Origin of the sequence: Actinomadura sp. WMMA1423 (assembly GCF_006547145.1) — a bacterium.
GTDB lineage: Bacteria > Actinomycetota > Actinomycetes > Streptosporangiales > Streptosporangiaceae > Spirillospora.
The window spans coordinates 8,580,591-8,638,261 of record NZ_CP041244.1 but is presented as its reverse complement, the minus strand read 5'-3'; the positions used below and the strand labels follow the sequence as shown (position 1 = coordinate 8,638,261).

Genomic DNA, 57,671 nt, shown 5'->3' with positions numbered 1-57,671 from the left:
GCAGGTCGGCGTGGATGTAGTCGCAGGCGCCCTCGGGACTGCTGCTGAGCAGAGCCCGCGCGTGGGTCAGCACGAGGGGGTCGTTGTCCACGTAGACGATGCGCGCGTCCGGCGCCGCGCGCTGCGCGACCTCGTGGGTGTTGTCCATGGTCGGCAGGCCGGTGCCGATGTCGAGGAACTGGCGGACGCCGGCCTCGCCCACCAGGTGGCGGACGGACCTGCCGAGGAACGCGCGGTCGGCGAGGGCGATGTCGACGATCTGCGGGAACATGGCGCGGAACTGCTCGGCGGCCCGCTGGTCGACCTCGTAGTTGTCCTTCCCGCCGAGCAGGTAGTTCCAGACCCGCGCCGAATGCGGAACGGTCGTGTCGATCTCGGGCCCCTCGGCCACGGCGGCACCTCCAGGATCTTGGTCTCCGCCAAACCTAGCGCCGCGGCGAGCCGCCCGCCCGTCAGTGGCGCATCCCGGACGCGCGCACCGCGGCCGGGCGGTTCTTTGCTTGATCTTGTGGCTCCGGGGATGCCGGTGAGTTGCGGACGGGGCATGGATGTCTGCGACCGGTACCGGGACGGCGTGACGAGCGGGAGCGGAGCACATGCGGGTGAAGCTGGAGGCGGAGCTCGGCCGCGTCCCCATCCTCGGCGTGGAGCCGGTGGTGGGGTGCGGCCGGTGGCCGGCGAAGGCGGTGGTGGGTGAGACCGTCGAGGTGTCGGCGACGGTGTTCCGGGAGGGGCACGAGCGGCTGGGCGCGGCGGTGGTGCTGCGGACGCCGGAGGGTGAGGAGCTGGCGCCGCAGCGGATGGGCGAGGTCGGCGTAGGGCTGGACCGGTGGGCGGCGCAGGTGACGCCGACGCAGATGGGGACGTGGTCGTTCCGGGTGGAGGCCTGGGGCGATCCGATCGCGCACTGGCGGCACGACGCGGAGATCAAGGTTCCGCGGGGGCAGGACGTCGAGCTCATGCTCGCCGAGGGCGTGGCGCTGTTCACGCGGGCCGCACGCGAACTGCCGTCGAAGGACCGCCGTGTCCTGGCCCGTGTCATCCGTGGCCTGTCAGATGAGGACGCGGACACCCTGGAGCGGCTCTCCGCCACCAAGGACCCGGGCGTCCTGGAGGTCCTGGAGCGTTTTCCGTTGCGGGATCTGTTGACGGTGAGTGAGTGGTTCCCGCTGGTGGTGCACCGGCAGCGGGCCCTGTTCGGGTCCTGGTATGAGTTCTTCCCCCGCTCCGAGGGCGCCACGTTCGACCCCCTGGGACGCCGCGGGCCGATCTCGGGAACGTTCCGCACCGCGACCAAGCGGCTGCCCGCGATCGCCGACATGGGCTTCGACGTGGTCTACCTGCCGCCCATCCACCCCATCGGCACCGCGCACCGCAAAGGACCCAACAACACCCTGGACGCCGGCCCCTACGACCCCGGCTCCCCCTGGGCCATCGGCTCACCCGACGGCGGCCACGACGCCGTGCACCCCGACCTTGGCACCCTGGCCGACTTCGACGCCTTCGTCGAACACGCCGGCAACTGCGGCCTGGAAGTCGCCCTGGACCTGGCCCTGCAATGCTCCCCCGACCACCCCTGGGTCCGCGAGCACCCCCAATGGTTCACCACCCGCGCCGACGGCACCATCGCCTACGCCGAGAACCCGCCCAAGAAATACCAGGACATCTACCCCCTCAACTTCGACAACGACCCCGAAGGCCTCTACCACGCCGTCAAAGACCTCATCCACCACTGGATGAACCACGGCGTGCGGATCTTCCGCGTCGACAACCCCCACACCAAACCCGTCGCGTTCTGGGAACGGCTACTGGCCGACATCCACACCACCGACCCCGACGTGCTGTTCCTGGCCGAGGCCTTCACCCGCCCCGCCATGATGCACACCCTGGGCAAGATCGGGTTCCACCAGTCCTACACCTACTTCACCTGGCGCAACAACGCCGACGAACTCACCGAATACCTCACCGAACTCACCGGGCCCGCCGCCCACTACATGCGCCCCAACTTCTTCACCAACACCCCCGACATCCTCAACGAATACCTCCAGCACGGCGGCCGCGCCGCTTTTGAGATCCGCGCGATCCTCGCCGCGCTGCTCTCCCCCACCTGGGGCATCTACTCCGGCTACGAACTGTCCGAGAACACCCCCGTGCGCCCCGGCAGCGAGGAATACCGCGACTCCGAGAAATACCAGTACCGCCCCCGCGACTGGGAAGCCGCCGACCGCGCCGGCACCACCATCGCCCCCCTGATCACCACCCTCAACACCCTGCGCAACACCCACCCCGCCCTCCAGCAACTCCGCAACTTGCACTTCCACCACATCGACCAACCCGAACTGCTCGCCTTCTCCAAACGCCACCTCGACGACACCGTCCTCACCATCGTCAACCTCAACCCCCACCAACCCCGCGAAGCCACCGTCCACCTCGACCTCCCCGCCCTCGGCCTCCCCGACGACCCCGACCACCCCCACGCCGTCACAGACCAACTCGACGGCACCACCTACACCTGGCGGAAGTCCAACTACGTGCGGCTCGACCCGCGCACCAGGCCCGCACACGTCTTCACGTTCCAGGGGAACGGCGGACGTGTGCGGGCCGGTGGCGGGCAGGACGGCGCGGCTACGCGGACCCTGCTCCGGTGAGAAGGGTGTCCTCGATGGACCGGCAGCCGGTGAACACCGACGCGAGGCCCTCGCGGTCGATGACCTCGCGCAGCTTGGCCGGGACCGCAGGCAGCGCCAGGCAGCCGCCGTCGGCCGCGACGCGCCAGCGGATGCCGAGCAGGATCGGCAGCGGGTCGCAGCGGACGCCGAGCCGGTGGTGCATCCGCACCATCAGGTGCCGCATGTCCCCCTCGACCAGCGTGGTCAGCGTCTCCCCGAGCCGCGGGACGGTCACCTCGTCCAGCGTCCCGGACAGGTCCACGACGGTGTGGTCGCCGTCGCCGGCCTCCGAGGTGGTGATCATCAGCTCGGACGGGGCGGGCGGCGTCGGGGTGAGCCCGGCGTCCCCCGGGTGCAGTGCGCGGATCGCGTCGAGCACGTGCGTGGTGTCGACCTCCCCCGGCACCGGTTCGGGGACGGGCGCGTCCGTCGCCGACCCGACGTCGGCGAACACCGGGACGAGCCTGTCCAGCCCCGTGAGGTGCAGCGCCCGCCGGACGTGCGCGGACAGGGCGGGCACCACGGCCCGCAGCGGGCAGCCGAGCAGCTGCGCCCGGGTCTCGGCCCGCGCCAGCAGCACGAGCCCGGCCGCGTCCAGCAGGACCGCGTCACCGAAGTCGACGACGACCCCGCCGCGCCGCGTCCCGCCCGCGCAGGCGAGCGACAGCGCCCTGCTCACCTCCTCGCGGATCCCCGCGTAGTTCTGCCAGCTGATCTGCGTCGGCAGGCCGAGCACGATGAACCCCCGCCGGGTCCCGGAGCTCAGGCCGGGTACCGTCGTGTCCTTCATCGCCGGTCACATCCCGATCGGAGTTCGGGCCGCCGCGCGGGCGGGCCTCGGGGCGGCGGTGCGCCGGCCGGGCGGTCGGGACCCCTGCCGCTCGTCCGGATAGGGCGGGCGGCCGCCCCGCACGACGCCCGTGAGCCGGGACGCCGCGAGGCGCTCGATGGTCCGTTCCTCGGGCCGCAATCCCAGATGGGCGCAGCAGCACCACAGGTCGTCCACGCAGCGCCGCACGCGCTCCACCGGAATGTCGGCGAAACGGACGCGCAGCCGTGCCACGAGGTCATCCCGCGTCGGTACGACCGATGGCGACTTCTCCCAGCGCTCCACTGTCCCTCCGATCGCTTCTGGACGGAATGAATTCCGCCCGAACTGAGCAGAACCCGCCGATCTGACGGGTTCTGAGGTTGGAAATGACCTACCCGGGGGTTGCGACAGAAAAAGCCGTCAATCTAAAAACACGGGCACGACACAACCGCCGCGCGGCAAGGGTTCACGGCGCCTCGCGCCACCGGACGGGCCGCGAATCACCGTCTTTTTGCCCCGCTTTTCCGCGCGCTGCCCGGCCGCGACCGGGCGATGACCCTTCAGGCGTCCCGGCGCACGCCCCGGCGGGCCGCGAAATCGGGCGATCTCCCGCACCATGGGCGCCGCTCGCGCGGCGGAGCGGTGCCGCCGGGATCCGAAACCGGCCCGACGGTCACGGACCGTACTGAAGCTTTTACGGATGGTTGCCTGTCGCGCACACACCTGGACGTGGTGGAGGGAATTGCTGATCTAGACGTCTCCAACACACCCGGGGTGATCCATGGACGGCCAGCCGAAGAACCTCACCCGCAGCTCGCGCCAGGCCCCAGGGGGCGGCGAGGCCACCACGCCGGAGAGCGGCGCCGTCCAGAGGGAGTACCGGCCCGCGGCGGGGCCGGCCGCCGGTCCCGTCCCGGACCCCTTCGACGAGGACACCCCGCGCACGCCCGACTGGTTCAAGACGGCGGTGTTCTACGAGGTGTCGGTCCGGGGGTTCGCCGACTCGAACGACGACGGGTACGGGGATCTGCGCGGGCTGATCTCCAAGCTGGACCATCTGCAGTGGCTGGGCATCGACTGCCTGTGGCTGCTGCCCATCTACCAGTCACCGCTCAAAGACGGCGGCTACGACATCGCCGAGTACACGAAGATCCTGCCCGACTTCGGGGAGCTGGGCGATTTCGTGGAACTCATCGAACAAGCCCATGCGCGCGGCATCCGGGTGATCGCGGATCTGGTGATGAACCACACCTCCGACCAGCACCCCTGGTTCCAGGCGTCGCGGACCGACCCCCAAGGGCCGTTCGGGGACTTCTACATGTGGGCCGACGACGACACCGGCTACCCCGACGCCCGGATCATCTTCGTCGACACCGAGTCCTCCAACTGGACCTACGACCCCGTCCGCGGCCAGTACTACTGGCACCGCTTCTTCTCCCACCAGCCCGACCTCAACTACGACAACCCCGACGTCCAGGACGCCATGCTGGAGAACCTGCGGTTCTGGCTCGACCTGGGCATCGACGGATTCCGCCTGGACGCCGTCCCCTACCTGTACGCCCGCGAAGGCACCAACTGCGAGAACCTCCCCGAAACCCACGCCTACCTCAAACGGGTCCGCGCCGAGGTCGACCGCCTCTACCCCGACCGCGTCCTGCTCGCCGAGGCCAACCAATGGCCCGCCGACGTCGTGGAGTACTTCGGCGACCCCGCCGCCGGCGGCGACGAATGCCACATGGCCTTCCACTTCCCCGTCATGCCCCGCATCTTCATGGCCGTGCGCCGCGAGCAGCGCTACCCCATCTCCGAGATCATGGCCCAGACCCCCAAGATCCCCGACAACTGCCAATGGGGCATCTTCCTGCGCAACCACGACGAACTCACCCTGGAGATGGTCACCGACGAAGAACGCGACTACATGTACACCGAATACGCCAAAGACCCCCGCATGAAAGCCAACATCGGCATCCGCCGACGCCTGGCCCCCCTGCTCGACAACGACCGCAACCAACTCGAACTGTTCACCGCACTCCTGCTGTCCCTGCCAGGCTCCCCCGTCCTGTACTACGGCGACGAGATCGGCATGGGCGACAACATCTGGCTCGGCGACCGCGACGCCGTCCGCACCCCCATGCAATGGACCCCCGACCGCAACGCCGGCTTCTCCACCTGCGACCCCGCACGCCTGTACCTGCCGGTCATCATGGACCCCATCTACGGCTACCAGGCCGTCAACGTCGAAGCCCAGACCAACAACCCCGGATCCCTGCTCCACTGGACCCGCAAAATGATCGAGATCCGCCAGCGCCACCCCGTCTTCGGCGTCGGCTCCTACGTCGAACTGTCCGCCTCCAACCCCTCCGTCCTGGCCTTCACCCGCGAGATCACCGAGGAGGAGAGCCCGTGGGGGCAGATGGACACCGTCCTGTGCGTCGCCAACCTGTCCAGGTTCCCTCAGCCGGTCGAACTGGACCTGCGGCGCTTCGAGGGCTACTCCCCCGTCGAGTGCATGGGCGGCGTCCAGTTCCCCGCCATCGGCGAGCTCCCGTACCTGCTGACCCTGCCCGGCCACGGCTTCTACTGGTTCCAGCTGACACCCCCGGACGACGGCGATCCCGGGGCGGGTGCGGCGGCCGGGCCGGGCACGCGCGCGGGAAGGACCGTCTGACCGTGCTGCCTCCAGAACCCGTGCTGCCTCCAGAGCCCGACCTCGTCCGGGACCTCGCCGAGTGGCTGCCCAGGCAGCGCTGGTTCGGCGGCAAGGACGGCCCCATCCACGACCTCGCCATCGGCACCGCCACCGAACTCCACCCCGGCGACCCCGCCCTGCACCACCTCATCCTCGACGTCCACCGCGACGGCGCCACCGACCACTACCAGCTCCTCCTCGGCGCCCGCCGGGATCTGCCCGACCGGCTCCGGCACGTCGAGATCGGCGGGCGCTGCGGCGACCGGCCGGCGAGACCGCGCCTGTACGACGCCGCGCACGACCCGGACCTGACCCGCGTGCTGCTGGACGCCATGGAGCGCGGGGCGTCCGTCGGCCCGCTGCGCTTCCACCGCGCCGGAGGCGCCCGCATCCGCACGGACCTGGCGAGCCTGCCGATGACCGCCGAGCAGAGCAACACCTCGCTGCTGTTCGGGGACGAGTACATCTGCAAGCTGTTCCGCCGCCTGTCCCCCGGCGTCAACCTCGACCTGGAGGTCAACCTCGCGCTGACCCGCGGCGGCTGCGCGCGCGTCCCGGCCGTCCTCGGCTGGATCGAGCTGGACCGGGGGCCCGGCGGGGACGGGGAGCCGGTCACGCTCGCCCTCCTGTCGGACTACCTGCACACGGGCGTGGAGGGGTGGAGCCTCGCGATCGCCAGCGTGCGGGACTGGTTCGCGTACACGCCGCCGCCCGGCGGCGACGAGTGGGCGGAACTGGACGCGAGCGCCGCCGGCGGCGACTTCGCCGCCGAGGCCGAGCGGCTCGGCGCGGCCACCGCCGAGGTGCACCGGGCGCTCGCCGACGCGTTCGGCGTGACGGTCGTCCCGCCGGCGGATGTCCGCGCGATGGCCGCGCGGATGAACGCGGAGCTGACCGGCACCTGCCGCGCGGTGCCCGGCCTCGCGCCGCACGCCAAGGCGCTCACGGAGGCGTACCTCGACCTGGCCGCGCGCGCCGAGCCGCTGACCGTCCAGCGCGTGCACGGCGACTACCACCTCGGGCAGGTCCTGCGCACCGAGTCCGGGTGGACGGTCCTGGACTTCGAGGGCGAGCCGGCGCGGACGCAGAGCGAGCGCCGGGCCCTCGCGCACCCGCTGCGCGACGTCGCCGGGATGCTCCGCTCGTTCGAGTACGCCGCGCGGTTCCTCATCACGAGGCCCGGCACGGTGCCGAGCGAGTCGGGGCCGCGACCGGAGACCCGGGCGCACGCCTGGGCGGCGCGCAACCGCGCCGCGTTCTGCCGCGGCTACGCGGCCGGCGGTGGACCGGACCCGGCCGCCCACGCGGTGCTCATCCGCGCCTTCGAATTCGAGAAGGCCGTCTACGAGGTGCGCTACGAGGCGCGGAACAGGCCGGCCTGGCTCGCCGTCCCGCTGAAATCCCTGGCCCATCTGACCGCTTGATCAAAGACACCGAACCCCGCATCCAATTCCCCGCCATGATCATGCAAAATCGGCGGGGCCCGCACAATTCCGTGCCGATCAACGGGTACCCGATCCTTCGGCGGGATGATGATCTCCTGCCGGAAACCCGATTGGAAACGGAGAGCGGAACAATGTCCATCGCACGCAACTCGCACGAGGCCGAATGCGGAAGCGAATCGCTTGCGGGCCCTACGGGCCGCGACCGGGCGGCCGACCGAAAACGGAGAACGCTCCGGGCGGCCGTCACGACGACGGTGACGGGGCTCGCGCTGACGGTCCCGCTGGGCTCCACGGCCTTCGCCGCGCTCAATCCCACGGCGTTGAAGAGCCTGCACCTGGACACGGCCATGCTGGAGAAGGTCCAGGCGTACGACAAGTACCGGACGCGGGAGGCTTCCCAGCGCAAGCGTGCGAGGAAGGCGTTGCGGTTCGCCCGCCAGCAGATCGGCAAGCCGTACCGGTGGGGCGCGGCGGGGCCGTCCGGCTACGACTGCTCCGGCCTCATGATGGCCGCGTGGCGCAGGGCGGGCGTCAAGATCCCCCGCGTCACCTACGCCCAGTACCGCCAGGTCGACCGGAAGGTGGGGGTGGGGAGCCTCAAGCCCGGTGACCTCATCTTCTTCCACGGCCGCAGCCACGTCGGCATGTACGTCGGGCACGGCCGGTTCCTGCACGCGCCCAATTCCGGGAGCAGGGTCCGCATCGACAAGTTCGGCGCGGCGCGCAAGAAACAGTTCGCGGGCGCGGTACGGCCCGGCGCGCCTGCCTTCCGGGAGTGGTCGCCGTCCGTGCGGGAGCTCGTCGAGAAGATCGACCGGATGAGCGCGCAGAAGCGGGCCGACCAGCCCCCAGATAGCGAGCGGACCCCCCAGACTCCGCCACAACAGACACAATCCAAGAAAACCGACAATCCCCCAACAAAAACCCCCGGACACATCCCGGCGGGAAAGGCCGCGCCACCCGGCGGCCACTCCGTGAGACCGGACGATTCCGCGGCAAAGGCACCGCGAAGCGACGGAACACCGTCGGACCACTCAAAGCCTGAGCCCCGGCCGAGAGCCGCGGCGCACCCGAGAACCTTCTGGGACGACCCGGCCTTGCGGCCGTGGGCCGAGTACGTCCGTCCATAGCCCCTTCCGCCCGCCCCGGCGCCGTGCGCGGCGTGCGGCGCCGGGGGGCGCGTCGCACTTGACCTGGAGCGCGCTCCAGGTGTTCGACTGGACCGCCATGGAGTACACCCGACTCGGCCGCACCGGCCTGAAAGTCAGCCGCCTGGTGCTCGGCACGATGAACTTCGGCCCGTTCACCGAGGAGCCCGACGCCCACGCGATCATGGACGCGGCACTCGACGCGGGGATCAACTTCTTCGACACCGCGAACGTCTACGGGTGGGGCGCGGACAAGGGCCGCACCGAGGAGATCATCGGAGCCTGGTTCGCCAAGGGCGGCGGGCGCCGGGACAGGACCGTCCTCGCGACGAAGGTCTACGCCGACATGGCGCCGCCGGACTCGTCCTGGCCGAACCAGGGCGGCCTGTCGGCGCTGCACATCCGCCAGGCCGCCGAGGCGTCGCTGAGGCGCCTCGGCACCGACCGCATCGACCTGTACCAGTTCCACCACATCGACCGGTCGACGCCGTGGGAGGAGATCTGGCAGGCGATCGACGTCCTCGTCCAGCAGGGCAAGGTGCTCTACGCCGGATCGTCGAACTTCCCCGGCTGGGGCATCGCGCGGGCCAACGAGGCCGCCGCCCGCCGCGGCTCCCTCGGCCTGGTCAGCGAGCAGTGCCTGTACAACCTGGGCGAGCGGCGCGCCGAGATGGAGATCCTTCCGGCCGCGCAGGCCTACGGGCTCGGCGTGATCCCCTGGTCGCCGCTGTGGGGCGGGGTGCTGGGCGGCGCCCTGCGCAACGAGCGCGACGGGAGCGGCAACCGGTCCCGGTCGGGCCGCGCCGCGGAGATGCTGGCCGACCCGGCGGAGCGGGCGCGCCTCCAGGCCTACGAGGACCTGTGCGACGAGCACGGTCTCCAGCCGGGCGACGTCGCCCTCGCCTGGCTCCTCACCCGGCCCGGGGTGACCGGCCCGATCGTCGGGCCGCGCGTCCGCGAGCAGCTCGACTCCGCCCTCCGCGCCGCCGAGGTGGACCTGTCCGAGGAGTTCCTCACCGCCCTGGACGAGATCTTCCCCGGGCCGGGCCCGGCCCCCGAGGCGTTCGCCTGGTAGACCCCCGTGCGAAGGCCGCCGTCCCGGGACCCGGGCGGCGGCCTTCTTCGTGCGCGGGGCATTGCCGAAGCGGCAACGGGACGGGATCAAGGCGGCCGGGTCGTGCTAGGTTGCCACTGAAAATCGTTTTCATTTTCAGGAGTTGCCGTGATGCCTGTTCAGCGTGCCCGCGCCCTCGGGGCGGGCGCCGCCCTCACCCTCTCGGCGCTCGGGGCCGCCGCCTGCGGGACGTCCTCCGGCGCCGGGGCCGCGGAGCCGGTCCCGGTCGTCGCCTCGACGAACGTGTACGGGGACATCGCGCGGCGGATCGGCGGTGACCGGGTGAAGGTGACCTCGCTCATCAGCGATCCCGCGCAGGATCCGCACTCCTTCGAGGCGGGTGCGCGGACCAGGCTCGCGCTGTCCAGGGCCGGTGTGGTCATCGAGAACGGCGGCGGCTACGACGGCTTCATGGACACGCTGCTGAAGGGCTCCGGTTCCAAGGCCAGGGTGCTCAACGCCGTCCAGATCTCGGGGAGGACCGCCCCGGCGGGCGGGGAGCTGAACGAGCACGTCTGGTACGACCTCCCCACCGTCGCGCTGCTGGCCGACCGGATCTCGGCCGCGCTCGCCGCGGCCGACCCCGAGGACGCGCGGACGTTCTCCTCGAACGCCGCCTCCTTCAAGGCGAGGCTGAAGGCACTGGAGGAGAGGGTGGCGGCGGTCAGGGCCGCGCACGCGGGAGACGGCGTGGCGGTCACCGAGCCCGTCCCGGGCCACCTGCTGGAGGCGGCCGGGCTGGTCGACCGGACGCCGGAGGAGTTCGCCGAGGCGATCGAGGAGGGGGACGACGTCCCACCGCGGGCGCTGCGCGACACGCTGGCGCTGCTCACCGAGCGGAAGGTTCGGGCGCTCGTCGTGAACGTGCAGACGAGCGGCCCGCAGACCGACAAGGTCCGCGAGGCGGCGGACGAGGCGGGCGTCCCGGTGGTGCCGGTCACCGAGACCCTCCCGCCCGGCCTGGACTACACCGCCTGGATGGACGGCACCATCGCCGCGCTCCAGAAGGCGCTGTCGTGATCGCCCTGCGCGGCGCGGCCCTGTCCTACGGCGGGCGGACCCTGTGGCGCGGTTTGGACCTCGACGTGCGACCCGGCGAGTTCCTCGCCGTCGTCGGCCCCAACGGGTCGGGGAAGACGAGCCTGCTCAGGGTGCTGCTCGGGCTCCAGCGGCTGTCGTCGGGAACGGTCGCGGTGGACGGGCGCCGCCCCCGGCGGGGCAGCGGCGTCGTCGGCTACGTCCCGCAGCACCGGACCGTCCCCCCGCACACCCCGCTGCGCGCCCGCGACCTCGTGCGGCTCGGGATCGACGGCCACCGCTGGGGTCCCTGGCGCCCGCGCCGGGACGCGCGCCGCGCAGTCGACGCCGCCCTCGCCGACGTGGGCGCCGCAGCGTTCGCCGACGTCCCGCTCGGGCTCCTGTCGGGCGGCGAGCTGCAGCGCGTGCGCGTCGCGCAGGCTCTGGCCGCCGGCCCGCGCGTCCTGCTGTGCGACGAGCCGCTGGCCTCGCTGGACGCCGAGCACCAGCGCGTCGTAGCGGGGCTGGTGGACCGGAGCCGCCGCGACCACGGCACCGCCGTCGTGTTCGTCACGCACGAGATCGACCCGATCCTCCCCTTCGCCGACCGGATCCTGGACCTGAGCGCCGACCACGGTGCGCGGACGTCCCACCTGGGGACGGCATGAGTTGGCAGGAGGCGTGGCACGAGATCTTCAACTTCCAGGACTACGGGGCGCTGCTCGGGCTGGTGCGCAACTCGCTGGTCGCGGGGGCCGTGCTCGGGCTGGTCGGCGGGCTCGCCGGGACGTTCGTCGTCATGCGCGACCTCGCGTTCGCCGTGCACGGCATCAGCGAGCTGTCGTTCGCCGGTGCCGCGGCCGCCCTGCTGGCCGGGGCGAGCGTGGCGGGCGGTTCGATCGCGGGGGCGCTGGCGGCCGCCGCGCTGATCGGGGTGCTGGGCGCGAAGGCGCGCGACCGCGGGTCGGCCATCGGCGTGCTGATGCCGTTCGGGCTCGGGCTCGGCGTCCTGTTCCTCTCGCTCTACCAGGGGCGGTCGGCCAACAGGTTCGGGATCCTGACCGGCCAGATCGTCGCGATCGACACGCCGCGGCTTTCGTGGCTGCTCGCGACGTCGGCGGTCGTGCTGGCGTGCCTCGCGATCATGTGGCGGCCGCTGGCGTTCGCGAGCCTGGACCCGGACGTGGCGGCGGCGCGGGGCGTGCCGGTGCGGGCCCTGTCACCGGCCTTCCTGCTGGTGCTCGGCCTGGCGGTGGCCGTGTCCGTGCAGGTCGTGGGTGCGCTGCTGGTGCTCGCGCTGCTCTGCACGCCGGCCGCGGCGGCCGTCCGGGTCACCGCGTCGCCGGTACTGGCGCCCGTGCTGAGCTCGGTGCTCGCGACGGTGTCGGTGGTGGGCGGGATCCTGCTGTCGATCGGGTCCAGCGTCCCGATCAGCCCGTACGTCACCACGGTCTCGTTCCTGCTGTACGGGGCGTGCCGCGCGGTGGGCGCCGTCCGGACCCGGCGAGGGTGGACGGCCCCGCGCGGCACCGTCCCTACATGATCTTTTGGCGGTCGGCCGGGATTGGGCGCCGGGCGGGCGGCGCGAGCGGCCCCGCCTTCCGGACATTCCGGATCTCGGCACGCCAGGTCGTTGCCATTCGCTTACCCGGCCGTGGGCATCGCCGCAGGTAGCACGGGAATCATCTGGACTCTTGCGACGAACAGGGCGATTGGGAGGGACGCGATGTGGGACTTCGCGGGCCGGGACACCGCTATCGACCTGGGGAGCGCGACCGTGCGGATGCATGTGAAGGGCCGCGGCGTCGTCTGCCGCGAACCCTCGGTGCTCGCGCGCTCCCGGGACACGGGCCGCATCCTCGCCCTCGGCGCCCCCGCGCGGGAGATGGCCGGGCGCAACCCGGACGTCACGCTCGTCCGGCCCATCCGCGAAGGCGCGCCGACCGAGACCGACGAGGCCGAGTACCTGATGCGGCACCTGGTGCGCCGCCACCACAGGCGCCACTACACCGCGCGCCCGCGCCTGGTCGTCACCGTTCCCAGCGGGCTGACGTCCGTCCACTACCGGGCACTGCAGTTCTCCGCCTACCAGGCGGGCGCGCGGCGCCTCACGCTCGTGCCGACGCCGATCGCCGCCGCCATCGGGATGGGCATGACCTCCTCCGTCCGGCCCGACATCACGGTGATCGCCGACATCGGCGCCGACGTCACCGACATCGGCGTCATCGCGTTCGGCGGCATGGTCACCTCGCACAGCGCCCATGTCGGCGGCTCGGCGCTCGACCGCGCCATCGCCGCGCTCGTCCGGCGGGAGCACGGCATCGCGGTGTCGCTGTCGGCGGCGGAGGCGGCCAAGCTGGAGGTCGGCGCGGTGCCGCCGCTCGGCCGCCGCCCGGTGCGCCAGACCGTCGTCCACGGCCGCGACATCGCGACGGGGATGCCGCGCGGCGTCGTCCTCACCACCGCGGACGTCGCCCGCGCGATCTCCGGCCCGGTGGCGCGGATCGTGGACGCGATCGGGGCCGGGCTCGCCGGCTGCTCGCCCGAGATCTCCGGCGCCCTGCTCGGCGTCGGCATCACGCTCACCGGCGGCTGCGCCCGGCTGCCCGGCCTGGAGCGGCTCATCCAGGACCGGACGGGCCTGGCCGCGCGGGTCGGCGACGAAACCGGCGACGCGGCCGTGCTCGGCGCCGGAGAGGTGCTGCGCTCCGCCGGGACGCGCGAGCCGTCCGCCCGCGCCGCCTCGCCGCGCGCGCACCTGATGACGACCGTGGCGGACTACTGACCGGAGGCGCCCGCCCGGCGCCGGTTACACTCCCGGTGCCATGAGCGACGCACCCGACCGCGAGGGACCGGGAAGCCCGCGGCTGGAGGAGGTCTCCGAGGGGATCTTCGCCTACCTCCAGCCCGACGGCACCTGGTGGATCAACAACACCGGCTTCCTCGTGGGCGCGCGGGGGGTGACGAGCGTCGACTCCTGCTCGACCGAGCGCCGCACCCGCGCGTACCTGGAGTCGATCCGGTCGGTCACGGACCGCCCCGTCCGGACGCTGGTCAACACCCACCACCACGGCGACCACACCTTCGGCAACTACCTGTTCTCCGGCGCCACCGTCGTCGGCCACGAGAGGACGCGGGAGGACGCGCTCGCCTGGGGCGAGCCGTTCGACGAGCCGTTCTGGACGAAGGTCGACTGGGGCGGCGTCGAGATCGAGCCTCCGTTCCTCACCTACACCGACGCCGTGACGCTGTGGGTGGACGACCTGCGCTGCGAGGTCCGGCACGTCGGCACGCCCGCGCACACCACCAACGACTCGATCGTGTGGCTCCCCGATCGGCGGGTGCTGTTCTGCGGCGACCTGCTGTTCAACGGCGGCACCCCGTTCCTGATGCAGGGCTCGGTCGCGGGCGCGATCAGGGTCCTGGAGGAGGTCGTCGCGCCGCTCGGAGCGGAGACGATCGTCCCCGGGCACGGGCCCGTCGGGGGCCCCGAGCTCATCTCCCGAGGGCTCGGCTACGCGCGGTTCGTCCAGGCGACGGCCGCCGAGGCCAAGCCGGCCGGGCTGTCGCCGCTGGAGGCCGCCCGCGAGGCCGATCTCGGCCCGTACGCGGAGCTGACCGACCCTGAGCGCCTCGTCGGCAACCTGCACCGCGCCTACGCCGAGCTGGACGGGCACGCGCCGGGAGCGCCGATCGATCTGGTCGCCGCCCTGAACGACATGATCGCCTTCAACGGGGGCCGCCCGCTCACCTGCCGCGCGTAGCGCGTCAGCGCAGTTCGGCCGCGGTGACCAGGCGGATGTGGGCGGTGGCCCAGGCGCGGGCCATGCGGCGCGGGTCGTCGGCCGCGAGCGCGGCGGTGAGGTCGGTGAGGGCCCGCGCGGACGTGACGAGGCCGGCGCGCGCCAGCGTCCCGCCCGCGCGGGCGAGGCGATCCCGCACCCCCGGCGGCAGGCGCAGCAGGCCGCGGTGGGCCGCCTCGGCGCAGGCCGCGAGCGCCTCGTCCAGGGCCGCCGCCAGCGGGTCCGGCGCGGCCGCGGGCGGTGCGCCGAGGGCGGCGGTGCCCTCGCCGGGGGCCAGGTCGGGGACGACGGTGCCGCGGGCGGTCATGACGGCGAAGGGGTCGATGACGAGGCCCCCGCGGTCCCGCCGGACGGCGCCCGACACGAACCGGGGCTCCGCCTCGAGCGCCTCGGCGAGGGCGTCCAGCGCGGCGGGGCGGTGCGGGCTGTAGTCGGCGGAGACGACGGCCGTGGTCCCCGCGGCGTCGGCGACCACGGCCTCCAGCCGCTGCGCGCCCGGGTGGTAGCCGATGTCGCGGACCTCGGCGATCTCGACGGCGCGGACCAGCTCGGCCTCCACCCGGGGCCGCACGAGGCGGGGCGGCAGCGCCTCCAGCTCCCGTACGGCGGCGGCCAGGTCGCGGACGCGCAGCCGGGCGGGCAGGCTCTCCCAGGTGTCGCCCAGCGGCGTGACGGTCGTCTTCGCGATCCGCCCGGCGGCGACCCGCACGACGCGCCCGGCGCTGCGCGAGGCGCTCTCGGACACCACGTTCGCGGCGGCGAGGGACCGCAGCGGGGAGCCGAGGACGCGGCGCCCGGCGAGGTCGGCGCCGGTGAGGCGGCCGCCGTCCGGGACGTCCCAGCGCCGCTTCAGCACGAGGACGATCCCGGTGCCGGTGTGGGCGAGGTAGACGTCGGCGGTGCGGGTCCCGGGCGTGCCCCCGACGCGGCAGCCGAGGGCGGCGAGGCGGACGCGGCGCAGCGGCGTGTCCGCGGCCTCCTCCGTCCCCAGCACCTGGGAGCGGCTCCCGTGGGCGGCCGCGCGGTGCCGGGCGTGGATCTCGGCGAGCAGCTCCGCGACGCGCGCCGGGTCGTGGTCGGCGCGGCGGTCGTGGTGCGCGGACAGCTGCCCGGCCAGGTCGCCGAGCGCGGCGGCGGGCCAGTGCAGGCCGGCCGCCGCGAGGTCGCCCGCGGTGCGCTCGAGCGCCGTGGCGAGGACGGGCCCGGTGTGCGCGGCGCCGTCCAGCAGGACCTGGTCGGCGAGGTCGAGCGCGGCGTCGAGGCCGTCACCGCCGGTCCCGCCCGCCCCGGCCGGGCCGCCGACGTCGACCCGGACCTCCTCGCCGGTCAGGCCGCGCTCGTCGGCGGCGCGGAACGCCCAGACGGCGAGCACGGTGACCTCGCCGCGCACCGCCGCCGCGGCGTCGGTGTGGATGTAGCCGAGCTCGCCGGGCACCAGGAAGCGGACCGTGCAGGTCGGCAGCTCGACCTGCGCCACCGGGTCCTGCGCGGTGGGGCGGCGGATCTTCGCCGAGTAGCCCGCGCGCAGGACGCGGCGCGCGGCGGTGAGGGCGCGGCGGCCTAGGACGCCGGCGAGCGCGTCGTCGTCGAAGGCGCCGGGCGACCAGTCGGGCGACGGCTCCGGGGCCGCCGGGGCGTCCGGCTCCGCCGCGCCGCGCTGGTAGGCGAGGACGAGGCAGATCCGGTGCCGGCACGTCCCGGTCGCCGCGCAGGAGCAGTGCGCGGCCTCCAGCCCGGCCCCGGCGGGCAGCGACGCCGTGGTCCCGTCAGGGAAGGCGCCCTCGATGCCGCCGTCCGGGGAGACGGTGATCTCAGGGCCGTTGCCGGCGTCCAGGTCCTTGGCGGCGCGCTTGACCAGGCCGCGGTTGGCGAGGGCGGCGAGCGCGTCCGGGGTCAGCGCGAGCAGGTCGGCCCGGGTCACCGGCCGATCCTCTCCGCGACGAACTCGGCGAGCTGCCCCGGCGTCATCGCGCCGACGTGGGCGCCCTCGTCCGCGAGGCGCTGCGCCATCCCCCGGTCGTAGGAGGGGTTGGCGTCCTCGTCGAGCGCCGCCAGCCCGAGCACCTGCGTGCCCTCCTGGACGAGCCGCCGCACCTCCCGGACGAGCCGGTACGCGTCCCCGCCCTCGAAGAAGTCGGTGATGACCGCGACGATCGCGCGGCGCGGGTTCTCCACGAGCCCGGCCCCGTAGGCCACGGCCCGCGCGATGTCGGTCCCGCCGCCGAGCTGCACCTTCATCAGCAGCTCGGCGGGGTCGGTCACGTCGGAGGTCAGGTCGACGACGGAGGAGTCGAACGCGACGAGGTGCGTCTTCAGGCCGGGCAGCCCCCACAGGCACGCGGCGGTGACGGCGGCGTGCACGACGGAGCCGAGCATGGAGCCGGACTGGTCGACCAGCAGGATCATCTGCCACTGCTCGACGTGCCGCCGGGTCCGGGACACGAACCTCGGGTTCTCGATGTAGAGGCGGCGCTCGTCCGGCCGGTAGTGGGCGAGGTTGGCGCGGACGGTGCCGTGGAAGTCGAAGTTTCGGGAGTTCTTGACGCGGCTCGGCCGCCGCGTGCGGGTGCCGTGGAACGCCTGCCTGACCTCGGTGGCGAGCCGCTCCATCAGCTGCCGGACGACGGCCTCCACGATCCTGCGCGCGAGCGCGAGGACCTCGGGGTTCATCAGGTGCTTGGTCCGCAGGACGGCGCGCAGCAGCGACTCGTCCGGCTCGATGCGCTCCAGGACGGCCGGGTCGGTGACGATGTCGTGGATCTCGTACCGCTCCACGGCGTCGCGTTCGAGCCGCTCGATCGTCTCCTTGGGGAAGAGCCGGTGCACGGCGTCGAGCCAGTCGACGGTGGTGAGGGTGGACGGCCCCTGGCCGCCGGTGCGGTCGCCGGACCGGTCGGGCTCGCCGTCGCCTCCGCCCCCGCCGCCGCGCCGCACCCCGCGCCGGCCGAGGTCGGGGTCGCGCCCGTACAGCCAGTCGAGCGCCGCGTCCCGTTCGGCGGCCTCGCCGCCGAGGGCGCCCGTGCACTGCTCGGCGGGCGAGCCGAGGACGAGCCGCCAGCGTTCCAGGTCGGGCGGTATCACGACGCCCCCTCCTCTGCGGTGGATCCGGCGGCCAGGAGGCCCGCGGCCGCGAGGGCGCGGTCCACGCGGGCGTCCAGCGCGATCGCCTCGGCGGTGACCAGCGGCGGGGCGGGCGAGCGGAGCAGCGAGCGGGCGGATCCGCGCAGGCCCCGGCGGTCCAGCAGCCCCTGGGCGATGGCCTCGCGCTCGCGGGGCGGGAAGAACTCGAACGCCTGCCGCAGCGCGGGCAGCGCGACGAGGAAGCCGTCCTCGTCCAGCCCGCCGACCAGCTCGTCCAGGACGCCGAGGACGGCGCCGCCGGGGTCGAGCACCTCCTGCCTGGCCAGCGCGAACAGCCCCGCGAGCCAGTCGCCGAACGTCTCCGGTGCGGCCGCGCCGCGCACGGCCCTGGCCGGGTCCCCGGTGTCGCCGAGGGCGCGGGCGAGCCCGAACGCGGCGCCGCGCAGGTCGGGCGGGGCGCCGGGTTCGGCGGCGACGCGGCGGGCGACGCCGAGGGCCGCGTCCCGGTCCAGGCGCAGCGCGCCGGAGGCGTGCAGCAGCGCGTCGCGGGTCGCGGCGATCGCGCGGAGGCGGCGCAGGTCGGCGGGCGCGGGGCCGCCGCGGACGCCCTCGGCCAGCCACAGGATCCGTTCGGCGCACTCCTCGATGACCGCGCCGAACAGCGGGCTCCCGGCCGTGCCGAGGACGCGGTCGTGCCGCCACAGACCGAGGACCGATTCGAGCGCGGCGCCGAGCGCGGCGAGGTCGGAGGCGCCGGCGACGCCCGCGGCGATCGACTCGGCGATCCGGCCGGACTGGTCCGCGCAGCCGCACAGCGCCGCGTCGAACAGCACGGCGGCGAGCTCCTCCATGTCGGCGCCCGCGCCGGCGGTCCGCTCGTCCAGGGCGGCCGCGGCCGCGTCGGCCAGGGTCGGCCCGTAGGCGCCCGCCTCGATGAGCGCGGCGTGCCTGCGCCCGTCGCGGTCGGAGGCGTCCAGGACCCAGCGCTCCTCCAGCACCGGGTCGGCGCCCGTCACGGGACCGGACTCGCGGTCGGCGAGGGGGACGCGCAGGACGCGCAGGCGGTGCAGCGCCCGGCTGCGCTCCAGCCCGCGCGGGGTCGTCAGCTTCAGCACCACCGGGCCGGAGCGGTCGAGGCCGAGCCGAGCCAGCTCGGCCGCCGCCTGGCCGACGAGCGGCGGGGCCGGAGTGCCGGCGTGCAGCCGCCCGGTCCGGTCACCGCTCAGCGCGGCGACCATCTCGGCGACGGCCGGATGCGCCCCGGGCGCGAGCATGCCGCGCGAGGTCCACGGGAGCCGCTGGTCGAGGTCGTCCTTCACCAGCGCGGACACCAGGCCGTCCAGCAGGTCGGTGCGGGCGGGCGCGGGGTGGCCGCGCAGCCGGGTGAGGCCGGTCGTGAGGGTCCGGGCGGCGATCAGGTCGGCGGTCGAGACGACCTGGCCGCGGCCGCGCAGCCGGGCCGTGACCGTCTCGACGAGCGCCTCGGCGGCCGCGTCGGGGCCGTCCTCCCAGAGCCGCTGGTAGTACTCCGGCGACGGCATCCCCGACTGGTAGCCGGTGAACGCGTCGAGCCGCCGGAACGAGTACGGCACGAGGAAGCTGCCGCCGGTGGCGCCCTCGGGCGGCTCGGGCACCTCGGGCCATCCGGTGCCGCCGGACGCGGCGAGGGCTTCGAGTGCGGGCTTGTGGAAGCCGCCGGTCACCACCACCACGGGGCGGTCTCCGGCGTCGGCCTCGGCGGCCCGCACCCACTCCGCCATGTAGGCCTCGCGGGCGGTGTCGTCCTCCCCCGCCTCCGCCTCGCCCCGCAGGAGACCGAAGTACGCGTCGAGACGTTCCGCCGCGCCCTCGGCGTCGATCTCGAACAGGTGGTCCCAGAGGATGTCGGTGTTGTCGACGGCGAACTCCCGGCACAGCCGCTCGGTGACCTCGGCGTAGCGGAGCTCGGCGTCGGCGTAGCGGTTGCTGCGCCCGGCGAACGCCGGGTGCCACGCGGGCAGGTCGATGAACCGCAGCTCGGCCCCGGCGGCCCGGCCCTCGTTCAGCGCGACCCATTCCGGGGAGTAGGCGCAGAACGGCGACCAGGACGCGTGCACCCGCGCGGCGTCGCGGTAGTAGCTGAACACCGCGACGGGCGGCTCGTGGCCGAGGAGCAGCTCGCCGATCCGCCCGCCGAAGTCGGCGGGCCCCTCCACCAGCACGTACGCGGGCCGCAGCCGCCGGATCGTCTCGCGGACGAGCCGCGCGCAGGCGGGGCTGTGGTGCCGGACGCCGACGAACGTGACGGCCATCAGCCGGGCAGCAGCTTCCGGGCTGCGTGCAGCGCGCTCCACTGCTCCCCGTCGCGGCGGGGCGCCTGCTGCTCCAGGTAGCGGCGCAGCCGGGCCAGGTCCTCGGGGCTGTCCTTGGCGGCGGTGCCCGCGAGGCACTCGACGATGTCGGCGGCGCCGCCCGCCTCCCCACGCAGGAACCAGCCGCGCACCCCGACCTGGTGGGCGACCGACACCGCCTCGGCGGTGCTCATCACCGCCGACAGCCGGTCCATCGCCCGGCCCTCCGCGGTGGTGGCGTTCCGCAGCTCCCGGAACACGGTGACGAGCACCTCCAGGACGTCGCGGCGCGGCGCGACCTCGACGCCGCTGTGCTCCAGCAGGCGCCGCGCCTCCTGCTCGACCAGGTCCAGCTCGGTCGCGAAGTCGGCGATCGGGAACACGGTCTCGAAGTTGAACCGCCGCTTGAGCGCGGCGCTCATCTCGTTGACGCCGCGGTCGCGGGTGTTGGCGGTCGCGATGATGTTGAACCCGTCGCGCGCGAACACCATCGCGTCCGCGCTCTGCCCCCCGTGCGAGGGCGCCGTCCCGTTCCCCCCGGCGGCCGCTCGGGACAGCTCGGGGATCGCGAGGACGCGGTCCGACAGCGGCGAGAGCAGGGAGTCCTGCACCTCCAGCGGGCAGCGGGTGATCTCCTCGAACCGGACGACCTTGCCCTCGGCCATCCCGGTGAGCAGCGGCGCGGGCACGAGCGAGCGCGTGGAGGGACCCTCCGAGACCAGCAGCGCGTAGTTCCACGAGTACTTGATCTGGTCCTCGGTGGTGGCCGCGCCGCCCTGGATCGTCAGCGTGGAGGTGCCGCTGACCGCCGCCGCGATCAGCTCCGACAGCAGCGACTTCGCCGTGCCCGGCTCACCGACGAGCATCAGCCCCCGGCTGGTCGCCAGCGTCACCAGAGCCCGGTCGATGAGGGCGGTGTCGCCGACGAACTTGCGGCGGACGCCGAGCGCGTCGTCACCGACGATGAACCGCTGCGCGGCGGTCAGGCTCAGCGCCCAGCCGGGCGGCTTCGGGCCGGTGTCGTTCTCGCGGAGCCTCTCCAGCTCGCCGGCGAACCGGATCTCGGCCGGGGGCCGCTGGTACTCCGCCGAGCCCACGTCCTCGGACCCCTCCGAGGGATGATCTTCCATGCCCCCAACGCTAGGGGACCACTCAGACAATCTCCCCAGAGGTCCCGTCTTTCCAACCGGCTCAGGGAGTGCACCTCCGAAACCGGCCCCCAGACGGTCACGGCGTCCGGCTGACGGCACGCCCCGTGCCCGCAGCGCCTGTCAGAGCGCATCGACGGTGATCCGGAAGGCGGACCCTTGGTGACACCGTCGTCCATGCCGACGCAAACCAAGCGCAACCCGCCGTACACCGGCCGACGCCCCTGCTCCCACTGTCTCGATGAGCACCCCGGCGAGGACGAGACCGTGGGCACCCGCCTCGGCGTTGCGTGGGACCGGCGCGGGGTTGCTCGGTCGGTCAGAGGAGGGCGCCGCCGGAGACCTCGACGCGCTGGGCGGTCATCCAGCGCAGGCCCTCGGATGCCAGCGTGGCGAGGGCGTCACCGATCTCCTCGGGCTCGCCGACGCGGCCGAGCGCGGTCTGCCCGGCGAGGCCCTGGCGCATCTCGGCGTCATCCCGCATGGCACCGCCGTTGAAGTCAGTGGCGGTCGGCCCCGGGGCGATGGAGTTGACCCGGATGCCGCGGGGGCCGAGTTCTGCGGCCAGAGTGCGGCTCAGGGCCTCGACGGCGGCCTTCGAGGCGGAGTAGACCGAGGTCGCGGGACTGGTGTGGCGAGTCAACGACGACGAGACGTTGATGACGCGGGCCCCCGGCGCCAGCAGCGGCACAAGCGACTGGATGAGGAAGAACGTGCCCCGCACGTTCGTGCCGAACACCGTGTCGAAGTCGTCGGCCGTGACGGCTTCCAGCGGGCCAAAGACACCCACTCCCGCGTTGTTGACCAGGATATCGAGACGCGAACCCCCCCAACGCCCAAGCAGGCCGCTCAGTTCGGAAGTGAAGGCTCCGAAGGAGGAGACGTCACTGATGTCGAGACGCACGACGGCGGCAGTCCCCCCCGCAGCCCGCACCTGCTGCGCCGTCTCCTCGGCCCCGGCCGCATCACCGCGATGGGTGGCCACGACCCGCACCCCGCGCGCCGCAAGGGCAAGGGCCGTACTCCGACCCAGGCCACGGTTCGCGCCGGTCACCAGAGCGATCCTGTCGACTGTCATCAGCTGCTCCCTCATCGCACTGCACCTGAGAGACGGCGGGTGTCGCCCTCAGATGCGAGTCACTCGACTCGTATCTCGTCGCATCGTAGGCATCACAAAAGAGGCGAGTCAAGTGACTCGCCTCGGAGCTGGTGCATACTGCACGCATGGCAGCAGAGCTCTCCGCACATCACCGCCGCCTCGCCCAGCAAAAGCGTGAGGCGATCATCTCCGCAGCCACGGACCTCTTCCTGAACCGCGGTTACGACGGCACTTCCCTCGCCCGCATCGCCGAAGGCGCGGCAGTCTCGAAGTCCACCCTGTTCAAGCAGTTCCCCACCAAGGCAGCCCTGTTCGAGGCCATCGTCACCGAGTCCTGGCAGCGTGACGCCGGTGGCGTTGTCGCGCGACCTCAAGCCGGAGACCTGCGTTCCGGCCTGACCTCCATCGGCCACCGCTACGCCGACCTGATCGGCCGACCCGGCATGACAGCCCTGTTCCGCATCGTCATCGCCGAGCTGCCCCGCTTCCCCGAACTGGGGCGGATGCAGTTCCAGCTCGGCAAGTTGCCCTACTTCGCCTCAGTCCAGCACTACCTGGAGTCTGAGCACGAGGCCGGCAACGCCGAGGTTCCGGACGCCGAGAGCGCCGCCAACCAGTTCCTCGGAATGATCGCCAACTACGTCCTGTGGCCCCGCATGCTGCTGACCGACTGGAACCCCACAACCTCTGACATCCGCTACGCCGTCGAGCAGGCTGTGGAGACCATGCTCGCCCGCTACGCCTCCGATCGACCGACCTGAAGAGAACTTGCGGCGGACGCCGCGTGGGTGCGGTGCCCTGACCCACCCAGCGGGGTCCTCCTCTGCGCCATGCCCGTCAGGCGTTGTTCTTCAGGACCTCACGAGACTCCGGAAACCCGCCCGGCTCACAACGAGCCGAGCGCCGTCAGGATCCTTGCCGTCCCGAACCATCACCACACCGGAGGCAGAGGCGAACTCAACACAGGCATCTCCAGACTCGTTGCTACGAGAAGGCTTACGCCAGACCAATCCATTCAGCTCCATCAACCCTCGAGTCGCCATCGAAGCGGCGAGATCACGGCTGGTGGGCATGCTTGAGGGCCTCGGTGAAGCGCCTGAAGTTTGAACGACTCAGCACAAGTACCGGGCCATGAGGGTCTTTGCTGTCGCGGAGAGCGACGACACCCGGAACCGACCCCACCTCGACACAATTGGCGCCGGAGTCGTTGCTACGAGTTGCCTTGCGCCATGTTGCCCTGCTCAGGTCCATCGCTCGTCGATCACCCTTCTGATCAGCGTTCGTGTGTCCTTCACGCTCAGCGCTTCCGCTTGGAGTGTAACGAAAGCCTCGGTGACCATCCTGATCTCGTCCGCTCCCGTGGACGTCTCGCCCCCGTAAGCCTTGTCGGTGTACACGACCTGGCGCTGGTCTGGCTGAGTTGCGATGGCGAACGGCGTCCAGACACCTCGATAGTAGGCGACGGGGGCCAATTGGATGATGACTCTCTCCCGATGCGACAGCTCGGTCAAATATTCGAGCTGTTCCCGCATCGTTTCCTTTCCGCCGACCTCACGATAGAGCACGGTCTCGTCCATGACCACGGAGACAACCGGCCGGGGACTCTTCTCAAGAATCGCCTGTCTCCGCATTCTGCTTTTGAATGCCTCCTCGTCCGGCAAAAGATGGCGCGCATACGCCTCTGTCTGGAACAGACCGTAGACAACAGTTGTCTCGTAGCCTCTTAACATTACCGCCGAAGCCTCCGCTTTGGGGAAATTCACGAAAAAGGTGGGATACTTGCTCGCCTTGATCGACTCCAGGAGTTCCTCCCAAGACCCGATGATCTCTCCCCCCGCGTTGAGTGCCTTGTCCAGGCGCACCGCGAAGTCTCTGCGGCACCTCGTGCGGCCACGCTCGACATGACTGACATAGGAACGCGCAACGTTGACCAACCTTGCCAGCTCGGCTTGATTGATGCCGGTGGATTCGCGATGACGTCTGATCAACGCACCGAAACCGAGCAGCTCAGGCTCGGTCTTCCGCCCGTGGTCGCCGGTAGCAGACACGGCAGTCCCTTCCCAGTGTTGAGTGGTGCGCCACTGATCGCTAACACTTTGTGGCTAGTTCGCAGCTCACCCATTAACCTACGACGCCTTGTGGCTGGATGGTGCTGGTTCGACAACACAGGGTGATTGGGGTGTATTTCTCCGCTCATGCCGGGGATGCGTCCGAGATCACGCCATTCAGGCTGGAAGGGGACGGTCATGGCTGCGGTGGCCCTGGCTCCCGAGGTGCCGGTTCTCGTGCTCGAATCGGGCGATCAAGCACCGGCGCAGGCGCGGCTATTTCTGGTGGAGCGGTTCCGGGAACTCGGGGCCGCGGACGACTTCGTCGGGCGGCTCGTGGTCACCGAATTGGTGACCAATTCCTACAAGCACGTTGGAAGCGGGCACATCGTCGTCCGGATATTCCGGGACGAGCGGGACGGGCTCGTCGTGATCGAGGTCTGGGACGAGGGCGCCGGGCTTCCCGTCGTCCGACCCGAGGACCATGACGCGCTCGACGGGCGCGGGTTGCTGATGATGGCGCAACTCGTCCGGGAATGGGGCGTCCGGCCGCTCAACGAGAAAGGGAAGATCGTATGGGTCAAGTGTGCGCCGTGAGCGCCAAGCTGGAGCGGTGCGTCCTGTGGTGGCGCATGTGCCGTGGACGGGCGGCCGTGGTGCGGCATCTCGATCTGCTCGCGGTGGCGCTGCGGCTCAAGGGCTACCGGTCCGTCCGTCTCTACCGCCACGAGGAGTTCCCCGTGCCGTTGCCGCTGCTGTGGGTGTTCGCCTGCGGTCCCGAGGAGCACGCGGGAATGGTCGTCGGCGTCCGCTCCTCACCGGGTGGCAACCGGGGGTACTACGAGGCCGGGCGAGGGCGCGCCGGTTACCTGGCGGCCTGCGGCGACGCGGAGTTCGCCGCGGATCAGATCGACGCGCTGCTCAGGCACATGATGTTCCCGGCCGCCTGGTAGTCGCGGGGACGCCGCCAGGCGGCCGGGGCCATACCGCTGGGTCCCTAAAGGCGGGTGGCCGTCTGGATCAGCCCGGCCAGGGCCAGGGAACGGCTGTGCGGCGGCCAGGCGATCACGGTGGTGACGGTCGGCGCGTCCAGGACCGGAACGAACGCCAGGTCGCGGCGGAGATGGATCCGGGCGTTCTCCGGCAGCAGGGCCACCGCCCTGCCCAGCGCGATCAGCTGCAGGAGCTGGGCGTGGTCGTGCACCTCGGGTCCCGGACCGTCGGGGTAGCCGCCGCCGCAGTGCGGCCAGCGTGGCAGCGGAAGGTCCGCGATGTCGGCCATGCGCAGGTCCGTGCGGCCTTCGAGGGAATGCCCCTTCGGCAGGACCAGGATCTGGCCCTCGGCGCTCAACTCCTCGGTGTCGAGGCCGGTCGTCGAGTCGAACGGCCTGTGCAGCAGGCCCACGTCGGCCCGACCGTCGCGCAGCAGCCGCTCCTGCTCCCCGATCCCGCACAGCAGGACCTCGACGGCGATCGCGCCGGGCTCGGCGGCGTAGGCGTCCAGGAGTTTCGGCAGCAGTTCACTCGCCGCCCCGGCCTTGGTGACCAGCACCAGTTTCGGTTCCCCGGCGGCGGCGCGGCGGGTGCGGCGGGCGGCGGCATCGACCGCGTCGAGGGCGGCCCGGCCCTCTCTGAGCAGGACCTTTCCGGCCTCGGTGAGTTCAACCGCACGGCTGGTACGTTCGAGAAGCCGAACGCCCAGGCGGCGTTCCAGCTGCTTGATCGCCCGCGAGAGGGGCGGCTGGGCGATCCCGAGGCGCTCGGCGGCACGGCCGAAATGGAGTTCCTCGGCGACGGCGGCGAAGTACCGCAACTCCCGCGTCTCCATGCCCTCACCGTACCCGGGGATCAATACCCGTGGGGTATCGAACGCTACCCAGGCGGTGTTGGAGTGTTCTCGGCCGCACGACCAGGATTTCGGGTATGAGCGAACATACGATCACGCTGATCACCGGCGCGAACAAGGGAATCGGATACGAGATCGCGGTCGGGCTCGGCGCCCTCGGACACACCGTCGGCGTGGGGGCCAGGTCCCCGGAGCGGCTCGCGGAGGCCGTCGAGAAGCTCCGGGCCGAGGGGGTCGACGCGTTCGCGGTCCCCCTCGACGTGACCTCCGACGAGAGCGTCGCCGCCGCGGCCTCCCTGCTCTCCGACCGTTTCGGACGGCTCGACGTACTGGTCAACAACGCCGGGGTGACCGGTGGGATGCCGCAGACGCCCACGACCGTCGAACCCGCGACCATGCGAACGGTCGTGGAGACCAACGTGATCGGCGTCATCCGCGTCACCAACGCCATGCTGCCGCTGCTCAGGCGGTCCGCCGCACCGCGCATCGTGAACATGTCCAGCAGCGTCGGCTCTCTCACCCGCCAGAGTTCCCAGTCCGGCATGGAGGCCGTAGGCCCGATCTCCGCCGCCTACGCGCCCTCCAAGACGTTCCTCAACGCCGTGACCCTCCAGTACGCGAAGGAACTGCACGACACCAACATCCTGATCAACGCCGCCTGCCCCGGCTACTGCGCGACCGACCTCAACGGTTTCCGCGGCACCCGCACCGCCCAGCAGGGCGCCGCCATAGCCGTCCACCTGGCCACCCTGCCCGACGACGGCCCGACCGGCTCCTTCTTCGAAGACGCCGGCGTAGTGCCCTGGTAACTCTTTGAAACGACCTCTAAATGCGTGTTTGAGGCATTGATCCCGGTCGGTATGACATCTCTGGAAGTCCGTTCGAGCGGCACCTGATCAGGACTGACCCATCGGCCCAGGTCTGGCACCCCTTCGCACACCTATAACAAGACCGGCGGCAGATTCGTGCGCGCTGCTCACCCCATGATCGTGGACGGAGTGGGCGGCGCCGCGCCGGCCCCTGGCCTCTGATGCCCCTGGTCTACCTCAGGCCGGGCTGCCCTAGCCCATCCTCCTCAGAGAGCACGCTAGTCGCCATCGAGTCGTGACCAGCCATATATGAGCATATTCAGATCTTGTGATCGCGAATTGGGGCACTGCTGAATTAATTTACGCGAGCCGCAGGGGACATAGCTTCTCACGTTGGGATTAACGTCATATCTACTCAGGTAGACACGTATAGGCTGGTAGGGCGTCACTCTCTTGACCAGTAAATACAGGTGGCGCCCCACGTAGCGCCTTACGTCGATCGGCTGATCGAAGACGCACTTGATTCGCCAAGTGTCGTCGATACCGCGATCACATCCGATCACTTCTTTCCCGAGCTCATCATAGACGATTAGCTGCGCCTTTCCCACCCCAGGGGGCCCGGCAGCCACCTCTACCGAGCGAAGATAAGGTTGACTTACGGGGAAATCTCCCGCAACCCATCCGCGGTCTTTTAGGGTTCTGTGAACATTTTCCGAGCTGCTCGACCACAACTCGAACTCTTTAGACTCTTTAGACTCTTTAGAGGAAGGTGCCGCAGAAGGCGAAGTTTCTGCTCGCCGACCAGCGTCGGGCGAGGAACCGATCGTGAAGACGACGACAAGAACTGCCGCTATCATCACAAGAGTTGCCAGCACGCCGCTTTTGTAGTTCTTTATTTGGACTACATTTCCGGCAACAATCGAGTTATTGACCGATTGACTGCGGTCACTGCGCCGCCTTCGAACCGACAACGCCACCCCCCGCTACTGCTCTTGAGAAATATCTCCCTCAGCATTGGCCTCCGATATCTCTTGCCGTGTAGGGCCGGCCGATCTTTGGACAATATTCCTTGCGCGAACTCGACCGATCCGCTGCCAGTGTGGGCTCGACGCCTCTTCCTTGGCGTAAATCCACCCTTGAAGTATTCCACCCAAAAGAAGAACGGCCACTACTGCCGTCCAGGCGACCAGGTCGTGATTCTCTGTGAATCGGCTCGTCGCAACATTGACCACAAGCGCCACGAGCACCGTTCCAACCCCGGCGACAACATGCTTCATCGACCGAGTCATCAACACCCCTAGTACCCCAGTGTGCGCTGATCCGGCTTCACTGCACCCACGTATCAGCTTTTGGATTACGGATTGGCTCTCGCAAATAGGACGCTGGAGCAGCTCGCCTGGTTCCCTGCCACTAAAGATCACTAAGTGCAAGTTCAAGAAGGATCTTGTTAAAGGTGTTCGAGTGGCGTTTGGGGCTTGGCGGACGGCGGGGTCGCCCGCCTCGTGCCAGGCGGCGGGTCATGAGACCTATGGCGGATCAGTGGACTGTGGCCCCGCCGGTGGCGGGGGCGTTCACCGCAGCACGCAGCCATACCGACCGAGACTGACTTCTCGACCACGCCCTGAGCCTGTTCTTCAACCTTGGGCGGCGCGCCAGTTCAGGAGCCTGTCGACGTGGCGGCGTCGCAGTCCGTCGGCGGGGTGTACGGGGACGAGCAGGATGCCGCGGTGGGGTAGGGCTTGGCGGCGGGCTCGTAGGGGGATGATGTCGTCGAGCCAGGCGAAGCGGCGGCCGTCGGCGTGGCGGAGGATCGGTGCCCATTTGCGCATCTGCGGGAGTTGGGTGACCGGTAGTGGTGGGTCGTCTGGCCGGTATCGGTAGGCCGTGAGTGCTACGTAGGGGAGTTCGGGCAGGCCGAGCAGCGGGGCGATGTAGGTGTTGGCGTGTTCCTCCCAGGTGCTCGCCCAGACCAGTTCGTAGCGTTCTCCCAGTTCGGCGAGCCATTCGCGGTGATGGGGCGAGAGTCGAACCGTGAGTCGGCCGATGAGGTGATCGACGGACTCTCCGAGACGGCTGGGCCGTTCCGGGTTGAGGACGCCATCGATGTCCAGGTAGAGCATCGGCTTGGCGGATGGCCGGATGCCCGGTCGTGGGATTCCGCCGATGCCCCATGCCATGGCCAGATCATGGCATGACCTGGGCGACGGGGAACGGGGAGCGCCTGTCATCGAGGGCGCCCTGGTGCGTCTCCAAGCCACCACCTGCCCGGCGACCGCAACCCGCCGCCGGTATGGCTGTGGTGCTCGGCCACCGGCGCCGATCCCGCCGACGTCGACCAGTGGTGGTAGTCCTACCTGCGCAGATTCGACCTGGAACATACCTTCCGGCTGGCTAAGGGGCGGGGGTGGGACGGGTGAGGCTGGCCCTCAGGGCCTCGGTGAGGCGGTGGACGTCGGAGTCGGTGGTGCGCCAGTTGCTGAAGGCGGCGCGGAGCGCGGGTACCCCGTCATACGTGGTTGGGGTCAGGAACGCCTCGTCCTTCAGGTCGGCGGCGAGGTCCGCGAGTCGCTCGGCGGTGGGGTCCTCGGTCAGCGTGAAGCACACGACGTTCAGGCGGACGGGCGCCAGCAGGCGCAGTCCGGGAATCGTCTCCACGGCCTGGCCGAGGGCGTGCGCGCAGGCGATGTTCCGCTGGACGATCTCGCTGTGGCCGTCCCGCCCGTAGGCGCGCAAGGTGAACCAGGCGGCGAGGGCGCGCAGGCGACGGGAGTTCTCCGGGGTGAGGTGGACGTGGTCGGGCGTCTCGCCGAGCGGGCCGAGGTAGGCGGCGGCGTTCTGGAACACCCGGGTCTGGAGGTGGCGGTGGCGGGTGAACTGCACGGCGCTGTCGTAGGGGACGTTCAGCCATTTGTGCAGGTCGACGCAGATGGAGTCGGCGGCGCCGAGACCGGCGACCAGGTCCGCGTGGTCCGGTGACAGCGCCGCGAAGGCGCCGAAGGCGGCGTCGACGTGGAGCCAGAACTCGTGGCGTTCCCGCAGCGCGGCGATGGCGCGGAGATCGTCGAAGTCGACGGTGTTCACCGTGCCGGCGTTGGCGACCACGATCACCGGGCCGCCGGCCTCGGCCAACGCCCGCTCCAGCGCGGCGGGATCGACCGCCTCGCGGCCGGGCAGCACCGGCACCTGGATCAGGGAGGCGCGGCCGAGGCCGAGGAAGGAAAGGGCCTTGCCGATGCTCGAGTGCGGACTTCCGGACAGGACGCGCACCCGCCCCAGCGCCGCCGTGCCCTCCTCCGCCACGGTGACGCCCATGCGTTCGCCGAGCCACTCGCGGGCGATGGCCAGGCCCACCGTGTTGGACATGGTCGCGCCGCTGACGAACGCCCCGTGGTGGTCGGCGCCGATACCGAACAGCTCGCGCAGCCAGCCGACCGTCCGGCGTTCGAGTTCCGGGCCCGCCCCGTCGAGCGCCGACGTGGGGTTCTGGTCGGCGGCGGCGGTCAGCCAGTCGCCCGCCAGCGCGGCGGGCGTGGCGCCGCCGGTGACGAACCCCAGGTAGCGGGGGCCCGCGCTGGCCGACAGCAGCGGCGCCCATTCGCGGGTGAACTCCGTGAGCGCCGCCGCCAGCCCGGTTCCCTCTTCGGGGAGCGGCCTGGGGGCGGGCAGGTGCAGCGGCGGGATGACCGGCTGCTCGTGCAGGCGGTCGAGGATGTCGTTCGCGCTTTGGCCGACCGTCCGCAGGAGGTCCGGGAGCTGGGCGAGGTCGTCGGCGAGGCGTGGGTGCATGAGCGGAACGGTATCCAGCGCGGGAGCCGAGGTCGTGGTCCAATTCTGGCAAACTGGACCAATGCGTACCTCCGACAGCCAGCTGGCCGCGGCGCTGGGCGGATGGCGAAGGCCGGGCGTGGCGCTGGCGCGAGCGCTGGCCGACGCGGTCGGCGACGCCGCCCTCGACGGCCGGTTGCGGGTCGGTTCCCCGCTTCCCGCCGAACGCCGCACCGCCACCGCGCTCGGCGTGAGCAGGGGCACGGTGACCGCCGCGCTGGACCTCCTCCGCGCCGAGGGCTGGATCGACACGCGCCGCGGCAGCGCGAGCACCCTGCGGCTCCCGCCGGAGGCGGCGGCGCGCATCGCGCCGTCCTCGGCCGTCGGGGAAGACGGCGCCATCGACCTGACAAGCGCGGTTCCGGCCGCGCCCCATACGGCTTACCAGCAGGCATTGCTGAGAGCGACCGAACGCTCCGGCCCGGTGCTGGCCGAAAGCGGGGAGACCGGCCCAGGCCTACCGGAGCTGCGCTCGTTGATCGCGGACCGCTGTACGGCCGAAGGGCTCGCCACGCGGCCCGAGCAGATATTGATCACCTCGGGAGCGCGCGCTGCCCTGGCCCTGCTGACCGCGCACCTGCGTCCCCGGGCCGCGGCCGTGGAGATCCCCACCTATCCCGCCGCGCTGGCCGGGTTCCGGGCCGCCGGCACCCGCCTGGCCGGCTGCCGGGTCACCACGGACGGCTGGGACCTGGACCAGCTGGACGACGCGTTCCGGGCCGCGGCGGGCGGGCTCGCCTACCTGGTCCCCGACTTCCAGAACCCGACCGGCGCGCTCATGCCGGTCGCCGTCCGGCGCACCGTGGCCCGGCTGGCCGGACGGCACGGGGTGACCGTGGTGGCGGACGAGACCATGCGCGACCTCGATCTGCGCGCGGCACCGTCGCCGCTCGAGCGGATACCCCGCGCCGTCCTCGTCGGATCCGCGGCCAAGACGGTCTGGGCGGGCCTACGGGTCGGCTGGATCCGCGGAACGGCCGCGCTGATCGGCGAACTGGCCCGCCATCCCCTGTGCGAGCCGCTGTCCGCGGCGCCGACGCAGCAGATGGTCGCCGCCGAACTCCTCCGCGACCCCGCGCCGGTCCTGGACCACCGGCGGGCGGTCCTGCGGCAGCAGCGCGACCACCTGAGCGGGCTGCTGGGCGGGGACGACCGCTGGCGCTTCACGGTCCCTCCCGGAGGGCTCGCACTCTGGTTGCGCCTGACCGCCGTGCGATCCGACGTCGTCACAGCGGAGGCCCGCGAGTACGGGCTCGAACTCTCCCCCGGGCCGGCGTTCGCGGCCGACGCGACCTGCTCCCGCCACCTGCGCCTGCCCTACACCTCGCCGATCACCACCCTGGACCGCGTCGCCGCCGTTATGGACGGCGCCTGCGGCGGCAAAGGCCCGCAGGCCCCGCGTCCGGGGGCGCGCCCGTGAGCCTCAGGGGCGCTCACTTCTCGGCCTTCTCCGCGAGCGCGGTCAGGTCGGACAGGATCTCGGACGCCGTGACGGGATGCAGCTCGCCGAACCTCAGCGGGGTGCCCCTGCTGGGCCAGAAGTCGTTCGGCTCCAGGGCGAGCCACACGTAGTCGAGGACCTGGTGGTCGCCGGTGGCGTCCAGCATGCCGACCGCGAAACCGGGGTCGAGGTCGATGACGACGTACCGGTCGTCGGCGACGCGGCGGGAGATCCACCGCTCGACCCCGGCGTCCAGCGGCGCGCCGCGCTCCCAGCCCCGCTTCACCAGCCCGAGGACGTCGCCGAAGGGCAGCTTGAGGCCCTCGAACCGCTCCAGCCGCCCACTGCCGCGCTCCTGCTCGGTCAGCGCGAAGACCGGGCGGGCGAGCTGCGGGAACGGCTGCGTGATCTCGTAGTCGGCGAACACCTCCGACCACGCCTGCACCGCGTCGCCGAGGTCCAGCGGGTGGGCGATGCCGACGCGGGCCGAGTCGGGGAGGGTGAACGCGTCGTCGTCGGCGCCGGCGAGCGTCCGGTCCTCGGCGATGCGGAACGCGGCGGTCGTGCCGCCGTCCTCCGCGAGCCAGACCAGGCGGCGGGCGACGTGCCAGACGAGCGGGTGCCGGACGAGGTACTCGCCGAACTCGGCGGGCGTCCAGCGGCGCCGCGTCACCATCGCCTCCTCCAGCCTGCGGATCTGCTCCGAGGCGACGGTCCGGACGTCCTTCTTGAGCCCCGCGAACGCCTTGTGGGCGGCGGGCGCGAATTCCGGGTCGTCCTTGGCGCCGGGCTTGGGGAGGGACTTGCGGCGCTTCCCGTCCTCGTCCGCGACGAACGGCTTGAGCTGCTCGTCGAACCGGACGAGGAAGCGGCGCGGCCCGTAGTCGAGCGTCATGCCCCCGTCGGCGTCGAGGCCGAAGTCGGGGACGAGCCGGTCCGCGAGCTGGTCGGTGGTCAGGCCGAGCCGCTCGGCGACCTGCCGGATCCGCTCCTGCGCCTCGTACTGGAGGCCCTTGAACTTCACTTTCTGGGCGATGCCGTGCAGGTGCATCAGCGCCACGTCGGTGCCGATCTCGGCGAGGACTCCGAGGCCGGTGACGGCGTTCCTGTGCCCGCCCTCCCCCGGCCACGCCCGGATGACCGGCGTGAGGCGCCGGACGGTCTCGTCGTCGCCGGTGCGGCCGAGCTGCCGCAGGGCCCAGGCGTCCTTGGACGGCTTGCCGGCGTCGAGCCACTGCCGGAACAGCGCCCAACCGAACTCGGCCACCGAGCCCGGCGCGCACGCCTCCTCCAGCTCGTCCATCCCGTGGGGCGTCGGGAGGGTGAGCAGCTCGATCAGGCGGCCGACCGCGTCCAGGGGAAGGGCGCGGTCGCGGCCGCGCAGCGGCACCTGCGGGAGCGGCGCCGGATCCGCCCAGGCGCCGATCTTGACAGGCTGGTCGAGGCCCGTCTCCGCCGGGGGCAGCGTCAGCAGCTCCCCGATCGCGTCCGCGGCCTCGTCGCCGTGGACGGCGCGGGCGGCGGCCACGACCGCGTCGAGGCCGTGCGCGTCCCGCAGGTGGCGCAGAGCGGTCTCGGCGTTCCGCCAGTCCGTGGCCTTCTTGCCGAGCGCCGCCGGGACCAGGAAGGGCACCGCGTCCAGCCCGTGGCGGCCGAACCACTCGCGGGCCGGATCGAGGAGCGCGCCGCGCTTGGCGAGCCCCTCCGCCATCAGCATCGCCACGCGGACGTCCAGGTAGGGCATCAGCGGGCCGGAGGAGTAGCCCGGGTTCGCCTTGGACATCCGGATGGCGACCGGCAGGGCGTCCATCCCGTACCGGGCCGCGAGGGGCCGCGTCCACGAGTGGGCCCACCGGACGCCGTGGCCCTTCCAGTCGGGCAGGAGCGGCCGGATCAGATCCTCCGGCCCGTGCACCATCAGCTGCACGGCGCCGGTCCGGTGGTTTCCCGTCTTGTAGCCCTCGACGAGCGCCTCCCAGTCGGCGCTGTCCGGCTCCGCGATGGCCGGGTCGGAGCCGAGCCACTCCTGCCGTTCGCCGTCCAGCCACGCGAGCCGCGGCTCGGGGACGGCGAGGCCGGTCAGGACGGGGCGGCGCGGACGCAGCCAGGGCGGGTCGGCGAGCACGGCCGGCAGCTCGTCCGGCGCCGCCGCCGGCAGCCGGCCGGACCCGTCGGTGACGCGCCGGACCGCGGCGGCGACGTCGTCCGGCAGGCCGGGCAGCGCGGAGGCGACCAGGTCGGTGTGGGCCTCGACATGAGTCGCGAGGATGTCGTCGGCTCCCGCGCGGGCGAGCAGCCGCAGCGCCCGCATGGGGAACCGGCGGGCGGCCTCTCCGAGGGCGGCCCGGACGTGCTTGCGGTCGAGCCGGTCGAGGAGGGCCTGGAACGCCTCGTCCGTCGGCAGGATCGCGACCGTCTCGAAGATGCGCTTGCGGTCGTCGGACTCCAGCCCGTGGCCGTCCGCCTGGGCGAGCAGGAAGGGCAGGACGCCGGGGCCGATCCCCTCGGCCATGGTGGCCAGGAGCCCCCGGGTCGCCTGGCCCCAGTACAGGCCGCGCGCCGGGAACGGTGTGGCGAGCTGCTCGGGCTTACCGAGCGCCGACATCACCATCCACAGCAGGTCGTGGCGGCGTGCCGGGGGCAGCGGGGCGGCGCAGCACTCGTCGACCCAGTCCTGCCGCGTGGGGACGAGGTACGACACCAGCCACCGCGCGGACCAGCCGGTCCTGCGGGCGGCGAGCCGCTCGACGGCGTCCGCGTACTCGGCCTCGGGCGCGGCGGCCAGCAGGCCGCGGACGCGGCGCGCCTCCTCCTGCGCGAGCTTGAACGTGTGCTCGTCCGCCACGTGCTGGGCGCCGATCCGGGTACCGCGCCAGTTGCCGCCGCCCATGCGGGCCGGCTCCGTCCGGCTCAACTCGACCAGCGCGCACGCCGCGAACGCCGCGCCGTGCTCGGCCGCCCATGCGTCGACGAACGCCCGGCGGGCCTTGTCCTTGCGGTCGAAGCCGGGCACGGCCATCACGGTGACGGCCGCGACGGCCGCCGCCCCGGCCGGGTCGGGCCGCCCGTCCAGGTATCGCCGCGCCGCCTCGATCAGCGCGGGCTCCCCGGCGCCGCCCTCCCGCAGCGCCTCGACCGCCCCGCCGGTCTCCTCGACGAAGCTCCGGACGGCGTCCGCCGCCGAACGGTCCGGCTTGATCCTCGGACCGGGCGCGCCGCCGCGCCGCGGGTGCAGCGAACGCCGCCACGCCTCCGGGATCACCAGGTCGTCCTCACCGGGGAGCTGATCTTCCATGGCGCCCAACCGTAGAGGAGCGCGCCGACAAATCCGTAGGATCCGGGGAATGATCGACACGGGGGGCGGGCGGACGTGGCGGCGCGGCGACGTCGTCCTCGACCTCTACGAGGTCCTCGACGTGGTGGCGAGCGGCGGGATGGGCCTGGTCTACCGGGTGCGGCACCGCGGGTGGGACGCCGAGCTGGCGATGAAGGTGCCCCGCCCCGAGCTGGTCGGGTCGCAGGCCGAGCTGCGCGCGTTCGAGGACGAGGCGCAGACCTGGGTCGGGCTCGGCCTGCATCCGCACACGGTGAGCTGCGCGTACGTGCGCCGGCTCGGACCGCTGCTCGGGGTGTTCGCCGAGTGGGTGGACGGAGGCAGCCTCGCCGAGGCGGTCCGGGACGGCCGGCTGCGCGACCCCGACCCGCGGCGCGCGACGGCCCGGATCATCGACGTCGCGGTCCAGTTCGCGTGGGGGCTGGACCACGCGCACCGCAGCGGCCTCGTCCACCAGGACGTCAAGCCCGCCAACGTGATGCTCACGCGGGACGGCACCGCCAAGGTGACCGACTTCGGCCTCGCCAAGGCGCGCGTCCGCGCGGGTGAGGACGGCGTGCCGCGCCCCGACGCCGATCCGCTGGTCAGCCTCGCCGGGATGACCCCGGCGTACTGCTCGCCCGAGCAGGCGCTGGCCGCGGAGGACGGCCGCACGCCGATCACCCGGGCGACCGACGTGTGGTCGTGGGCGCTCAGCGTCCTGTCGATGTTCACCGGAGGCCCGCCGGTCCGGTTCGGCGCCCTCGGCGGGAGGGCGTTCGAGGAGTTCGCGGCGCGGGCGACGGGCCTGCCGCCGGCCCTGCTCGCCCTGCTGGGCGCGTGCCTGCGGCCCGACCCGGCCGCGCGCCCGGACCGGATGGACGAGGTGGCGGACGAGCTCGCCGCCGTCTACGCGCGGGTCGCGGGCGTCCCGTACCCGCGTGCGCGGCCCCGCCCCGCCGCGCAGCGCGCCGACGGCCTGTCGAACCAGGCGCTGTCCATGCTCGACCTCGGGTACCCGGCGGAGGCTGAGGCGCTGTGGGAGCGGGCGCTGGAGACCGATCCGCGCAACCCGCACGCCGTGTTCGACCGGGGCCTGCACCGCTGGCGCGCGGGACGGCTGAGCGACGCCGAGCTGGTCGCCGAGCTGGAGGCGGTCCGCGCGACCCACGCGGGCGACTGGATCGGCGACCACCTGCTCGGCCTCGTCCACCTGGAGCGCGGCGACCCGGCCGAGGCGGCGCCCCTCCTCGAAGCGGCGGTGCGGCGGGCGCCGCACGCCCCCGAGCCCGCCGCCGCGCTGGAACGCGCCCGCCGGCTGCGCGTGCCGGGGCCGCCGGTCGTCCTGGAGGGGCACGCCAACGGCGTGAGCGCCCTCGCGCTGGGCGCCGGCGCGGCGGTGAGCGGCGGGCGGGACGACTCGTCCAACCCCCCGCCGGGCTCCGAGGGCGGCACCGTCCGGATCTGGGACCTCGCCTCCGGCCGCTGCCTGCACGCGCTGCCGGCGCATCCGGGCGGGCTCGCCGGCGGGGTGAGCGCCGTCGCGCTGAGCCCCTGCGGCCGGTTCGTCGCGTCGGCCGGCGCGGACGGCTCCCTGCTGCTGTGGGACTTCCGCGCGGGGCGCGTCCTGCACCGGTTCGAGGTCCAGCCGAGCAGGGTCGTCTCGCTCGGCTTCTCCGGGGACGGCTCGCTGCTGGTGTCGGCCACCGAGGGCGGGGCCGTCCGGGTGTGGGCCACGCTCGGCGGACGGTGCGTGCACGCGCTCCAGAACGAGCAGGACCTCGATCGCGGCTACGCCACCGCCGTCGCGGTGACCGGCGACGGCGGGCACGTCGTGAAGTGGGAGCCGACCACGATGCGGCTCCGCGTCTGGGAGACCGGCTCCGGCGGGCTGGTGCGCACGATGCCGCTGCCGGGGACTACCGTCGCGCTCGGCCCCGGCGGGCGCGTGGCGCTGGCGGTGTCGGACGCTGAGCAGCGGCTGGTGGACCCCGTCGCGGGCCTGCCGCTGCGGACGGTCCGCTTCCCCGTCGGCCGGGGCGCGCGGTTCGCGGTGAGCGGTGACGGCGCCTGGGCGCTGACGGGCGGCCTCCAGCTGTGGGACCTCGACGAGGGCCGCTGCCTGCGCACCCTGTCCGGCGACGGCGGCTCCCTGACCGCGCCCGTGCTGAGCGGCGACGGGCGGCTCGCGCTCACCGCGGCGGGGCGGACCGTCCACGCCCGGCGGCTCGGGCCCGCCGGGCCGCGCGCGCCGTGGAGCCACGCCCGGCCGCGCGGGGCGGCCGAACTCGCGCGCGAGGCGGACACCGCCGCCCTCGCCGCCGCCCGCGCCCGCGACCACGCCGGGCGGGGCGACTGGGCGTCGGCCGCGGCGGAGATCCGCGCCGCGCGGAGCGTCCCCGGCCACGAGCGCAACCGCGAGCTGCTCGACCTCTGGCGGGCCGCCGGACGGCACGGCCGCCGCACGGCGGTCCTGGGCGCCTGGGAGGCGCGGCCCCTCCCGGACACCGGGGGCCGCGCGGTCGGCGGGAGCGCGCTGAGCCGCGGCGGCGTCCTCGCCGTGCGGTTCGGCGGCTGGTCCGAGGTGTGGCTGGTGGACGTCGAGACCGGCGAGCACCTCCACACCCTCCACGTCGGCGGGACGTCGGTCGGCGAGGTGGCCTTCACTCCGGACGGGACCCGGCTGCTGACCGGCGCCAGCGACGGCAGGGTCCGGGTGTGGGACGTGGCGTCCGGCGCCTGCGTCCAGGTGCTCGGCGGGCACCGCGCCGAGGTCAGGGCGCTGGCGGTGAGCCCGGACGGGCGGCTCGCCGCGTCCGGCGACGAGCACGGCACGGTCCGCGTCTGGGACCTGGCCGGGGGCAGGCGAAGGCACGTCCTCAAGGGCCACGACGGGATCGTGTTCAAGGTCGGGTTCGGGTCGGGGGGCCGCACCCTTCTCGTGGGCGACTTCCAGCGGGTCGTGACGCTGTGGGAGCTGGACGGGGAGCGCCGCCACATCCTCCCCGGCCGGACGCCCGCCGCCATGAGCGGCGACGGCCGCACCGTCGTGTCGTGCGGGCACACGGTCGGGACGCTGTGGACGTCGGACGGGACCACGGGCGAAGGCACGGGCTATGTCCGGGGCCCGTCGGAGGAGCTCGCGTCGATCGAGGTGGGCGACGACGGCGGCATCGCCGCCACCGTCGGCCCCGGGCACGCGCTGCGGGTCTTCGACGTGCGCGCCGGGCGCCTCCTGCACCGGCTGTCGGACTCGACCGTCTGCCTCGCCCTCGCGGGCGGCGGGCTCGCGGTGTCCGGCGAGGCGGACGGGACGGTGCGGGTGTGGGACCTGCACGCCGGGCGCCGCCTGCACGCTTTCGCCGCGCACACGACGGCGGTCGAGTGGATCGGCATCACCGCCGACTCCCGTATCGCGATCACGCGAACCCGGGACCACGGTATGCGCGTCTGGGAACTCGACTGGGACTACACGCACTGAAGGGAACGGGAGCACCATGCTTCTCAGCTGTTCGGGTTGGGCCTGCACGCGCCTCATCTCGGTCTCGAAGGTGCCGGGCGGCAATCCGGTGGCGCGGCAGGACCCCGAGGGGTTCGCCGTCGAGTTCATGATCTGCGATTTCTGCGGCGAGAACTTCTGCGACCGGTGCCACGAGCCCGGCTCCCGGCTCCGCGCGCCGCGCTGCACGTCCTGCGGGGGCAAGCTCGTGCCCGGCGCGAGGCTGGAGCAGGTGAGCGGCCGCGCCCGCCCGGCCGCGGCCCAGCACTACTCCCAGGCCGTGCGGCTCATGGAGGCCGGCCGCTTCCTGGACGCGCTGCCGGAGCTGGACGAGGCCGTCCGGCTCCGTCCCGAGTACGCGGCGGCGCACCGCGTGCGCGGCATCGCGCTCAGCGGGACGGGGCGGCACGCCGAGGGCCTCGCCGCGTTCGAGCGGGCGCTCCAGCTCAACCCCTCCGACGTGGTCGCGCACGTCGAGAGGGCCGGGACGCTCCTGCGGACGGAGCGCCCCGCCGACGCGGTCGCCGCCTACGACCAGGCGATCGCCCTGCGGCCCGCGTACGCCGCGCCGCAGATCAACCGGGCGATCATCCTCATGGACGGCGGGCGGGACGCGGAGGCGCTGGCCGCCGTGGACCGCGCCATCGCGCTCCTCGCCTCGGGAAACGCCGTCGGCGCGGGCCGCTACGACCTCGCCTCCGCCCACAGCGTCAAGGGCGCGGCCCTCGTCAAGATGGGCCGCTACGAGGAGGCCCTGCCCGTCATCGACTACGCCATCGACAACGGCCCCGACTCCTGGAACGACCACTACAACAAGTCCTACGCGCTGGAGCGGCTGGGCCGCTACGACGAGTCGGAGAGGGCGCGCGGCATCGCCGACTCCCTCCGCAACTCCTGAGCGAAGCGAGCCGGCCCGGGGGTGGGACGATGAAAGCCGGACCTGCCGGGGAGGGCGCGTGGAGATCGGGGACGGGACGCTGGCCGTGGGCGCCGGGCGGCCGGAGGCGGAGAACTCCGCCCCCGCGCTGCCCGGCCCGGTGTTCGCCGCGCACTACCACCTGGCCGGGGAGGCCGTCGGGCCCTACACCTACGGGCGCGACTCCAACCCGACGTGGACGCTGCTGGAGCGGGCGATCGGCGAGCTGGAGGGCGGCGCGGAGGCCGTCGCGTTCTCGTCGGGGATGGCGGCGGTGGCGAGCGTCCTGCTGTCGCAGGCCGGCTCGGGCGACATCGTGGTCATGCCCGACGACTGCTACTACACGGCCAGGGCCCTGAAGGAGCGGCTGGAGTCCTACGGGGCAGAGGTCCGGATGGCGCCGACCGCGGGTGACGCCCAGATCGGGCTGCTGGAGGGGGCGCGGCTGGTCTGGCTGGAGACCCCGTCCAACCCGAACCTGGACGTCTGCGGCATCAGACGGATCGTGGAGGCCGCGCACCGGGCGGGCGCGCTGGTGGCCGTGGACAACACCCTCGCCACGCCGCTCGGGCAGCGGCCGCTCGACCTCGGGGCGGACTTCTCCGTCGCCAGCGACACCAAGTCGCTGACCGGGCACGGGGACCTGCTGCTCGGCCATGTCGCGACGCGCGACCCGGAGCTGGCGGACGCGGTCCGGTTCTGGCGCAAGACCGTCGGCGCCGTGCCCGGGCCGATGGAGGCGTGGCTGGCGCACCGGTCGCTCGCCACGCTCCACCTGCGGCTGGACCGGCAGACGGCCAACGCGATGGCCGTGGCCGAGGCGCTGCGGGGGCGTCCGGAGGTGTCCGGGCTCAGGTACCCGGGGCTGCCTGACGACCCGGGGCACGAGGTCGCGGCCCGGCAGATGCGGCGGTTCGGCTGCGTCGTGTCGTTCACGCTGAGGGACGAGGCGTCCGCGGAGCGGTTCCTCGGCTCCCTGCGGCTCGTCATGCAGGCCACCAGCTTCGGCAGCGTGCAGAGCTCGGCGGAGCGGCGCGGCCGCTGGGGCGGTGACGCCGTGGCCCCCGGCTTCATACGCCTGTCCGCCGGCGTCGAGGACACCCGCGACCTCGTCGCGGACGTCCTCCAGGCCCTGGCCGCGGCCGGGCGGTGAAAATCGGATGATCGGCGCGGGCGGCCGCCGCTAGCGTGACCGCCCATGGACGACGCGCGGGCATTCCTGGAAAGCGGTGACATCGCCGGACTGATCCGGCATTTGCGGTTCAACGCCGAGACCATGGAGCCGGGCGAGGTCGCGCGGCTCATGGAGGGCGCGGCGGCCGTGTCCGGCTTCGACGACATGCGCGAGGCCGCCGCGGCGCTGGCCGTCCGGCAGGAGCCGCAGCAGCTCTACGACTTCGGCTACGCCTGCATCGAGCGCGGCGTCGCCTTCCTGGCGGTCCCGGCGCTGCGGCGCGCGCTGGAGATGATGCCGGACGAACCCGTCCTGCTGATGGAGTTCGTGTCCGCGCTGGAGCGCGAGAACCGGCACGCCGAGGCCGTCGCCGCCCTGGAACCGCGGGTGGACGCGCTGGACCCGTGGCCCGCCCGGTACCTGCTGGCCTACAACGCGCTGTTCGCCGGGGACGTCGACCGGGCCGCCAGCGAGGCGTCGCGGCTGCCGGCGCCGGGCGCGGACTGGGCCCCGGCCCGCGACCGGCTCGCGCGGATGGTCTCGCGGGCGGTGGCGGCTCGGGCCGCGGGCCCGCTCGACCACCGCGACCTGCGCGGCTGGCACTTCGCGCTCGGGGGCGGCGTCCTCGCCACGCTCTCCCCGTACGGGTTCGAGGACGGCATGACGGGGCGGTACGCCTACACCTCCGACAGCTTCGCCACGTGCAGGCGGACCCTCGACCGCGTGCGGCTCGTCCTGGACGCGGCGGGACGGCGCCCGACGTCCGTCGGCCTGCTGCCCGACCGGTCGAGCCGGATCCTGGGGCTTGCGGCGGCGCGGATGTTCGGCCTGCCCGCCGAGCCGTTCGCCCCGGACCGCCCCGGCGCGCTCGTGGTCGCCTACGACCTGAACGAGACGGACCCGGGCGGCCTGCACGAGCGGGCCGAGGGTCAGGTGCTGTTCGAGCACGCCTCGTGCTGGACCGACCCGCCCGCGGTGAGCGCCGACGTCACCGGGTTCCTGCACCAGATCGTGGTGTCGCCGTGGGGCGAGCAGCTGCGGTTCGCGAACGGCGGCGAGCCGGAGCGGGCCCCGGCGGACGAGCGCCCCGCGGAGGAGCTGGCCGCCGAGATCGTCGCCGCCGATCCCCTGGTGGACGACGGTGACGGCGATGCTCCGCCGGACCCCGACGAGCGCCTGGCGGGCTTCGTCCGGGCGGTCGCCGGCCACTGGCTCACCGGGCCGAGGGACATGGTGCACTCCCCGGGCCCGGTACCCAGCAGCCGCTTCGCCTAAGAGGCGGTGAGGCTCGTCAGGTCGGCGAGCAGTTCGGAGAGCAGGACAGGGTCCACGCCGGCGAGCCCGTCCAGGATGATGCTGGACGGGTCGCCGGGCGCCGTGCCGACCCACACCCGCTCGATCGTCTGGACGGGGTTCAGGTCGACGAGGCCCACCGCGATCCCGGGACTCAGGTCGACCACGACGGTGACGCCGGGCGCGAGCGTGCAGGAGATCCAGTGCTCGATGCCGTTGTCCTGCGGGGCGCCGCGCTTCCACGTCGTCCGGGTGAGGCCGAGGAGACCGCCGGTCGGAGCGGTCAGGCCCTCGAAGCGTTCGAGCCTGCCGTTCTCGCCCTCCCCGTCGGCGAGCGCGTGGACGGGCCGTCCGAGCTGCGGGAACGGCTGGAGGATCTCGTAGTCGGCGAACACCCGCGCCCACGCGGTCACCGACTCGCCCAGGAGCACAGGATGGGCGATCCGCACGCCCGCCGAAGGCGATGGCTCGACGGTCTCGTCGTGGAGGTCGGCGAACGTCCGGTCCTCGGCGATCCGGAACGCCCGGCCGCCGCTCAGCCAGACCAGCCGGCGGGCGAGGTGCAGCATCAGCGGGTGCGCGACGACGAACTCGGCGAACTCGGCGCGCGTCCATTCGCGGCCCGCGACCATGGCCGACTCCAGCCGGGCCACCTCGGTGGAGGCGACCGCGCGCACGTCCTTCCTCAGCTCCGCGAACCGCCGGTGGGCGGCCGCGGCCAGGTCGGGATCGTCCTTGGCACCGGGTTTCGGCAGGGCCTTGCGGCGGACACCGCGCTCGTCGGACACCTGCGGCTTGAGCTGCTCGTCGAAGCCGACGGTGAAGCGGCGCGGCCCGTAGTCGAGCGTCAGGGTGCCACCGGCGTCCAGGCCGAAGCCGGGCACGAGCCGGTCGGCGAGCTGCTCCGCCGTCAGGCCGCGCCGCTCCGCGATGTGGGCGAGCCTCCGCTGCGCCTCACCGCGCAGCCCCTTGTACCGCGACTTGCGCGCGATGCCGTTGAGGTTCATCAGGGCGACGTCGGTGCCGATCGCGGCCAGCGCGTCGAGCCCCTGGACGGCGCTGCTGTATCCGCCGCTGCGCCCCGGCCACTCCTTGACCAGCGGCGCGAGGCGGCGGACCGTGCCGTCGTCGCCGAAGCGGCCGAGGGCCGCCAGCACGAACCCGCTGCGGTTCGGCATGCGGGCCTCCTGCCACGCCTCGAACAGCGCCCAGGCGAACGCGGTCAGCGACTCCGGCTCGCAGACCTCGGCGGCCGCGTCCACGACGCCGGTCGCGTCGAGGCGTCCGCCCGGGCTCACCGTCAGGGCGAGCAGCAGGGTGCGGGCCGCCTCGCGCGGCAAATCCCCGCCGTCCCGCAGGACCGGGCGGGGCAGCGCGCCGGCGTCGAGCCACTTCGGCAGGGACGGCGCCCTGACCGGCGGTTCGACGGGCGCGGTCGCGGGCGGTGCGGCGGCGAGGAGCCTCGCGACCGCGCCGGCCGCCTCGTCGCCGTGGACGCGGGCGGCCGCCACGACATCGCCCTTGATGATCCGCAGCGCCTTCACGGCATTCCGGCGCGGCCCGGCGCGCTTGCCCAGCGCGTCCGGCACCAGGTACGGGACGGCGGCCGGGCCGTGCCGCTCGAACCACGCGTGCGCGAGATCCTGCGCCGACTTCAGCCGGTAGAGCCAGTCGGCGACCATGCGGGCCACGCCGGCGGACAGGAGCGGCAGCACGACCGGGCCCGTCCCGTAGGGGTTCTGCTTGGCCAGCCGGACGGCGACGTCCCAGGCGGCGGTCTCGAAACGCGCCACGATCGGCTTGAGGGAGTGGGCGAAGTCCCACGTCACGTGCGGCTCCCACCCGGCCAGTAGCGGCCGCGCGAGATGCTCGGGCGCCTGCGCGAGGAAGCCCGCCCGCGTGGGCTCGTAGCCCATCCGCCCGTCGCGGAACTCCTCGGCGGCCTCCTCCCATTCGCCGTCCCGCCAGGACCCGTAAGGGCGGACGGCGGCCCATTCCTCGCGCTCGCCGGGCCCCCAGACGACCGCGCGGCCGTCCGGCGCCGCCAGGCCCGGGACGGTGACCGGCTCCTCGCCGGAGGGCGGGGCGGCCGGTCTGCGCGCCCACGGCGGGTCCAGGAGCGCCTTCGGCAGATCCATGGGGTTCTCTTTCTCAGGTCAGCGTCGCCAGGTCGGCGAGGATCTCGGACACGGTGATCGGGTCGAGGCCGGCGAGGGAGGCCGTGGCGGCGCCGCCGTAGCCCACCTGCTCGCGGCGGTCCACCACGCCGACCCCCCGCAGCGTCTGCTCGGGCAGCGCGTCGACCGCCCCGGCTCCGATGCCGGGATCGAGGTCGATGACGACGTACCGGCCGCCGGGGAGTCCCCGGGAGATCCACGGCTCGATGCCCGCGTCCTGCGGCGCACCGCGCTCCCAGCCGCGCGAGGTCAGGCCGAGCACCTTGCCGACCGGGACGGTGAGCCCCTTGTAGCGCCCGAGCCCGCCGTCCGCGTCGGACGGGCGATGGACGGGCCGTCCGAGCTGCGGGAACGGCTGGAGGATCTCGTAGTCGGCGAACACCTCCGACCAGGCGGCGAGGGAGCCGTCGAGGTCGAGCGGGTGCGCGACCCGGACCTCCGCCGAATCTGGGAGGGTGATGGCGTCGTCCTCGACGTCGGCGAACGTGCCGTCCTCGGCGACGCGGAACGCGGTCGTCCTCGCGCCCTCGCACGCGAGCCACACGAGGCGACGGACGAGGTGCCGGACGAGCGGGTGCCCGACCAGAAGCTCCCGGAACTCCCCCGCGGACCACCGGCGCTGCGCGACCATGGCCGCCTCCAGGCGGCGGAGTTGCGCGGAGGCGACGGCCCGCACGTCCTTCTTCAGCGTCGAGAACGCCTTGTAGGCGGCGGGGGCGAGCTCGGGGTCGTCGTTGGCGCCGGGCTTCGGCAGCGCCTTGCGCCGGGCGCCGCTCTCGTCGGCCACGTAAGGCTTGAGCTGCTCGTCGAAGCCGACGGTGAAGCGGCGCGGACCGTAGTCGAGCGTCAGGGTCCCGGCGGCGTCCAAACCGAAGTCGGGGACGAGCCGGTCGGCGAGCTGCTCGGCCGTCAGCTCCAGCCCGGCGGCGACCTCCTCGATCTTCTCCCGCGCCCTGGCCTTGAGCGCCTTGAACTTCATCTTCTGGGAGATTCCGTGCAGGTGCATGAGCGCCACGTCCGTGCCGATGCCGGCGAGGACGTCCAGGCCGGTGACCGCCTTGGCGTGCCCGCCGACACCGGGCCACTCCCGGATGACCGGGGTCAGGCGGCGGACGGTCTCGTCGTCGCCGGTCAGGCCGAGCTGCGTCAGCGCCCATCCCTCCTTGGCCGGCGCGCCCACCGCCTCCCACCGCCGGAAGAGGCCCCAGCCGAACTCGGCGAGCGAATCCGGATCGCACAGCTCGCGGACGACGTCCACACCGGCATAGACGTCGCCGGGCCTGGACATCGCGAGCATCGTCACCACGTGCCGCGCGGCGGCGTCCGGCAGCGCCCGCTCCCGGCCGCGCAGCAGGATCTGCGGGAGCACCCGCGGGTCGGCCCAGTCACCGACGGGTGGCGCCTTCGCGGGCAGGACGTCGAGCGGGTCGATCGAGACCAGCGCCCCGACCGCGTCCGCCGCGGCGTCGCCGTGGACGCGGGCCGCCGCGACCACCGCCTCCACACCGTGCCGCTCGGCGACGAGGCGCAGCGCGGCCTCGGCGGCGCGGCGCTGCGCGCCCGCCTTGCCCACCGCGGACGGAACCAGGGACGGAACGGCGGCCAGACCGTGCCGCCCGAACCAGACCCGCGCCGTCCTGCCCGCCTGCTTGAGCCGGACGAGCCAGTCGGCCATGAGGCACGCGACCTCGTCGCTCAGGAACGGCAGGAGGACGGCTCCCGCGGTCGCGGGGGCGCGCCGGGCCGCGAGGAGGGCCGGGGCCAGCGCGTCCACCTCGAAGCGGGCGACGACGACCCGCAGCGCCTCCTCCATGCGCCACGCGTCGGGCGGCTCCCAACCAGCCAGGAGCGGGCGGACGAGGTCCTCGGGCGCTTCGACGAACAGCACGAGCTGCTCAGGCCCGGACAGCGCGCCGTCCTTGAACTTCTCCGCATGGGCGGGCCATTCCATGCGATTCACCCATCGCCACATGTGGCGGAGGTCCACCGTCCAGGCGTCCCGCTCACCGGGCTTCCAGGCGATGAGGCGCGTGCCCGGCGGCTCCAGGCCCTTGATGACGACGGGCTTGGACTTCCTGCGGGGGCGGGTCCACGGCGGGTCGGCGAGCAGCGGCGGCAGCGCGTCGGCGGACGCCTCCGGCACCCGGACGATGGACTCGCGGATCGCCTCGACCGCCGCGCGCGACTCCTCCGGCAGCTCCGGCAGCATCTCCTCCGCCAGGTCGGGATGCAGGAGCAGCTGCGTCCGCAGCACATCCCGCACCTCCGGCCTCCGCACGTCCGGGCTGAGGAGGCGCAGCGCCCGCCGCGGGGACCTCCGCGCCGCGTTGATCAGCGCGGTGAGGCCGTCCCTGTAGCGGGCCCGGTCCACGAGCATCCGGAACGCCTCGTCCTCGGGCAGCCGGGCGAGCACGTCCAGCAGGAACCGGTACTTCTCGGCGTCGGTGTACCCGCCTGACAGGGCCTCGGCCACCAGCGGCACCGCACCCGACGGCCCGACGCCGTCCACGAGGGTCGCGATGACGCTCGGCGTCCGGTCGTGGTAGCGGAGCGGCAGGGCCGCCGGGTCGGCCTGCTCCGGCGCGCCGAGCGAGCAGAAGATCATCCACCGGCGCCTCGAGTAGGGCGGCAGGGCGATGATCTCCGGTTCGGCGCGGACCTCGTCGACCCAGTCCAGCCGGGTCGGCACGAGATAGGAGACGGCGGCCCGCTGCAGCGGCGTCCGGCGCCGCCCCGCCAGCGCCTCGACGGCCGCGGCGTACACGTCGTCGTCGGCGGCGGCCAGCAGGGCACGCAGGGGCCGTGCGGCGTCCTCCGTGGCCCACCACCCGCCGTGGGGGTCGGACGGACCGGCCCAGCGCACCCCGTCCCAGGTGACCGTGTTGCCGATCTGCCGGTAGTGGGCCGAGACGCGGCTCAGCTCGGCGAAGGCGCAGGCGGTGAAAGGCAGCCCGTGCTCGGTGGCCCACGCGTCCCGGAACAAGGCCTCCCGGGCGGTCTCGCGGACGCCGCGCCTGGCGACGGACGCGACGACCGCCGCCCCCAGCGCGTCGGCCTCGCCCTTCAGGTGGGCGCGGCCGTGCTCGGCCAGTTCGGCCTCCGTGCCCGGCGACGCGAGAACCTCCTCGACCTCGGCCCGGGCGGACTCCACCAGCGCCCGCGCCTCCCCGACCGCCCCGGGGTCGACCCGCACCTCCGGCCACGGCCCCGGACGATCACGGCGCGGATGCGCGATCCGACGCCACTCCTCCGGCATCACCCAGGTGCTCTCGTCGGCCGCCACCGGCCCCGCAGTCGCCATGACGCCACACCGTAAGGGAGATCACCGACAAAGGGATCAAGAACCGGAGCGCATGTCCCGCTCCACGGCGCCGGCGGCCTTGCGGGCGGCGATCAGCACCGGGTCCCAGACGGGCGCGAACGGCGGCGCGTAGCCGAGGTCGAGGCCCGTCATCTCCTCGACCGTCATCCCGTTCCACAGCGCGATCGCCAGGCCGTCGATGCGCTTGGCGGCGTTCTCCTCGCCGACGATCTGCGCGCCGAGCAGCCGCCCGGACCGGCGCTCGGCGATCAGCTTGGTCGTCATCGCGGCGCCGCCCGGGATGTAGCCGGCCCGGGTCGTGGACTCGACCGCCACGCTCAGCGTCTCGAACCCGGCCGCGGCCGCCTCGGCCTCGTTCAGGCCGGTCCGCGCGACCTCCACGTGGCAGATCTTGGAGACGGCGGTGCCGATGACGCCGGGGAACGTGGCGTAGCCGCCGCCGACGCCGATCCCGGCGACGCGGCCCTGCTTGTTGGCGTGGGTGCCGAGCGCGATCGCGACCGGCGCGCCCGAGACCAGGTGGCGGGTCTCGACGCAGTCCCCCGCCGCCCACACCCGCTCGGTCCGGGTGCGCATGCGCCGGTCGGTGACGATGCCGCCGGTCGGGCCGGTCTCGACCCCCGCGGCCTCGGCCAGCTCGGAGGCGGGCCGCACGCCGAGCCCGAGGACGACCAGGTCCGCCGGCAGGGTGCGGCCGCGCGTGCGGACGGCGGTGACGCGCCCGTCCGGGGAGGTGTCGAAGCCCTCGACCGGCTCCCCCAGGTACAGCCGCACGCCGATGCCGCGCATCGCGTCCGCGACGATCGCGCCCATGTCGGGGTCGAGGGTGCGCATCGGCTGGTCCGCGAAGTCCACGAGGGACACCTCCAGGCCGCGCATCACCATCGCCTCGGCCATCTCCACGCCGATGTAGCCGCCGCCCACCACGACGGCGCGGCGCGGGTTCCCCTCCTCGACGGCGCGGCGGATCGCCACCCCGTCGTCGAGGATCTGCACGCCGTGGACGCCCTCGGCGTCCGCGCCGGGCAGCCGCGGCCGGGTGGGGACGGCACCGGTCGCGATCACAAGGTGGTCGTAGGGCTCCCAGCGCTCGCCGCCGCCGTCCAGCGAGCGGATCCGCACCCGGCCGCCGGCGGGGTCGATCTCCAGGGCCTCGGTGCGCAGCCGCAGGTCGATGTCGCGCTCGCGGAACTCGGCGGGCGTGCGCGCGATGAGCGAGTCGAGCTCCTCGACCACGCCGCCGACGTAGTACGGGATGCCGCACGCGGCGTAGGACGCGTGGTGCCCCCGCTCCACCGCGACGATCTCCAGGTCGTCCGGACCGCGCAGCCTGCGGGCCTGGGACGCGGCGCTCATCCCGGCGGCGTCGCCCCCGATGACGAGCAGGCGCTCACGTGCGGCCATAGCGGTTCCTCCCCATGCATCCCGTTGATCGGGTCACTCCAGACCGTAGACCCGGCGGGCGTTGCCGGAGGCGACCAGCCCCGCGACGCGCTCGGCGTCCCGGGGCGTCCAAGCGCCGTCCTCCACTCCCCCGGCCAGGAACCCGGCGAGTCCGCGCCGGAACAGCAGCGCCCCGAGATGGTAGAGCTCGGCCAGGCCGAACGCGTCCGAGGAGTACAGCACCTTGCCGAACGGCGCCAGCTCCAGCAGCTCGGCGACGAGCGCGGGCGAGCGGTGCCCGAGGTTGTGGGTCGCCAGGCCCGCGTCGACGTACACGTTCGGCAGCACCTGCGCCAGGTACCCGGCGTGCCGGTGGAACGGGTAGTTGTGCAGCAGCATCGCGGGGGCCGGGTCCATGGCGCGCAGCAGCCCGATCAGCAGCAGGGGGTCGCCGCGGCGCAGGTCGGCGTCCACGTCCCCGTAGCCGACGTGGAACTGGACGGGCAGCCCGGCGTCCACCGCGCACCACACGAGGAAGCGGTGCAGGACCTCGTCGCACACGCGCGGCGGGGCGCCGGCGCTCTCCGCGGCGAGCATGAGCCGGTCGGCGGCGCGGGCGACCTCCGCCTCCGACGGCCGCTCGCCGGACAGCTCCAGCCCGGCCCGGTAGGCGGCGATCGACTTGGCGCCCACCGCGTCCCTGGCGTGAAGCCGGGATCGCACCTCGTCCGCGAACCGGCCCGCCTCGACGCCGCCGGAGGCCACCTGCTCCGCGACCGACTCCAACCGGACGATCTCGTGCGCCGCCGCGCCCGCCAGGCGGCCGAGGCCGGGCGGGTCGAGCATCGCCTCCGGGAGGTAGCCGGTGTCGACGCAGAGCGCGTCGAGCCCGGCGGCGTCCAGGAACCGGCGGTTCACCTCGGCGGCGCCCAGCTCGGCCCGGCGGGCCAGGTACGCGTCCGGCTCGGCGTGCGCGTCCAGGCCGAGGACGGGCGGGCACCAGCGGCGCAGCGCGAAGCCGACCTGGGTGTCGAACATGCTCACTCCGGGCGGGCCCGCGGTCTCCGCCTCGGTGAGCATCTCCTCGAACGCCGTCCGGCCGAGATCCCTGTCGAGGACGCCGTGGCAGTGGTGGTCGACCAGCCGCAGCGACTCCAGATACTCCAGCACGGTTCCCCTCTCCTCGCTGAAACGCGCATCCGTTCTCCCTACGATGCCCTTACGGAGCGTGTTCAGCTCCGCCGCCGTCCGACCGGGAGCCAGCACCGTGGAACCGACCTCTCACACCGCCCCCCGGGGACGCGACGCCGGAGTGCCGGCCCTGGACGGGCACGACCGCGCCCGGTTCGGCGCCCGCGCGGCCGAGGCGGCGCGCAGGCTGGCGGGTGAGGGCATCGTCGCCGTCGCGCTGACGTGGGTGGACGTCAGCGGCATCACGCGCACCAAGACGGTCCCGGTGGAGCGGCTGGAGCACGCGGCGGCGTGGGGCGTCGGGATGTCCCCGGTGTTCGACGTGTTCCTGCTGGACGACTCGATCGTGGCCGGGCACCACATCGGCGGCCCGACCGGGGACCTGCGGCTCCACCCCGACCTCGACCGGCTCGTCCCGCTGGCCGCGCTGCCGGGCTGGGCGCACGCGCCCGCGCTCCGCTACGACCAGGACGGCTCGATCCACCCGCTGGACACCCGGGCCCTGCTGCGCCGCGAGGTCGGCCGGCTCGCCGAGCGCGGCTGGACGGTGAAGGCCGCGATCGAGATCGAATGGGCGGTGTCGGACGGCGGCGGAGAGGAGTTCTCCCCCGCCTGCAAGGGCCCCGCCTACGGGATGACGCGGGTGACGGAGCTGGCCGGCTACCTGCGCGGCCTGCTCGAGGCGCTGAGGGCGACGGGCGTGACGGTCGTCCAACTGCACCCCGAGTACGCGCCCGGGCAGTACGAGGTCTCGGTCGCCGCCGAGGGCCCGGTCGGCGCGGCCGACACCGCCGTGCTCGTCCGGGAGACGATCCGGGCGGTGACGATGGCGCACGGCATGGCCGCGTCGTTCTCCCCCAAGGTCGAGGCCGGCTCGGTCGGCAACGGCGCGCACGTCCACCTCAGCCTGTGGCGCGACGGCGACGCCGACGCCGCGGTGAACGGCGCGGTGAACGCGATGGCGGGCGGCCCCGGCCCGTACGGGATGACGGCGGCCGGTGAGGCCTTCGCGGCGGGCATCCTGCGGCGGCTGCCCGCGCTGCTCGCGGTGGGCGCGCCGTCGGTGGCAAGCTACCTGCGGCTCATCCCGTCGCACTGGTCGGGCGCGTACGCGTGCTGGGGGCTGGAGAACCGGGAGGCCGCGCTGCGGTTCGTCACGGGCGCGGACGGCGAGCGCGCGACCGCGGCGAACCTGGAGGTCAAGTGCCTGGACGGCGCCGCCAACCCGTACCTGCTGCTGGCCGCGCTGCTCGCGGCGGGCCGCGACGGGCTGGGCGCCGACCTGCGGCTGCCGGAGCCGGTCGACGTCGACCCGGCGGGGCTGAGCGAGGAGGAGCGCGCCGCGCGGGGCATCGCGCCGCTGCCCTCGTCGCTGGCGGAGTCGGCCGCCGCGTTCGAGGCCGACGCCGTCCTGCGCGAGGCGCTCGGCGAGGCCGTCACCGACACGGTGGCCGCGGTTCGGCGCGGGGAGATCGCGCTGCTGGACGGGGCGACGCCGGAGCGGGTGGCCGCGGCCACCCGCTGGCGGCACTAGCGGGACCGGAGGGCCGGGCAATGCGCATCACCGGATACAAGAGTCACGGGGTGGCCGCCGCCGCCGCGCTGGTCAACGCCGTGACGAGCGCCGGCGGGGACGACTCCCCCGGCGCGCTGCGCCGCATCCTGCGGGAGAACGGGTTCTTCTGGCAGGAGTTCGAGGAAGCCGACGCCGACGACTTCCGGCGGTGGGGCCGCGTCCTGCGCCCCTTCTTCGACGCGGCCGGGCTGGAGGAGGCGACGGCGCTGCTGAACGGGCTCATGCTGGAGATCCCTATGCATCCGCATTTGTCCGACCACGAACCGCACGGCCTGCACATGCACTACGCGCCGCCCTCGTCCCGGCTGGTGGAGCGGTTCCGCGCGACCACGCTGATGAACCTCGCCGAACTGGTCGTCGAGCACGGGCTCGGCCGGACGGGCGCCTGCGCCGCGGAGGGCTGCGACCGCGTCTACGCCGACACCTCCAGGGCGGGGCGGCGCCGGTTCTGCTCGGAGGCCTGCGCGAACCGCACGAACGTCGCCGCGTTCCGCGCGCGCCGACGGGAGTGACCGCCGACTGCCTGCGGATTCACGGATTTTGTGACTTTTGTCAGCGCCTGTGACCTTTGCCTGCTTGCGGGCATGACAGAGCGCATGTCGCTCGTGTTCTTCCGCCGGCGCTCCGGGCAGGGTGACCGCCGCGACCGCTCGCCGCTGCGCGTGGCGACCGAGACGCGGTCCACCGTGTACCGGATCGCCCGTCTGACGATCACCGCCACGCTGTCGTTCGTGCTGGCCCTCGCGGTGTTGCCGTCCGGAGGGCCGCAGCCGCTGCTCGCCCCGCTGACCGCGCTGCTCGTCGTGCAGTTCTCCGTCTACCAGACGATCAGGGCGGGCATCCTGCGGGTCGCCGCCGTCACCTCGGGGGTGCTGGTCGCGGTGATGGCCGCGAGCACCATCGGGTTCTCCTGGTGGACGCTCGGCCTGACGATCCTCGCGGCCCTGGTCATCGGGCACGTGCTGCGGCTCAGCGAGCACGTGCTGGAGGCGCCGATCTCCGCGATGCTGATCTTCGCGCTGGGGTCGGCGAGCGAGGCGGGCGCCTCCGACCGCGTCCTGGAGACGCTGATCGGCGCGGCCACCGGCCTGGCGGCGACGCTGCTCGTGCCCGCGGTGCGGGTGCGGCCCGCGGAGGAGGCCGTCCAGGACGTCGCGGAGAAGCTGCGGGAGCTGATCGAGGGCATCGCCGAGGGGCTGCGCGGCGAGCGCACCGAGGGGGAGGCGGCCCGCTGGCAGGCCGACGCCGAGCGCCTCGCGCGCGAGATCGGCCGCACCGACCGCGACCTCGGCGCCGCCGAGGAGAGCGTCCGGCTCAACCCGCGGACCCGCGCGCGGCGGCTCATCGACGCGGGGGTGGCGCTGCGCAACGCCATGGAGACGATGGAGCACTTCACGCTGTCGCTGCGCGGGCTGACCCGGTCCCTCGCCGACGACGAGCGGCTCGGCGAGCGGGGCCGGCTGCTGACCGACCCGGAGGTGCGCCGCGAGCTCGGCGACGCGCTGGCGGGAATCGCCGCCAGCATCGCCTCCTACGGCCGGCTGGCCCGCTCCGACCTCACCCGCGACGCCCGGCCGTTCCTCGCCGAGCACGAGCTGGAGGTGCGGGTGGACGTGGCCCGCGAGCGCCGCGCGCGGCTCACCCGGCGGCTGCACGCGCGCGCCGCGGCCGGCGACCTGTGGCCGCTGTACGGGGAGGTCTCCATGGACATCGACCGCCTCATCGAGAACCTGCGCGTCGAGCACCGGGCCCGCGCCCGCGAGCACTGGCGCAGGCACCGCGGCGCCTCGCGGCACCTGCCCGAGCGGCCGGTCCAGGTCGTCCAGCAGGCGGGGCAGCAGCTGCGCCGCGCCGCCGGGTCCGCGGTCGCGGCCGCCGAGCGCGGCGCCGGCGAGATCGAGACGCGCCACCACCGGCCCGGGCAGGGCGAAGACCCGCCCCGGGGGGATTGGGACGGGTCTTCGCGCGGGGCGTGAGGCCCCGGTGGGACGGTCAGCGGAAGGTCGGCTCCAGGACGTCGACGCCGCGGGTGTTGTCGGCGACGTAGACGTACTTGCCGTGCCAGTACGGCTGCCAGGACGCGGCGTCCGCCGGGCGGTAGTAGGCGATCTGGCGCGGGTTCGTCGGGTCCGTGACGTCGAGGAACCGGGTGCCCTGGGAGTAGAACGACTGGGCGATCACGCCGTCGCGCACGTCGAAGTAGTGCGCCGAGCAGTCCGTGCTCTCGGGGTCGCTGCCCTCCTTGCCGGCGACGCCCCACGTCGCGACGGTGTTCAGGCGGAACTTGTGCTCCGGCGTCGACTTCCAGCCCTCGCCGCCGTAGGAGCCCTTCAGCGACGCGATGACGAGCAGGCCGTCGTTGGCGCAGCCGTCGTTGCGACCGGTGTCGATCGGGTGCTTGTACCCGGACTGAACCGGTTGCGTACATGATCGTCCGCTTGTGCGGGCCGCGGCCGTAGTCCATGAACTTGGCTTCCTCCCCGCGCCTGAGGGCGGGGGATTCCCGTGGGTGGGACGCGTTCACGCGGCCTGCCCGTCGGGTGGTTGGCGCTTCGCGGACCGCCCGGCGGCGAGGTCTCCACGCCCTGTGACCGCCAGCCCGGCGGCGAGGATGTTCTTCGCTGCGTTCACGTCGGCGTTGCCGGTGTAGGTGCAGGAGGTGCAGGCGAAGACCGCTTGGCTCTCGCGGGACTTGGCATCCACCAGCCCGCACGCCGAGCAGCGCTGCGAGGTGTACGCGGCGGGCACCCGCACGATGCGGGAGCCGTTGTAGCGTGCCTTGTGTTCCAGTGCCGTCAGCAGAGCGCCCCAGCCCTTGGCGAGGATCGCCCGGTTCAGTCCGGCTTTCTGCCGGACGTGAACGCCAGGCGCCTCGAGGGTGCCGCGCGCTGAGGCGGTCATGCTGCGGACCTTCAGGTCCTCGACGGCCACCAGTTCGTGGTCGCGGGTCAGCCTGTTCGCGGTCCAGGCCAGGAAGTCGGTGCGGCGGGCGCGGACACGGGCGTTCAGCGCGGCGATCCGTGCCCGCGTGGCGGCACGACGGTTGGATCCCTTGCGCTGGCGGGCGAGCTTGTGCTGAAGCCGTTTGAGCCGCGCGGCCTCGCCGGGGGTGATGAACGCGCGGTCTCGCAGATGCCCGTCGGAGGTGGCGACGGCGGCCTTGACGCCGCGGTCCACGCCCACGGCCGGTCCGCCGTTCGGGCAGGCCTCTGCCATTCCGTCCTGGACGCAGAACGAGACGTACCAGCGTCCGCCGTCCTTCAGGACGGTGGCGTTGCGCAACTCGCCGCCCAGCGGCCTGGTCCAGCGGAACCGCACCCATCCGAGTTTGGGCAGCCGCACGCGGCCCCACCGGCGGCAGAGGCGTTCCACAGCGATGTGCTTGGGATCGGGGAACCGAAACGACGGCGCGGTCTTGCTCTTGGACCGCCACCGGACCCTGAACGTGCCGTGGGTCCCGCACGCGCGCTCCAGGTCGCGGAGCGTCTGCTGAAGCGTGTGCGACGGCGCCTCGGCCAGCCACGGGAAGTCGCGTTTGGCCTCGGCCATCTGCCGGGCCTGCTCGACGTAGCCGACAGACGCGCCCCGGCGCCGGTAGGCGCGGCGCTGCTCCAGCCCGACATTCCACACCGTCCGGCACGCGTCGCCGATGAGCCCGGCGAACTGCTCCTGCTCGGGAGTGAGCGCCAGAAGGTAGCGCCGGCCGGTCAGCATTCAACGGCCCTTCTGCTGCTCGACGTAGCGCTCCACCGCGGCCGGCGGCGCGCCACCGACGGTGGCCACGAAATAGGAGTTGGTCCACAGTGTCGGGAGCCGCGACTTCAGGTGCGGGAACTCCTCGCGCAGCACGCGGGAGGAGCGGCCCTTGACGGCCTTCACCAGCCGGTGGACGCCGAACTGGGGATCGACCTCGACCACCAGGTGGACATGGTCGGGCATGACCTCCAACTCCACCAGCCATGCCCCTTTGTCCTCGACGACTTCGCAGATGAGGTCTTTGAGTCGTTCCTCGACCCGGCCACCGAGCACACACCGCCGGTACTTCGGGCACCACACCACGCGGAACGCACATCGAAAGACGACGTTGCCGTTCGACCGCAGGGCTACAGCCACACAAAGACTATAAAGCTGGGAGCTACCTAATGACCGGGAGTCGAGAAGGATGGGCTGACCCCACGACTGAAGCCGGGATCTGCGCCCAAGAATTCCATCAGTGAGATGGCGCCCTTGGCGTCAGCACGCCGCCGACGCGCCACACGCCCTTGACCACCTCGGACGACGCCTTCACCGGCCTGCGGCTGGACCGCCTCACCGTCGAGGACTGACGTAGCCTCGTGATCATGAAGAACGTGCTGATGCTCTGCGGGAGCCTGCGCAAGGGGTCCACGAACGAGGCGGCGCTGCGCACCGCGCGGGCCGTGGCGCCGTCCGGGATCGAGGCGACGCTCTACTCCGGCATGGGCGACCTGCCGCACTTCAACCCCGACGACGACCGCGAGCCGCTGCACCCGGCCGTCGCGGGCCTGCGCGCCGCGATCGGCGCCGCGGACGCGCTGCTGATCTGCACCCCGGAGTACGCGGGCGCGCTGCCCGGCTCGTTCAAGAACCTGCTCGACTGGACGATCGGCGGCGGCGAGATCTACGGCAAGCCGGTCGCCTGGCTGAACGCGGCCTCCCCCGCCGCGCCCACGGGCGGCGGCGACGCGCACGCCTCGCTGCGCAAGGTGCTCGGCTACGCGGGCACCGAGATCGTCGAGGCCGCCTGCGCGCGGATCCCGGTGACCCGGTCCGACGTGGGCGAGGACGGCTTGGTCCGCACCGCGGAGCCGCGCGAGCGGATCGCCGCGGCGATGGAGGCGCTGCGGGACGCGCTCGGCTGACGGCAAGTTTCGGGGCGTACTCCGAAATCCATATGCTGCTGGCATGGAGCAGGACGAGGGGGCGGGCCGGGTGACCCTGGCCCAGGTCGCGGACCAGGCAGGGGTCTCCATCTCGACGGTCTCGAAAGTCCTGAACGGCCGCGAGGACGTGGCGCGCGGGACGCGGCTGCGGGTGGAGCGGCTGCTCGAGCACCACGGCTACGAGCGGGGCTCGCGCGCGGCGACCGAGGCGCCGCTGATCGAGATCGTCCTGCACGAGATCGAGAGCCTCTGGACCATGGAGCTGATCCGGGGCGTGGAGAGCGTCGCGAAGGCCAACGGCGCGAGCCTGGTGCTGACCGAGAGCGGCACCCGCCACTCCCCCGGCCCCGAGTGGATCGGCGGGGTGCTGCGGCGCCGCCCGCTCGGCGTCGTGCTGACCTTCTCCAGCCTCGCGCCGCAGGACAAGAAGCGGCTGCGGTCCCGCTCGATCCCGTTCGTCATCATCGACCCGGCCGGCGACCCCGACCCCGACGTTCCCTCGGTCGGCTCGGCCAACTGGTCGGGCGGCCTCGCGGCGACCCGGCACCTCGTCGACCAGGGCCACCGGCGGATCGCGATCATCACCGGGCCGCCCGACATGCT

The 57,671-nt window shown here is 73.1% G+C and carries 46 protein-coding genes (2 of these 46 cut by a window edge); 24 read left to right on the top strand and 22 right to left on the bottom strand.

The features are described from left to right. Nucleotides 1-391: the 5' portion of an SAM-dependent methyltransferase gene (locus FKD65_RS39775; protein WP_240809835.1), read on the bottom strand. Its footprint begins 410 nt before the window's first position; the window shows 391 of its 801 coding nt (coding positions 1-391); the start codon lies at nt 389-391; its stop codon lies beyond the left edge, outside the window. A 205-nt stretch (nt 392-596) separates the two neighbouring features. Here FKD65_RS39775 and FKD65_RS39770 point away from each other — a divergent pair, with 205 nt between their 5' ends. After that, nucleotides 597-2,648 (top strand): alpha-1,4-glucan--maltose-1-phosphate maltosyltransferase, encoded by a 2,052-nt coding sequence (locus tag FKD65_RS39770; RefSeq protein WP_141584676.1) that lies wholly within the window; start codon nt 597-599, stop codon nt 2,646-2,648. Here FKD65_RS39770 and FKD65_RS39765 read toward each other — a convergent pair. Continuing rightward, nucleotides 2,626-3,459, bottom strand: a complete 834-nt coding sequence (locus tag FKD65_RS39765; RefSeq protein ID WP_141584674.1) for an STAS domain-containing protein — start codon at nt 3,457-3,459, stop codon at nt 2,626-2,628. The genes FKD65_RS39770 and FKD65_RS39765 overlap by 23 nt on opposite strands. 6 nt (nt 3,460-3,465) lie before the next feature. Next, nucleotides 3,466-3,732: a hypothetical protein gene (locus FKD65_RS39760; RefSeq protein ID WP_141584672.1), complete on the bottom strand. Its 267-nt coding sequence runs from the start codon at nt 3,730-3,732 to the stop codon at nt 3,466-3,468. A gap of 529 nt (nt 3,733-4,261) precedes the next feature. On the opposite strand from FKD65_RS39760, the gene treS reads away from it, so the two are divergent. The 9 genes from treS (at nt 4,262) to FKD65_RS39715 (ending at nt 14,657) form a co-directional block, all read left to right on the top strand. Continuing rightward, nucleotides 4,262-6,148: a maltose alpha-D-glucosyltransferase gene (gene treS / locus FKD65_RS39755; protein ID WP_141584670.1), complete on the top strand. Its 1,887-nt coding sequence runs from the start codon at nt 4,262-4,264 to the stop codon at nt 6,146-6,148. 2 nt (nt 6,149-6,150) lie between these two features. Then, nucleotides 6,151-7,593, top strand: coding sequence for an aminoglycoside phosphotransferase (locus FKD65_RS39750; protein WP_141584668.1), 1,443 nt, complete (start codon nt 6,151-6,153; stop codon nt 7,591-7,593). Next, the gene (locus FKD65_RS39745) at nt 7,590-8,744 is read left to right on the top strand and encodes a C40 family peptidase (protein ID WP_141584665.1); all 1,155 of its coding nucleotides are present in this window, start codon (nt 7,590-7,592) and stop codon (nt 8,742-8,744) included. Before FKD65_RS39750 ends, FKD65_RS39745 begins: the two co-directional genes overlap by 4 nt. 58 nt (nt 8,745-8,802) lie before the next feature. Beyond that, entirely contained in the window at nt 8,803-9,837 is a 1,035-nt protein-coding gene (locus tag FKD65_RS39740; RefSeq protein ID WP_368367181.1) for an aldo/keto reductase, read from the top strand. Between the two features lie 150 nt (nt 9,838-9,987). Continuing rightward, a complete protein-coding gene (locus FKD65_RS39735; protein ID WP_141584663.1) occupies nt 9,988-10,896 on the top strand; it encodes a metal ABC transporter solute-binding protein, Zn/Mn family in 909 nt (302 codons plus the stop codon). After that, on the top strand, nt 10,893-11,561 hold the full coding sequence (locus tag FKD65_RS39730; protein ID WP_141584661.1) for a metal ABC transporter ATP-binding protein: 669 nt from the start codon (nt 10,893-10,895) through the stop codon (nt 11,559-11,561). Before FKD65_RS39735 ends, FKD65_RS39730 begins: the two co-directional genes overlap by 4 nt. Then, nucleotides 11,558-12,436 (top strand): metal ABC transporter permease, encoded by an 879-nt coding sequence (locus tag FKD65_RS39725; protein WP_141584659.1) that lies wholly within the window; start codon nt 11,558-11,560, stop codon nt 12,434-12,436. Before FKD65_RS39730 ends, FKD65_RS39725 begins: the two co-directional genes overlap by 4 nt. 183 nt (nt 12,437-12,619) lie before the next feature. Continuing rightward, the gene (locus FKD65_RS39720; protein ID WP_141584657.1) at nt 12,620-13,678 is read left to right on the top strand and encodes a rod shape-determining protein; all 1,059 of its coding nucleotides are present in this window, start codon (nt 12,620-12,622) and stop codon (nt 13,676-13,678) included. 40 nt (nt 13,679-13,718) lie between these two features. Next, the gene (locus FKD65_RS39715; RefSeq protein WP_141584655.1) at nt 13,719-14,657 is read left to right on the top strand and encodes an MBL fold metallo-hydrolase; all 939 of its coding nucleotides are present in this window, start codon (nt 13,719-13,721) and stop codon (nt 14,655-14,657) included. A gap of 4 nt (nt 14,658-14,661) precedes the next feature. Here the strand turns inward: FKD65_RS39715 and FKD65_RS39710 are convergent, their stop codons facing one another. From FKD65_RS39710 to FKD65_RS39690, 5 genes are all read right to left on the bottom strand, one after another. After that, the gene (locus FKD65_RS39710; RefSeq protein ID WP_141584651.1) at nt 14,662-16,617 is read right to left on the bottom strand and encodes a hypothetical protein; all 1,956 of its coding nucleotides are present in this window, start codon (nt 16,615-16,617) and stop codon (nt 14,662-14,664) included. Then, nucleotides 16,614-17,777 (bottom strand): VWA domain-containing protein, encoded by a 1,164-nt coding sequence (locus FKD65_RS39705; protein ID WP_141584649.1) that lies wholly within the window; start codon nt 17,775-17,777, stop codon nt 16,614-16,616. The genes FKD65_RS39710 and FKD65_RS39705 overlap by 4 nt, the downstream gene beginning before the upstream one ends. Next, nucleotides 17,774-20,110, bottom strand: coding sequence for a DUF5682 family protein (locus FKD65_RS39700; RefSeq protein ID WP_205718425.1), 2,337 nt, complete (start codon nt 20,108-20,110; stop codon nt 17,774-17,776). The genes FKD65_RS39705 and FKD65_RS39700 overlap by 4 nt, the downstream gene beginning before the upstream one ends. Further along, nucleotides 20,068-21,237 (bottom strand): AAA family ATPase, encoded by a 1,170-nt coding sequence (locus FKD65_RS39695; RefSeq protein ID WP_141584648.1) that lies wholly within the window; start codon nt 21,235-21,237, stop codon nt 20,068-20,070. The genes FKD65_RS39700 and FKD65_RS39695 overlap by 43 nt, the downstream gene beginning before the upstream one ends. Before the next feature lie 337 nt (nt 21,238-21,574). After that, entirely contained in the window at nt 21,575-22,333 is a 759-nt protein-coding gene (locus FKD65_RS39690; protein WP_141584646.1) for an SDR family NAD(P)-dependent oxidoreductase, read from the bottom strand. Nucleotides 22,334-22,479: 146 nt separating this feature from the next. On the opposite strand from FKD65_RS39690, the gene FKD65_RS39685 reads away from it, so the two are divergent. Next, on the top strand, nt 22,480-23,115 hold the full coding sequence (locus tag FKD65_RS39685; protein ID WP_141584643.1) for a TetR/AcrR family transcriptional regulator: 636 nt from the start codon (nt 22,480-22,482) through the stop codon (nt 23,113-23,115). Nucleotides 23,116-23,205: 90 nt separating this feature from the next. Here FKD65_RS39685 and FKD65_RS39680 read toward each other — a convergent pair whose 3' ends face one another. From FKD65_RS39680 to FKD65_RS39670, 3 genes are read right to left on the bottom strand one after another with little or no spacing between them, the layout of a single operon-like run. Beyond that, nucleotides 23,206-23,379 carry a DUF397 domain-containing protein gene (locus FKD65_RS39680; RefSeq protein ID WP_141587375.1) on the bottom strand — a complete coding sequence of 58 codons (174 nt, stop codon included), beginning with the start codon at nt 23,377-23,379 and terminating at the stop codon, nt 23,206-23,208. 31 nt (nt 23,380-23,410) lie between these two features. After that, nucleotides 23,411-23,605, bottom strand: a complete 195-nt coding sequence (locus FKD65_RS39675; protein WP_141584641.1) for a DUF397 domain-containing protein — start codon at nt 23,603-23,605, stop codon at nt 23,411-23,413. After that, nucleotides 23,596-24,402, bottom strand: coding sequence for a helix-turn-helix transcriptional regulator (locus FKD65_RS39670; RefSeq protein WP_141584639.1), 807 nt, complete (start codon nt 24,400-24,402; stop codon nt 23,596-23,598). The genes FKD65_RS39675 and FKD65_RS39670 overlap by 10 nt, the downstream gene beginning before the upstream one ends. A 198-nt stretch (nt 24,403-24,600) precedes the next feature. On the opposite strand from FKD65_RS39670, the gene FKD65_RS39665 reads away from it, so the two are divergent. Both FKD65_RS39665 and FKD65_RS39660 read left to right on the top strand, forming a co-directional pair. Further along, the gene (locus FKD65_RS39665; protein WP_168221329.1) at nt 24,601-24,999 is read left to right on the top strand and encodes an ATP-binding protein; all 399 of its coding nucleotides are present in this window, start codon (nt 24,601-24,603) and stop codon (nt 24,997-24,999) included. Then, complete coding sequence (locus tag FKD65_RS39660; RefSeq protein ID WP_141584635.1) at nt 24,996-25,355, top strand: hypothetical protein; 360 nt, start codon at nt 24,996-24,998, stop codon at nt 25,353-25,355. The genes FKD65_RS39665 and FKD65_RS39660 overlap by 4 nt, the downstream gene beginning before the upstream one ends. Before the next feature lie 44 nt (nt 25,356-25,399). On the opposite strand, the gene FKD65_RS39655 is transcribed toward FKD65_RS39660, so the two are convergent. Then, nucleotides 25,400-26,230 carry a LysR family transcriptional regulator gene (locus FKD65_RS39655; protein ID WP_141584631.1) on the bottom strand — a complete coding sequence of 277 codons (831 nt, stop codon included), beginning with the start codon at nt 26,228-26,230 and terminating at the stop codon, nt 25,400-25,402. A 95-nt stretch (nt 26,231-26,325) separates the two neighbouring features. Between FKD65_RS39655 and FKD65_RS39650 the strand changes: the two genes are divergently transcribed. Continuing rightward, a complete protein-coding gene (locus tag FKD65_RS39650; RefSeq protein WP_141584629.1) occupies nt 26,326-27,057 on the top strand; it encodes an SDR family oxidoreductase in 732 nt (243 codons plus the stop codon). A gap of 1,634 nt (nt 27,058-28,691) precedes the next feature. Here FKD65_RS39650 and FKD65_RS39645 read toward each other — a convergent pair. Further along, nucleotides 28,692-29,234: an HAD domain-containing protein gene (locus FKD65_RS39645; protein ID WP_141584627.1), complete on the bottom strand. Its 543-nt coding sequence runs from the start codon at nt 29,232-29,234 to the stop codon at nt 28,692-28,694. Between the two features lie 214 nt (nt 29,235-29,448). Continuing rightward, nucleotides 29,449-30,843: a pyridoxal-dependent decarboxylase gene (locus FKD65_RS39640; protein WP_141584625.1), complete on the bottom strand. Its 1,395-nt coding sequence runs from the start codon at nt 30,841-30,843 to the stop codon at nt 29,449-29,451. A gap of 61 nt (nt 30,844-30,904) precedes the next feature. Here FKD65_RS39640 and FKD65_RS39635 point away from each other — a divergent pair, with 61 nt between their 5' ends. After that, the gene (locus tag FKD65_RS39635; RefSeq protein ID WP_141584622.1) at nt 30,905-32,302 is read left to right on the top strand and encodes a PLP-dependent aminotransferase family protein; all 1,398 of its coding nucleotides are present in this window, start codon (nt 30,905-30,907) and stop codon (nt 32,300-32,302) included. A 13-nt stretch (nt 32,303-32,315) separates the two neighbouring features. Here FKD65_RS39635 and FKD65_RS39630 read toward each other — a convergent pair whose 3' ends face one another. Continuing rightward, complete coding sequence (locus FKD65_RS39630; protein ID WP_141584620.1) at nt 32,316-35,618, bottom strand: DUF4132 domain-containing protein; 3,303 nt, start codon at nt 35,616-35,618, stop codon at nt 32,316-32,318. A gap of 49 nt (nt 35,619-35,667) precedes the next feature. Here FKD65_RS39630 and FKD65_RS39625 point away from each other — a divergent pair, with 49 nt between their 5' ends. From FKD65_RS39625 to FKD65_RS39610, 4 genes are read left to right on the top strand one after another with little or no spacing between them, the layout of a single operon-like run. Further along, nucleotides 35,668-39,117: a protein kinase gene (locus FKD65_RS39625; protein WP_168221328.1), complete on the top strand. Its 3,450-nt coding sequence runs from the start codon at nt 35,668-35,670 to the stop codon at nt 39,115-39,117. A 16-nt stretch (nt 39,118-39,133) separates the two neighbouring features. Next, a complete protein-coding gene (locus FKD65_RS39620; protein WP_168221327.1) occupies nt 39,134-40,033 on the top strand; it encodes a tetratricopeptide repeat protein in 900 nt (299 codons plus the stop codon). A 58-nt stretch (nt 40,034-40,091) separates the two neighbouring features. Next, complete coding sequence (locus tag FKD65_RS39615) at nt 40,092-41,204, top strand: cystathionine gamma-lyase (protein WP_141584614.1); 1,113 nt, start codon at nt 40,092-40,094, stop codon at nt 41,202-41,204. A 45-nt stretch (nt 41,205-41,249) separates the two neighbouring features. Further along, nucleotides 41,250-42,500: a hypothetical protein gene (locus tag FKD65_RS39610; protein ID WP_141584611.1), complete on the top strand. Its 1,251-nt coding sequence runs from the start codon at nt 41,250-41,252 to the stop codon at nt 42,498-42,500. On the opposite strand, the gene FKD65_RS39605 is transcribed toward FKD65_RS39610, so the two are convergent. Genes FKD65_RS39605 through FKD65_RS39590 form a run of 4 tightly spaced genes read right to left on the bottom strand, consistent with a single transcriptional unit; the run spans nt 42,497 to nt 50,570 of the window. Next, complete coding sequence (locus FKD65_RS39605) at nt 42,497-44,656, bottom strand: DUF4132 domain-containing protein (RefSeq protein WP_141584609.1); 2,160 nt, start codon at nt 44,654-44,656, stop codon at nt 42,497-42,499. The two genes, FKD65_RS39610 and FKD65_RS39605, sit on opposite strands and share 4 nt — an antisense overlap. A 13-nt stretch (nt 44,657-44,669) precedes the next feature. Next, nucleotides 44,670-47,996, bottom strand: coding sequence for a DUF4132 domain-containing protein (locus FKD65_RS39600; protein WP_141584607.1), 3,327 nt, complete (start codon nt 47,994-47,996; stop codon nt 44,670-44,672). 36 nt (nt 47,997-48,032) lie between these two features. After that, nucleotides 48,033-49,421 carry an FAD-dependent oxidoreductase gene (locus FKD65_RS39595; protein WP_141584605.1) on the bottom strand — a complete coding sequence of 463 codons (1,389 nt, stop codon included), beginning with the start codon at nt 49,419-49,421 and terminating at the stop codon, nt 48,033-48,035. 33 nt (nt 49,422-49,454) lie between these two features. Further along, nucleotides 49,455-50,570 carry an amidohydrolase family protein gene (locus FKD65_RS39590; protein ID WP_240809834.1) on the bottom strand — a complete coding sequence of 372 codons (1,116 nt, stop codon included), beginning with the start codon at nt 50,568-50,570 and terminating at the stop codon, nt 49,455-49,457. A 97-nt stretch (nt 50,571-50,667) separates the two neighbouring features. Here FKD65_RS39590 and FKD65_RS39585 point away from each other — a divergent pair, with 97 nt between their 5' ends. The 3 genes from FKD65_RS39585 (at nt 50,668) to FKD65_RS39575 (ending at nt 54,143) form a co-directional block, all read left to right on the top strand. Further along, nucleotides 50,668-52,125, top strand: a complete 1,458-nt coding sequence (locus FKD65_RS39585; protein WP_205718424.1) for a glutamine synthetase family protein — start codon at nt 50,668-50,670, stop codon at nt 52,123-52,125. A 20-nt stretch (nt 52,126-52,145) separates the two neighbouring features. Further along, nucleotides 52,146-52,679 carry a CGNR zinc finger domain-containing protein gene (locus FKD65_RS45200; protein ID WP_205718423.1) on the top strand — a complete coding sequence of 178 codons (534 nt, stop codon included), beginning with the start codon at nt 52,146-52,148 and terminating at the stop codon, nt 52,677-52,679. A gap of 72 nt (nt 52,680-52,751) precedes the next feature. Beyond that, on the top strand, nt 52,752-54,143 hold the full coding sequence (locus FKD65_RS39575; protein ID WP_141584601.1) for an aromatic acid exporter family protein: 1,392 nt from the start codon (nt 52,752-52,754) through the stop codon (nt 54,141-54,143). Between the two features lie 16 nt (nt 54,144-54,159). Here FKD65_RS39575 and FKD65_RS45195 read toward each other — a convergent pair whose 3' ends face one another. The 3 genes from FKD65_RS45195 to tnpA form a co-directional block, all read right to left on the bottom strand. Next, nucleotides 54,160-54,360 (bottom strand): hypothetical protein, encoded by a 201-nt coding sequence (locus FKD65_RS45195; protein ID WP_205718422.1) that lies wholly within the window; start codon nt 54,358-54,360, stop codon nt 54,160-54,162. Nucleotides 54,361-54,687: 327 nt separating this feature from the next. Continuing rightward, nucleotides 54,688-55,881, bottom strand: coding sequence for an RNA-guided endonuclease TnpB family protein (locus FKD65_RS39565; protein WP_141584599.1), 1,194 nt, complete (start codon nt 55,879-55,881; stop codon nt 54,688-54,690). Next, on the bottom strand, nt 55,882-56,280 hold the full coding sequence (gene tnpA, locus FKD65_RS39560) for an IS200/IS605 family transposase (RefSeq protein ID WP_141584597.1): 399 nt from the start codon (nt 56,278-56,280) through the stop codon (nt 55,882-55,884). Between the two features lie 227 nt (nt 56,281-56,507). On the opposite strand from tnpA, the gene FKD65_RS39555 reads away from it, so the two are divergent. Together FKD65_RS39555 and FKD65_RS39550 are read left to right on the top strand one after the other, a co-directional pair. Then, the gene (locus tag FKD65_RS39555) at nt 56,508-57,047 is read left to right on the top strand and encodes an NADPH-dependent FMN reductase (RefSeq protein ID WP_141584595.1); all 540 of its coding nucleotides are present in this window, start codon (nt 56,508-56,510) and stop codon (nt 57,045-57,047) included. 43 nt (nt 57,048-57,090) lie between these two features. After that, on the top strand, nt 57,091-57,671 hold the 5' portion of the coding sequence (locus FKD65_RS39550; RefSeq protein ID WP_141584592.1) for a LacI family DNA-binding transcriptional regulator. It continues 442 nt past the right edge of the window; the window shows 581 of its 1,023 coding nt (coding positions 1-581); the start codon lies at nt 57,091-57,093; its stop codon lies beyond the right edge, outside the window.

What these genes read in the sequence shown, in the direction of transcription:
- FKD65_RS39770 (WP_141584676.1), top strand. Translation starts at nt 597, where the DNA reads ATGCGGGTGAAGCTGGAGGCGGAGCTCGGCCGCGTCCCCATCCTCGGC.
- FKD65_RS39765 (WP_141584674.1), bottom strand. Translation starts at nt 3,459, where the DNA reads ATGAAGGACACGACGGTACCCGGCCTGAGCTCCGGGACCCGGCGGGGG.
- treS (WP_141584670.1), top strand. Translation starts at nt 4,262, where the DNA reads ATGGACGGCCAGCCGAAGAACCTCACCCGCAGCTCGCGCCAGGCCCCA.
- FKD65_RS39735 (WP_141584663.1), top strand. Translation starts at nt 9,988, where the DNA reads ATGCCTGTTCAGCGTGCCCGCGCCCTCGGGGCGGGCGCCGCCCTCACC.
- FKD65_RS39725 (WP_141584659.1), top strand. Translation starts at nt 11,558, where the DNA reads ATGAGTTGGCAGGAGGCGTGGCACGAGATCTTCAACTTCCAGGACTAC.
- FKD65_RS39720 (WP_141584657.1), top strand. Translation starts at nt 12,620, where the DNA reads ATGTGGGACTTCGCGGGCCGGGACACCGCTATCGACCTGGGGAGCGCG.
- FKD65_RS39715 (WP_141584655.1), top strand. Translation starts at nt 13,719, where the DNA reads ATGAGCGACGCACCCGACCGCGAGGGACCGGGAAGCCCGCGGCTGGAG.
- FKD65_RS39695 (WP_141584648.1), bottom strand. Translation starts at nt 21,237, where the DNA reads ATGGAAGATCATCCCTCGGAGGGGTCCGAGGACGTGGGCTCGGCGGAG.
- FKD65_RS39690 (WP_141584646.1), bottom strand. Translation starts at nt 22,333, where the DNA reads ATGACAGTCGACAGGATCGCTCTGGTGACCGGCGCGAACCGTGGCCTG.
- FKD65_RS39685 (WP_141584643.1), top strand. Translation starts at nt 22,480, where the DNA reads ATGGCAGCAGAGCTCTCCGCACATCACCGCCGCCTCGCCCAGCAAAAG.
- FKD65_RS39680 (WP_141587375.1), bottom strand. Translation starts at nt 23,379, where the DNA reads ATGGAGCTGAATGGATTGGTCTGGCGTAAGCCTTCTCGTAGCAACGAG.
- FKD65_RS39675 (WP_141584641.1), bottom strand. Translation starts at nt 23,605, where the DNA reads ATGGACCTGAGCAGGGCAACATGGCGCAAGGCAACTCGTAGCAACGAC.
- FKD65_RS39665 (WP_168221329.1), top strand. Translation starts at nt 24,601, where the DNA reads ATGGCTGCGGTGGCCCTGGCTCCCGAGGTGCCGGTTCTCGTGCTCGAA.
- FKD65_RS39655 (WP_141584631.1), bottom strand. Translation starts at nt 26,230, where the DNA reads ATGGAGACGCGGGAGTTGCGGTACTTCGCCGCCGTCGCCGAGGAACTC.
- FKD65_RS39650 (WP_141584629.1), top strand. Translation starts at nt 26,326, where the DNA reads ATGAGCGAACATACGATCACGCTGATCACCGGCGCGAACAAGGGAATC.
- FKD65_RS39645 (WP_141584627.1), bottom strand. Translation starts at nt 29,234, where the DNA reads ATGGCATGGGGCATCGGCGGAATCCCACGACCGGGCATCCGGCCATCC.
- FKD65_RS39640 (WP_141584625.1), bottom strand. Translation starts at nt 30,843, where the DNA reads ATGCACCCACGCCTCGCCGACGACCTCGCCCAGCTCCCGGACCTCCTG.
- FKD65_RS39635 (WP_141584622.1), top strand. Translation starts at nt 30,905, where the DNA reads ATGCGTACCTCCGACAGCCAGCTGGCCGCGGCGCTGGGCGGATGGCGA.
- FKD65_RS39630 (WP_141584620.1), bottom strand. Translation starts at nt 35,618, where the DNA reads ATGGAAGATCAGCTCCCCGGTGAGGACGACCTGGTGATCCCGGAGGCG.
- FKD65_RS39625 (WP_168221328.1), top strand. Translation starts at nt 35,668, where the DNA reads ATGATCGACACGGGGGGCGGGCGGACGTGGCGGCGCGGCGACGTCGTC.
- FKD65_RS39620 (WP_168221327.1), top strand. Translation starts at nt 39,134, where the DNA reads ATGCTTCTCAGCTGTTCGGGTTGGGCCTGCACGCGCCTCATCTCGGTC.
- FKD65_RS39610 (WP_141584611.1), top strand. Translation starts at nt 41,250, where the DNA reads ATGGACGACGCGCGGGCATTCCTGGAAAGCGGTGACATCGCCGGACTG.
- FKD65_RS39605 (WP_141584609.1), bottom strand. Translation starts at nt 44,656, where the DNA reads ATGGATCTGCCGAAGGCGCTCCTGGACCCGCCGTGGGCGCGCAGACCG.
- FKD65_RS39600 (WP_141584607.1), bottom strand. Translation starts at nt 47,996, where the DNA reads ATGGCGACTGCGGGGCCGGTGGCGGCCGACGAGAGCACCTGGGTGATG.
- FKD65_RS39595 (WP_141584605.1), bottom strand. Translation starts at nt 49,421, where the DNA reads ATGGCCGCACGTGAGCGCCTGCTCGTCATCGGGGGCGACGCCGCCGGG.
- FKD65_RS45200 (WP_205718423.1), top strand. Translation starts at nt 52,146, where the DNA reads ATGCGCATCACCGGATACAAGAGTCACGGGGTGGCCGCCGCCGCCGCG.
- FKD65_RS39575 (WP_141584601.1), top strand. Translation starts at nt 52,752, where the DNA reads ATGACAGAGCGCATGTCGCTCGTGTTCTTCCGCCGGCGCTCCGGGCAG.
- FKD65_RS39565 (WP_141584599.1), bottom strand. Translation starts at nt 55,881, where the DNA reads ATGCTGACCGGCCGGCGCTACCTTCTGGCGCTCACTCCCGAGCAGGAG.
- FKD65_RS39555 (WP_141584595.1), top strand. Translation starts at nt 56,508, where the DNA reads ATGAAGAACGTGCTGATGCTCTGCGGGAGCCTGCGCAAGGGGTCCACG.